This window comes from Rhodopseudomonas sp. BR0C11, assembly GCF_010820945.1.
In the GTDB taxonomy this organism is placed as follows: domain Bacteria; phylum Pseudomonadota; class Alphaproteobacteria; order Rhizobiales; family Xanthobacteraceae; genus Rhodopseudomonas; species Rhodopseudomonas palustris_H.
In genome coordinates, this window is record NZ_QTKI01000002.1 from 1 (window position 1) to 47,977 (window position 47,977).

Genomic DNA, 47,977 nt, shown 5'->3' on the forward strand with positions numbered 1-47,977 from the left:
GTTCCAGGGGCTCGGCTTCGGCCGCCGCCTGTTCGCCGCCGCCCGGCGCGATCTGGTGCAGAGCGGCCTGAAGAGCATGGTGATCTGGGCGCTGTCGGATAACGAGCCGGCGACCGAATTCTATCGCGCTCTCGGCGGCCGGATGGTGGCCCGCTCGTCGGAGCGGTTCGGGCCGAAGTCGCTCGACAAGGTTGCGTTTGCCTGGAGCAACTAAGCTTTTTTGCGCTGGCGAACGCCGCCAGCGCAGGCTATTCCGGTGGTTCCTGAAATCAAATCAGTCTGGAGCTCTTGATGCGCATCGACGCAATCCCCGTCGGCGTGAACCCTCCGTATGACGTCAACGTCATCATCGAGGTGCCGGTCGGCGGTGAGCCGATCAAGTATGAAATGGATAAGGCTGCCGGTACCCTGGTGGTCGATCGGTTCCTTTATACCTCGATGCATTATCCGGGGAATTACGGCTTCATCCCCCACACCCTGTCGGACGACGGCGACCCCTGCGACGTGCTGGTTGCCAACACCCGCGGCATCGTGCCGGGCGCGGTGATGAGCGTGCGGCCGGTCGGCGTGTTGTACATGAGCGACGAAGCGGGCCACGACGAGAAGATCATCGCGGTGCCGTCGTCGAAGCTGACCCAGCGCTACGACCGCATCAAGACCTACTCGGACCTGCCGGAGATCACGCTGGCTCAGTTCCAGCACTTCTTCGAGCACTACAAGGACCTCGAGCCCGGCAAGTGGGTCAAGGTGGTGCGTTGGGGCGGTGCCGACGAAGCCCATAAGCTGATCCTCGAAGGCCTCGACCGGGCCAAGCAAGCCAAGAAGGGCTGAGCGGCCGGACGAAACGCCGGCGAACAGGAGTTCTGATGCGCCGGCTGCTTCGATGGATTCGTAACCTGGTCGCGATCGCCGTCCTGGCGGTCGCGGTCCTGGCAGGCGTGCTGGCCTACAACACCTTCCGGCACGGCTCGCGGCAGATCGATGTCGCCGCGGTGCCGCCGATCGCGATCGACGAGCAGGGCGCCGCGCAGCGGCTGTCGCAGTCGATCCGCTTCCAGACCATCTCCAATTTCCTCAATCCCGAGCAGGACGCCGAGGCGCTGCGCGGCTTGCGCGCGCACATTGAGGCCAGCTTCCCGGCGTTCCACGCGGCGGCCAAGCAGGAGGTCGTCGGCGGTCACAGCCTGCTCTACACCTGGGCAGGCAGCGACCCGCAGGCCAAGCCGATCGCGCTGCTCGCGCATCAGGACGTGGTGCCGATCGCGCCGAAGACCGAAGCAGACTGGCAGCAGCCGCCGTTCAGCGGCGCGATCGAAGGCGGCTTCGTCTGGGGCCGCGGCTCGTGGGACGACAAGGGCAACCTCTACGCGATGCTGGAGGCTGCCGAGCTGATGGCCAAGCAGGGCTTCCGGCCGAAGCGGACGATCTATTTCGCGTTCGGCCATGACGAGGAAGTCTCCGGCCTGCGCGGGGCGGCCAAGATCGCCGAACTCTTGGCCTCGCGGAACGTCCGGCTCGACTTCGTGCTCGACGAAGGGCTCCTGATCACCGACGGGGTGATGAAGGGCCTCGACAAGCCGGCCGCGCTGATCGGCGTCTCCGAGAAGGGCTACGCCACGCTGGTGCTGACGGCCCGCGGCACCCCGGGCCATTCGTCGATGCCGCCGCGCGACCCATCTCGAAGACAACCGGCTGCCGATGCGGATCCGCGGCTCGGTGGCCGAGATGTTCGACACGCTGGCGCCGGAGATGAGCGGCTTCAGCCGGGTCGCGCTGTCGAACCTCTGGCTGTTCCGGCCGCTGCTGCTGCGCGAATTCGCCAAGAGCGGCACCACCGCGGCGATGGTGCAAACGACGACCGCGCTCACCGTGTTCAATGCCGGCGACAAGGACAACGTGCTGCCCGGCGTCGCCGAGGCCAGCGTCAATTTCCGCCTGCTGCCGGGCGACACCCAGACCAGCGTCACCGATCACGTCCGCAGCGTGGTGGCCAACGACAAGATCGCGGTGAGCGGCTTCGAAGGCAATTTCGATCCGCCGCCGGTGACCGGCACCAGCAGCCCGTCGTACCAGGCGCTGAACCGCACCATCCGCGAGGTGTTTCCCGACGTGATCGTGGCGCCGGGCCTGATGATCGCGGCAACCGACTCGCGCCACTACGCCCAGGTCGCCGACAACATCTTCCGGTTCTCGCCGGTCCGCGCCACGCCCGAAGACCTCAAGCGCTTCCACGGCACCAACGAGCGCATCAGCATCAAGAACTACGCGGACATGATCCGGTTCTACGTGCGGCTTATGCAGAGCACGGCGGGCTGAAGCACCGCGCCTCCGGTCACGGCACCGTGCGTGACTTAACGCGCATCGTCATTGCCGGGCTCGACCCGGCAATCCATCATCTTGGTCAAACGCTTGTTTCGCGCGCTTCCGCGCGATGGATACGCGGGTCAAGCCCGCGTATGACCTCTGTGGAGGAAGCGGCTCAGCGCTTCTGCTTACACCGCCGGCTTCGGCAGGCCGTGGATCGCGCAGGCGGCGCGGACGGTGTTGACCAGCAGGCACGCCACCGTCATTAGGCCGACGCCGCCGGGGACCGGCGTAATCGCGCCGGCGACCTCCTTGGCCTCGTTGAACGCGACGTCGCCGAGCAGCTTGTCCTTGCCGCCGTCCTTGCCCGGCGTCCGGTTGATGCCGACGTCGATCACGGTGGCGCCCGGCTTGATCCAGTCGCCCTTCACCATCTCGGCCTTGCCGACCGCGGCGAACACCAGATCGGCCTGGCGGCACAGCGCCGGCAGATCGCGGGTGCGCGAATGCGCGATCGTCACGGTGGCGTTCTCGTTCAGCAGCAATTGCACCAGCGGCTTGCCGACCAGATTGGAGCGGCCGATCACCAGCGCGTTCATGCCTTCGAGCGAGGCGTGCACCGTCTTGGCCATGATGATGCTGCCCAGCGGCGTGCACGGCGTCAGCGCGAACAGGCCGGAGGCGAGCCGGCCCGCATTGGTCGGGTTGAGGCCGTCGACGTCCTTGGCAGGATCAATCGCGTCAATCACCGCATTGCTGTCGAGCCCCTTGGGCAGCGGCAACTGCACCAAAATGCCATGCACCGCCGGATCAGCATTGAGCTTTGCGATCAGCGCCATCAGCTCGGCCTGCGGAACATCGGCCGGCAGCCGGTGCTCGAACGAGGCCATGCCGGCCTCCTGGGTCTGCTTGTGCTTACTGCGGACGTAGACCTCGGAGGCCGGGTCGTTGCCGACCAGCACCACCGCCAGGCCCGGCGTGATGCCGTGCTCGGTCTTCAGCCGCGCGACTTCCGCGGCGACGCGGGCGCGTAGCTCGGCCGAGATGATTTTTCCATCGATGATCCGGGCTGTCATGTCGTCCTCTTTGCCTGTCCCAGCCGATGCGTCCGCATCGAAATGACAACGCCTCCCCGGAGCGGAGAGGCGAACGGTGGATCGCCCTCGCGGGCCTCCCGGGTGATTATTCGGCGGGCTTGGCCGCCACCAGGCGGCGCAACGCCTCGCCGAGCTGTTTTGGATCGCCGTCGATCGCGATCTGTTTCTGCCGCGAGGTCGCGCCCGACAGCAGCCTTACATTGCGCTTCGGCACGCCGACCGCCTTGGCCAGCAGCTCCGTCACTGCCCGGTTGGCCTCGCCGCCATCGGCGATCGCCCGAACCCGCACTTTGACCACCGGCCGCCCGTCGGACAGCGTTTCCAGCCCATCGATGTCGTCGCGGCCGCCGCGCGGGGTCACCCGCACCGCTACCGCGACGCCCTGAGCCGAATACCGCCAAGCTTCCGCCATGCCGCCTCCGCCTGCCCGGCGCGGTTAGAACACCGCCGGGTAGATGTAATAGGTGATCACGCGCTGCAGGAACATGATCAGAAGGATCAGGATGATCGGCGAGATATCGAGGCCGCCGAGCGAGGGCAGCAGATTACGAATCGGCGCCAGCAGCGGCTCGGTGATTCGGTACAGGAACTCGGACACCGCGCCGACGAACTGGTTGCGCGTGTTCACCACGTTGAAGGCGATCAGCCAGGACAGGATCGCGGAGGCGATCAGCAGCCAGATGTAGAGATCGAGGATGATGAGAACGATGTCGAGAATGGCGCGCATGGCGGGGGAAAACTCGCGGTTTCGGTCGCGGAAAGCTCGAGCCGTAGATATCGGTTCACCCCCGTCCAAACAAGGGAACTCGGCGGCAATAAAGCCGCGGCCGGCCGATTTCGATCCGTCCTGTCGTCCTTGACTTGGCCGCGACCTGCACTGTAAATGGCGGCGTTCGCTGGCCGGGACGACATGTCCTGACCGCGCAAGGGGCCATAGCTCAGCTGGGAGAGCGCATCGTTCGCAATGATGAGGTCGGCGGTTCGATCCCGCCTGGCTCCACCAACTTTCCGAGACCAAGACGGAAAGTTGGCGACCTTCGCGACACGATCCCAGCACGGTTTTTCTTAAATCTAGGACGAACCCTCGGTCTTCGACCGCTGATTTCTCGCATCTGAACCTTTGATTGCCCGACAGCCGGCTGACGGCCGCCGAGCGTCCCCATCGAGACGCCCGGCGGTCGACTCTCGATCACACGCTGCTGAAGCGCGGCGGGCGCTTTTCGACGAAGCTGGCGACGCCTTCCTTGAAGTCGGCGCTGGCGAGCGAAATCGCCATCTCGCGATTGGCCTCGATGGTCGCTTCCGCCAGGGTCTGGAAAGGCACGTCGTAGAGCTGGCGCTTGATCACCCGCATCGAGGCCGGCGCGACGTTGTCGGCGAGGTCGCGGGCATAGGCGTAGGTCTGCTCCCGAAGCTGATCGGCCGGATACAGCCGGTTCACCAGTCCCATCCGCAGCGCCTCGTCGGCCGACACACGGCGGGCCGACAGCAACAGATCGAGCGCGTTGGCGTGCCCGACAATCTGCGGCAGCATCCAGGAGATGCCATGCTCGGCGATTAGTCCGCGCCGCGCGAAGGCGGTGGTGAACACGGCAGAGTCGGCGGCGAAGCGGACGTCGCAATACAGCGCGTGGACCATGCCGATCCCGGCCGTGGCGCCGTTGAGCATGCCGATGATCGGCTTCCCGATCGAGGGATAGAACGCGTAGCGGGTCTGCCAGTCGGCCCTGCGATTCATGTCGAACGGCGGCAGATCGGCGGCACGGCGCACGTCGGATGGATCGATGTTCTGCAGCACCTCCATGTCGGCCCCGGCGCAGAAGCCGCGGCCGGCGCCGGTCAGCACGATGACGCGCACGTCGCCGTCCGAAGCCGCCTGCTGCATTGCAGCCCGCACCTCGCGCTCCATCACCGGCGTCCATGCATTCATGCGGTCCGGCCGGTTCAGCGTGATGGTCGCGATCCGATCCGCGACCTCATAGAGGATGTCCTGGTAGCTCAACGGCGTTTCTCCCTTTGTTGATTGTTGTTGGGCGCACGACCAGCATCGTGCGCGTCGTCGCCCGCCGTGGGCGACAGATGTCAGGCGCGGCGCGAGCCCTTGGGCCGGGCCAGATAGTCCTGGGTTTCGGGGCGCTGCTGCAGCCAGCCGCTCCATTTGCGGAAGACTTTGGCCATCCGCTCAGGTGCGACGCCGAGCTGCGCCATCGCCACGCCGCCATTGACCGATTCGTGATACTCCGCGATCAGCTCGCCGCGCAGCACGAAGCGGCTCATGCCGTCGATCACCACGCGCTGGCCTGCAAAGTCGGGTACGGTCGAGGTGAAGCTCGACAGCGACCATGCGTAGCCGAGGTCGCCGTTGCAGACGGGGTCGAACATCTCCCAGCGATAATCGGCGGCGTCGCGATGAAACAGCTCCTGCATCATCGCGGCGATCTCGGCGCGTCCGGTGTGCGGGCCGTAGATGTAGTCGTGGTACGTCGCGTCTTCGGTGAAATGGTTGGCGAACTTTGCGCCGTCGCCGGATTCCGCCGCGCGAGTCAAACTCTCCAGCAGCCGCGCGAATTCCTCGCTCGTCATGCGCACTCCCTTGCTGCCCCGGTCATGGCCGCCGAAGCTTGGCAGGAGCTTAGCAATCGCCGCGGCCGCGAGGGAAGCGGATTTGCGGCGGGGAGCCCGGCGCTATTCCGCGGCCTCACGCAGCGCCGTCACCGGTGCGCCGAGGGGCGCGCGTGACAGCCAGTGATCGAGGAAGTGTTCGAGCCAGATCCGCTCAGCGAGATCGTGCACGGCGCGTTCGGCAAAATGCTCGCGCCGCGGCCGCGCGCCGGGAAGCGACAGCCGCTCCTCTCCCTTGGTGGTCCAGCGATGCATCATCGCCCAGGTCACGTCGGGATGGAATTGAAAGCCGAAGGCCGTATCGCTGCGGATCGCCTGCACCGGAAAGTCGCCGCCTTCCGCCAGCAGATCGGCGCCGGCCGGCAGCTCAAAGCCTTCGACGTGCCAGTGATACACTTGCCGCGGCCAGTGCGCGCACATCGCGCGGCCCGCGGCGGTGGGGCGAATGTCGTAGTAGCCGACTTCGGCGCGGCCGTGAGGATGCGGTGCCACGCGGGCGCCGAGCTGTTTGGCCAGCATCTGCGCGCCAAGGCAGATGCCGAGGAACGGCCGCCGTTCCTTCAGCGGCACGGCGATCCAATCGATCTCACGGCGGATGTAGTCGTCCGGATCGTTGGCGCTCATCGGACCGCCGAAGATCACCGCGCCGGCGTGTTCGTCGAGCGACGGCGGAAGGGAATCGCCGAACCGCGGCCGGCGAATGTCCAGCGGATGGCCGAGCGCGCGCAGCGCATTGCCGACGCGGCCGGGCGTCGACGTCTCCTGGTGCAGAACGATCAGCACCGGTCTCGGATCATTGGTCTTTGCAGGCTGCAGCGCAGGCGAAGATGCCCGGCCGCAATCGGTCAGTCGAACAAGCATGGGAGGGTCAGTCCAGAGCCGCGCCGAACAGAATTGCCGCACCGCCGATCAGGATGTCCGGCGGAAGATGACAAATTCTTAAAGCAAAGCTCGGGCCAGATCATGGCCCTGCGAAATATCAGCGACGGCGCAACTGGAAGCCGCTGACTGCGGCGGCGATGAAGCCGCGCGGGAAGAAGCGCAGCAGGAACGGCACGATCTTCACGCCAAGGCCCGGCAGCACGATCCGCTTGTTGTCCATCAGGCCCTGATAGGCCTGACGCGCGACCTCTGCGGGCGACACGTTGAGCACGGCGCTGTCGAAACCGGGCTCGAAGCCGGCGCGGTCCTGGAACTCGGTCTGCACCGGGCCCGGACAGAGCGCGGTCACGCGCACGCCTTTAGGACCGAGCTCCTGATGCAGCGCTTCGCTGAACGACAGCACATAGGCTTTCGACGCGTAGTACACCGCCATGCCGGGGCCGGGCAGGAAGCCGGCGATCGACGCGACATTGAGGATGCCGCCGCGAAGGCGGGCGATGCTGTCGGCAAACCGCAGCGTCAGATCGGTCAGCGCCCTGATGTTCAGGTCGATGATACCAAGCTGGCTTTCGCGATCGAGCTCGACCGCGCGGCCAAACAGACCGTAGCCCGCATTGTTGATGAGGTACTCGACCTCGACGCCCGCCGCGTTCAGAGCCGAGATGATCTGTTCGGCGGCGCCCGGCTGGCCGAGATCGCACGCGATCACGATCGGCTCCGGTCCGCCGTTGGCGCGAATGTCCGCCGCAAGGGATTCGAGGCGGTCGCCGCGCCGCGCCACCAGGGCCACGCGATGAGCATTGTCTGCAAAAATTCGCGCCAGTTCGACACCGATCCCGGCCGATGCGCCTGTAATCAACGTCACTCGTTCAGTCACGACAGGAAACTCATGTTTCAAATGGGCCGAACGGCCTCCGGGGAACAGCTATGGCCTTATGCGGGAAGCAAGCAGCGTGCAAGGGCCGATGCGACTTGCAGGGCCGAAACGCACGCTGATGCAGCGAGGCGTGGCGGGACAAATACGGGTTCCCGTTACCCGAGGTTTCGCCGGATTTCTGGTTAGTTCGCGGAATCGACCTCAGGCATACTTCCCATCGTACCGCCCTGGGCAGCGGCACTGGGCGCGACCGGAGCCTCGGCAGCTACCTTCTGGCGCAGGGTGACGCGGTCGCGGGTCGAGACCGCCAACAGATCGGCTGCACGCCACACCACGTTCTCTTCGAATTCGGTGACGGTACCGTCGGCGTACACCAGCTCCCACATCATTTCGACGATCCGCAGCCGGCCTTGCTCATTGACCGAACGCATGATCACGCTGGTGAAATGGTAAAGGTCGACGGCTTCGCCCTCGATCAGCGTCGCCGAGGCAATCAGCCGGGACGCAGTCGCGGCGTCGAGACCGAAGCGCTGTTCGAGCAAAGCGTGCAGCTTTTGCTTTTCGACCTCCGACGGGTCGCCATCGATCGAAATCACATGAATCAGCAGCGCCGTCGCGGCGAGGCGGTAGCCGCCCTCGTCGAGCGTCAGCTCATCCGGGGCGCTCGGGGCGACGACGTCGGTGATGAATTGGCGCAGTTTGTCCAGCATCGTCTCTCGTCTTTCGATGGGGGCGACGGCTCGTCGCTCTATGACGTGGAAAGGGAACGCTCGCAATCCTGCCCCGGTTCCGGGGAGTTCCATGACGGTTTGGCAATGCGAACGGGGTTTGTTGGTGCCGCAAGGCTCACCGGGCGGTGAGCCGGAACCGCGGCGACCGATCAGGCTGGGTGGTGACGACCCCAATCGGGACCACCGGCTCGGAATCGATCAGCTCGATCCGGAAGTTGCCGACCACCTTGGCCAGCGCCAGCGTGGCTTCGACCAGGGCGAAATGCGCCCCGATACAAACCCGCGGGCCGACGCCGAACGGCAGATAGGCGAACCTGTCGGGCGGCGGCGCGCCCGGCAGAAAGCGCTCGGGCACGAAGGCGTTCGGATCGCTCCAGAGCTTCTCGTGCCGGTGCAGCAGCCACGGCGCGATCAGCATCACGTCGTGCCGACGAACCGCAAAGCCCGCGACCTGGTCGGGCCCCGCCGCTTCCCGCACGATCAGGAATGCGGGCGGATACAGCCGCAGCGTCTCGTCGAGCACCGCACGTGTGAACGGCAGCCGATCGATCTCGGCGCCACCGAGACCGACCCGGCGAACCTCACTGGCCAACCGCTCCTGGGTGTCTGGATCCAGCGCCAACAGGTACAGCGCCCAGAACAGCGCGGTGGCGGTGGTCTCGTGCCCGGCCAGGATCATGGTGGCGACCTGATCGCCGAGCTGCGCGTCGGAGAAGGCTTCACCGGTTTCCGGGTCGCGCGCCGCCAGCATCAGTTCGAACAGGTCGCGCGGCGGCGCGCCTTCCGCCTTGCCGGCTGCTCGTCGCGCGGCAATCAGTTCGCCGATGAAGCGCGTCCAGCGCCGGCGAAACAGCGCGCGCGAAACATCCTGCGGCGTCGGCCAGCCGAGCGGCAGCAACAGATCGAGAAACCGCGGGCTCGCCAGCCGGGTGCCGTAGTCGATCACGAAGCTGCGCAGCGTCTGACCGTGCGTTCCCATCTCGAACGAGAACATCGTCCGCCCGGCGATCTCCAGCGCCAAATGCTGCATGGTTTCGCGCAAGTCCACGGGAGCGCCGGTCTTGCGATGCAGCCCCTCGACCACCTCATCGGTGGCCGATGCCATATGCGGCAGCAGCGTCGCGACGGCGCGCGGGGTGAAGGCCGGCGCCAGCGTCCGGCGCTGATGCTTCCAGGCGCGGCCTTCGGCCAGCAGCAGGCCCTCGCCGAGCATCGGCCGCAGCACGCGGATTCCGGTCGCCGTGCGGTGATAATTGTCGACATTGTCGACCAGCACGTGGCGGATCGCGTCCGGCGTGTTGAGGATGTAGCTGGAGTGGGCGAAGAACCGGCCCCTGACGACATCGTCCTGGTAGGCGCGGTCGCCCCAGCTCGCGATCGCATTGTGGCGGATCGCGGCGAGCCGGCCGAGCGCCGAGAGATTCTCCGGCGCGCGCGGCGGCGTCGGCGGGATCAGCGGCGCACGGGGTGCCGGGCGGTCGTCGATTGCGGCGATGCTCACCTCGAACCCACTCCCTCGTCGTTGTCCAACGAAGGTAGTGTGGGAAACAGGCAGGGAGAAGGCGCCGGTGGAACCCGCAAGCGAGGCGTTCGGCCGCAGCGTGGCGGCCCAAACTAGGCTCAGAGCATGCCGGGCAGGACGCGATCCGGCGGCTTGTGATTATCCAGGAAGGTGCGGATGTTGATGATCACCTTCTCGCCCATCTCGACGCGGCCCTCGATGGTGGCCGAGCCCATGTGCGGCAGCAGCACGACCTTGCCGTGCTTGGCGAGACGCACCAGCTTCGGATTGACCGCCGGCTCGTGCTCGTAAACGTCGAGGCCGGCGCCGGCGATGTCACCGGCTTCGATCAGCTTGGTCAGGGTTTCTTCGTCGATCACCTCGCCGCGGGCGGTGTTGACGATGAAAGCGTCCTTGCGGATCAGCTTCAGCCGCCGCGCCGACAGCAGATGGAACGTCGCCGGGGTGTGCGGACAGTTCACCGAAATGATGTCCATCCGCGCCAGCATCTGGTCGAGCGAATCCCAGTAGGTCGCGCCGAGCTCGTCGGCGATCCGCGGGGCGACCGGCTTGCGGTTGTGATAGTGGATCTGCAGCCCGAAGGCGCGAGCGCGGCGCGCCACCGCCTGGCCGATCCGGCCCATGCCGATGATGCCGAGCCGCTTGCCGCCGAGCCTCCGTCCGAGCATCCAGGTCGGCGACCAGCCGGGCCACTCGCCGCCGTCGGTCAGGAGCGCAGCCCCTTCGATCATCCGGCGCGGCACCGCCAGGATGAGCGCCATGGTCATGTCGGCGGTGTCTTCGGTCAGAACTTTGGGGGTGTTGGTGACGGTGATGCCGCGCGCATGCGCTGCGGCCACGTCGAGATTGTCGATGCCGTTGCCGAAATGCGCGATCAGCCGCAGCTTGCAGTCGGGCTGGTTGACCATCGCGGCGGTGATCTCGTCGGTCACCGTTGGTACCAGGACGTCGGCGGTGCGGGCGGCTTCGGCGAGTTGCTCGGCGGTCATCGGGACATCGTCGAGATTCAGCCGGGCGTCGAACAGCTCACGCATCCGGGTTTCGATCGAGTCCGGAAGCTTGCGGGTGACGACGACCAGAGGCTTTTTCTTAACCGACATTCCAACGCTCTCTGACGAGCTTAACGAGATCGTTTAGTCCCCGTTAACTCAGCTGTTCGACACTCCCGCAGCAGCGTGACCACAGGGGCCGGTCCCGACCATAAGGTCCCTTCCGTTCCTTGGGTTACCGGATGCCTTCCGGCCTTCTCTAGCAGAAGACCGCGCCAAGACAAGGACCCCTGGGTTTCGCCGGAGACGGCCGCGCCGCAAATCCCGCGACGAAGAGGCGTGTCGATGTCGATGAAATACCTGATGGCGGTAACGGCGTTCGCAGGTGCGATGATTTGCGCTGCGACCTTCGCGCACGCCGGCAAGGAGTCACCGTTGTCGGCGAGCGGACTGCCGGTGCCGCGATACGTCAGTCTTAAGTCTGATCACGTCAATGTCCGGGTCGGACCGACCAAGGACAACGACGTCGCCTGGGTCTACACCCGCGCGGGCCTGCCGGTCGAAGTCACCGCCGAGTTCGAGAACTGGCGGCGGGTCCGGGATTCCGAGGGCGCCGAGGGTTGGGTGTACCACTCGCTGCTGTCCGGCCGCCGCACTGCCGTTGTCACCATGAAGGACAAGGACGGCTTGGCGCCGCTGTATGAGAGCGCCAGCTCCGGCAGTGCCGTGGTGGCCCGGTTGCAGGCCGGCGTGGTGGCGCAGGTCAAGCGGTGCGACATGAAATGGTGCCGGATCGTCGGCAGTGGCTTCGACGGCTGGATCGAGAAGCTGCAGCTGTGGGGCGTTTACGCCGACGAGCAGGTCAACTGATCGCGCCGTAGCCGATCCCTGACGCCGGCGAGGGTGCGTAAAAAAGCCCGAGGGCAGGCTGCGCTCGGGCCATAACCATCACCAAGAATAACTCGAAAGACCGCGTTCAGCCCTTCTTTCGCAGCCGCACAACGACGTCGACCCGGGCGATTTCGTAGCCATCGGGAACATCCGGCGTCGCCTTGAGCTCGAGCTCGGCATGGGGAATGTCGATCAGCTCGTGGTTGTTCTCAAGGTAGAAGTGCTGGTGCGCCGACACGTTGGTGTCGAAATAGGTCTTGGTGCCGTCGACGCTGACCTGACGCAGCAGGCCGACTTCGGTCAGCTGGTTCAAGGTGTTGTAGACGGTCGCCAGCGACACCGGGACCTTGGCCTGGCTGGCCTCTTCGTACAGCATTTCCGCCGTCAGATGGCGGTCGCCCTTGCCGAACAGCAGCCAGCCCAGCGCCATGCGCTGACGGGTCGGACGCAGGCCGACCGACTGCAGCATCTCGTTGACATCATGCCACGGGCAGCCGTTCAGCCGAGGTTCTGCGTGCGAGTGCGCCTCGTGCGCCGGTTCCTCTTGCAAAAATGCCACTCGTTCACCGATGTCCACTTCCGCAACCCCTAATGCGCGCCTGTTGGAAACTCGACCGTCTGATTATAGGAAGCATTCCTTGTTGGTGCAAGCGCTTCGCAACTAGCGAAGCTCGGTCGATTTGCTTAAGTAAGATCACGGAGGTGCCGCTAGGCGGGGCAATATGCCTATGTTACAGACCCGCGCATTCACCGGACGCGCTTCGCGCACGCACCGAATCGGCCGCGTGGGCAGCCAAAAACCTCACGATCGAATCAAGAAGAAGGCATCGTCGCATGCGGGACCGTCGCTCCAGCTACGAATATGAAGATCTGCTGGCCTGCGGCCGGGGCGAACTGTTTGGCGCGGGCAACGCCCAGCTGCCGCTGCCGCCCATGCTGATGTTCGACCGCATCACCATCATCACCGAGGACGGCGGCGAATTCGGCAAGGGCCAGGTTCGCGCCGAGCTCGACGTCAAGCCGGACCTCTGGTTCTTCGCCTGCCACTTCAAGAACGATCCGGTGATGCCGGGCTGCCTCGGCCTCGACGCGATGTGGCAGATGGTCGGCTTCTTTCTCGGCTGGGTCGGCGGCGAAGGCCCGGGCCGCGCGCTCGGCCTCGGGGAACTAAAGTTCACCGGCCAAGTGCTGCCGCACATCAGCAAGATCGTTTACAATGTCGACATCAAGCGGGTGATGCGCTCGAAGCTTTGGCTCGGCATTGCCGATGGCTGGCTTTCGGCCGACGACGAGATCATCTACCGCGCAAAGGATCTGAAAGTCGGTCTGTTCAAGCAGACGGCGCAGCCGGTCGGCGGCTAGCGAGTGCTAGCCGAGCCGTGTCTTCAGCCGCGAGCGACCCTGGAGTGAACGAGGCGATCACATGAGACGAGTTGTTGTGACGGGGATGGGGATCGTCTCGTCGATTGGTAACAACACCCAAGAAGTTCTGGCGAGCCTGTACGACGCCAAGTCCGGTATTTCGCGTGCCGAAAAGCATGCCGAGCTCGGCTTCCGCTCGCAGGTCCAGGGCGCACCGACGCTGAATCCGGCCGATGTGGTCGATCGTCGCGCGATGCGGTTTCTCGGTGAAGGCGCGGCATGGAACCACGTCGCGATGGAGCAGGCGCTCGCCGATTCCGGGCTGGAAGAGTCCGATATCTCGAACGAGCGCACCGGCATCGTGATGGGCTCCGGCGGCCCGTCGGCCCGCACCATCGTCGAAGCCGCCGACATCACCCGCACCAAGGGCCCGAAGCGCGTCGGTCCGTTCGCGGTGCCGAAGGCGATGAGCTCGACGGCGTCGGCCACTCTGGCGACCTGGTTCAAGATCAAGGGCGTCAACTACTCGATCTCGTCTGCCTGCGCGACCTCCAACCACTGCATCGGCAACGCTTACGAGCTGATCCAGTGGGGCAAGCAGGACGTGATGTTCGCCGGCGGCTGCGAGGAACTCGACTGGTCGCTGTCGGTGCTGTTCGACGCGATGGGCGCGATGTCGTCGAAGTACAACGACACCCCGGCCACCGCCTCGCGTCCCTATGACGTGTCGCGCGACGGCTTCGTGATCGCCGGCGGCGCCGGCGTCTTGGTGCTGGAAGAGCTCGAACACGCCAAGGCGCGCGGCGCCAAGATCTACGGCGAAATCATCGGCTATGGCGCGACCAGCGACGGCTACGACATGGTGGCGCCGTCGGGCGAAGGCGCCGAGCGCTGCATGAAGATGGCGCTGGCAACCACCGGCGGCATCAAGATCGACTACATCAATCCGCACGCCACCTCGACGCCGGCCGGCGACCCGCCGGAAATCGGCGCGATCCGCAACGTGTTCGGCAACGAGGACAAGTGCCCGCCGATCTCGGCCACCAAGGCGCTGACCGGCCACTCGCTCGGCGCCACCGGTGTGCAGGAGGCGATCTACTCGCTGCTGATGATGCAGAACGGCTTCATCTGCGAGAGCGCCCACATCACCGAACTCGATCCGGCCTTCGCCGACATGCCGATCGTGCGCAAGCGCGTCGACAACGCCAAGCTCGGCGCCGTGCTGTCGAACTCGTTCGGCTTCGGCGGCACCAACGCCACGCTGGTGTTCAAGCGGCTGGAGGCGTGATCGCCGGTGTTCGGCGTGCCGATGCCGGACAATCGAAGTGTTAGGATGATCGTCATGGCCGGGCTTGTCCCGGCCATCCACGTTTTTGAAGCACGGTTGAGCCGCGGGTCGTGGATGCCCGGGACGAGCCGGGGCATGACGCAGAGGGAAACAACGACATGCAACAACTGATGCAGGGTAAGCGCGGGCTGATCATGGGCGTCGCCAACGACCATTCGATCGCTTGGGGCATGGCGAAGACGCTGCACGCGCACGGCGCCGAACTCGCCTTCACCTATCAGGGCGAAGCGCTGGCCCGCCGGGTCAAGCCGCTGGCGCAGTCGCTGAATTCCGATCTGGTGCTGCCCTGCGACGTCGAAGACATCGCCAGCGTCGATGCGGTGTTCGATACGCTGAAGGACAAGTGGGGCAAGCTCGACTTCGTCATTCACGCGATCGGCTTCTCCGACAAGAACGAGCTGCGCGGTCAGTACATCGACACCAGCCGCGCGAACTTCTCGCGCACCATGGTGATCTCCTGCTTCTCCTTCACCGAGGTCGCCAAGCGGGCCGCCGCGCTGATGCCGGATGGCGGCGCGATGATAACGCTGACCTTCGGCGCCTCCGAGCGCGCGATGCCGAACTACAACGTGATGGGTCTTGCCAAGGCGGCGCTGGAAGCCAGCGTGCGCTATCTCGCCTGCGACCTCGGCCCGAAGGGCATCCGCGTTAACGCCGTCTCGGCCGGTCCGGTGCGGACGCTGGCCGGCGCCGGCATCGGGGACTCGCGCGCGATGTTCGGTTTCATGGAAAAGCACTCGCCGCTCGGCCGCGGCGTGACGCTGGATGAACTCGGCGGCTCGGCGCTGTATCTCTTGTCGGACCTCTCCGGCGGCGTCACGGGCGAAACCCACTACGTCGATTCCGGCTACAACATCGTGCTGATGCCGAAGCCGGATGCACTGAAGGCGGACGCCGACAAGGCGTAGCGGATAAGCCGGGCTCTCGCCCGTCGTCTCCTATCAGCAGGCAGTCTGGCGAAAGGCACTTTGCGCTTAGTCCAGCGTGGTGGGTTGCGGCGAACGCTGCTGCCGTGCCTGGGGCGCCCTCACCCCAGCCCTCTCCCGCAAGCGGGAGAGGGAGCGCGCCGTGCTGGTGGAGACGCATCGAACTCAACGTTATCATCGATAATCTGATGAGCTAACGAGTCCATGCGAGGCCTCTCCCCAGCCGCTGCCGGACTCCCTCTCCCGCTTGCGGGAGAGGGTTGGGGTGAGGGCGACGCGCGTCGCAGCGTCCGTCATCCTGGCGAAAGCGGGGATGCGGCCGGCAGGGCCGCGCTTACTTCTTCCGCTTGATCGAATTCAGCGCGCCGGACGAGCGGATTTCGGGATTGGGTGCGCCGTCTGCCTTCGACCACTCGACGACCTGCTCGACGCCGCCGACGTCCAGCCGCGACGGGCCGGACAGCTCCAGCGTGATCTTGTTATTGGCGCCGGTGGCTTTCAGCTTGCCCGGCTCGTCGCCGGCTTCCAGCGTCGTCGTCACGATGTTCTTCGCCACGCTGACCACGACGTCTTTGGCGCGGCCGCCGTTGACGATGTTGTCCGAGCCCGACACCGACAGCGTCTGCCCCTGCTCGAAACTGACCTTGTGCTTGCTGCCATGCACCGTGATGGTGCGGCATTGGCCAGTCAGAGCGATCTCGTTCTCCGCGCCGTACACGCCGACATTCTTGCCCTGACAGTCGACGTCGCGGCTGATTCCGATGCCTTGAATCGTCAGCTCATCGTCGTCGGCATGAGCGAGGCCGACAACGGCCAGCATCGCAGCGGTGATCACAGGCAGGCGAAGCAGCATCAAGACATCCTTGCGTTGTTGAAGGGACGTAAAGGAAAGCAAACCGATCAAGTATCGTCAACGCACGCCAGAAAAATGGAACCGGAGCGACGTGCAGACATTTCGCGAGATGGGCAAACTGATCGAGGTTCGCGTCCATCAAGCGTTGCTATCAGGCCTCCTCGCGGAAACGCAAAAGGGCGACCCGAAGGCCGCCCTTTCGTCGTCATCAACTAATCGTCGCCAGCGATCAGGCCGCGGCCTTCTGCCCGACGATGTCGAACCGGTCGGCATTCATCACCTTGGCCCAAGCCGCGGCGAAGTCCTTCACGAACTTCTCCTGGGCATCCGAGCTCGCATACACTTCGGCGAAGGCGCGGAGCTGAGAGTGCGAGCCGAAGATCAGATCGACGCGCGTGCCGGTCCAACGCAGCTCGTTGGTCTTGCGGTCGCGGCCTTCGTAGATCTCGACTTCGCCGTTCGCCTTGGTCCACTTGGTGCCCATGTCAAGCAGGTTGACGAAGAAGTCGTTGGTCAGCTTCTCGGGCCGCTCGGTGAGCACGCCGTGGGTGGCGTGTTCGTAGTTGGCGCCGAGCACACGCAGGCCGCCGACCAGCACGGTCAGTTCAGGGCCGGTGAGCCTGAGAAGCTGAGCCTTGTCGACCAGCGCCTCTTCGGGGTGCATGAACTGATGCCGCTTGGTGTTGATGTAGTTGCGGAAGCCATCGGCCCGCGGCTCCAGCACCTTGAACGACTCGACATCGGTCTGCTCGGCCGAAGCGTCCATCCGGCCGGGGGTGAACGGCACCTTGACGGTGGTGCCGGCATCCTTGGCGGCCTTCTCGATCGCAGCGACGCCGCCGAGCACGATCAGGTCGGCGAGCGAGACCTTCTTGCCGCCCTTCTGTGCGCCGTTGAACTCGCCCTGGATCGCTTCGAGCTTGCTCAGCACCTGCGCCAGCTCGGCCGGGTGGTTGACGTCCCAGTCCTTCTGCGGGGCCAGGCGGATGCGCGCACCATTGGCGCCGCCGCGCTTGTCCGAGCCGCGGAAGGTCGAGGCCGACGCCCAGGCGGTGGAGACCAGCTGCGACACCGACAGGCCGGAGCCGAGGATCTTTGCCTTCAGCGCTTCGATGTCGGCATCGCCGACCAGCTCGTGGTCGACCGCCGGGATCGGATCCTGCCAGATCAGCTCTTCTTTCGGCACTTCCGGGCCGAGGTAACGCACGCGCGGTCCCATGTCGCGATGCGTCAGCTTGAACCAGGCACGGGCGAACGCGTCCGCGAACTGATCAGGATTCTCCATGAACCGGCGCGAGATCTTCTCGTAGATCGGATCGAAGCGCAGCGACAGGTCGGTGGTGAGCATCTTCGGCACGTGCTTCTTCTCCGGATCGAACGGATCCGGAATGGTCGCGCCCGCGCCCTTGGCGCGCCACTGCTTGGCGCCGGCCGGGCTCTGCTCCAGCTCCCACTCGTAGCCGAACAGATTCCAGAAGAAGTTGTTGCTCCACTTGGTCGGGGTGGTGGTCCAGATCACTTCCGGGCCGCCCGTGATGGTGTCGGCGCCGAAGCCGGTACCGAACTTGCTGGTCCAGCCGAGACCCTGCTCCTCGAGCAGCCCGCCTTCCGGCGCCGGCCCGATCAGCGACGGATCGCCGGCGCCGTGGGTCTTGCCGAAGGTGTGGCCGCCGGCGATCAGCGCCACGGTCTCTTCGTCGTTCATCGCCATGCGATAGAACGTCTCACGGATATCCTTGGCGGCGGCGACCGGGTCGGGATTGCCGTTCGGGCCTTCCGGGTTCACGTAGATCAGGCCCATCTGCACGGCGCCCAGCGGCTCGGAGAGCTGACGCTCGCCGGAATAGCGCTCGTCGCCCAGCCAGGTGCCTTCCGGGCCCCAATACAGCTCTTCCGGCTCCCAGACGTCGGCGCGGCCGCCGGCGAAGCCGAAGGTCTTGAAGCCCATCGATTCCAGCGCGACGTTGCCGGTGAGGACCATCAGGTCAGCCCACGAGATCTTGCGGCCGTACTTCTGCTTGATCGGCCACAGCAGCCGGCGGGCCTTGTCGAGGTTGGCGTTGTCCGGCCACGAGTTCAGCGGCGCGAAGCGCTGCTGGCCGGCGCCGGCGCCGCCACGGCCGTCGGTGATGCGATAGGTGCCGGCCGAGTGCCAGGCCATGCGGATGAACAGGCCGCCATAGTGACCGAAGTCGGCCGGCCACCATTCCTGCGAATCCGTCATCAGCGCGTGAAGATCCTTCTTCACCGCCTCCAGATCGAGCTTCTTGAATTCCTCGGCGTAGTCGAACGCCTCGCCCATCGGGTCGGACTTTTTCGAGTTGTTGTGCAGCACCGAAATGTCGAGCTGATCCGGCCACCAATCACGGTTGCGGTGGCCGTGGCTGCCGCCTGAGAACGGGCACTTGCCTGCGCCCTTGTCATCCGTCTTTGCGTCCATGGTGTCTCTCCGATCTCGCGTTGCAGTGTTTTCCCGGCGCAATGTGCTGGCGTCTTTGGAAAGTTTCATGACGCCGGCCAGGGCCGGGATCGAATTGAACGCCGCGAGCGTGGGGGATCGCCCGCGGCGTTGCTTCCTGGAGTGAAGGGTGTTGTGTTGGCCGTTCACCCCCCGGAAGTTGTGTTCCAGGTCCGGCATGCAGACCTTGGATCAGTTCTATCATCAGGTCCAGTCGAATTGATTTTGCTCCGCGATCAGATAATCTGATCGCATGATCTCCCTGAGACAGCTTCGCTATCTGTCGGCCTTGGCCCGGCACGGCCATTTCGGCCGTGCCGCCGATGCCTGTTCGGTGACCCAGCCGGCATTGTCGATGCAGATCGCCGAGCTGGAGCGCACGCTGGGGGTGAAAGTCGTGGAACGCCGGCCCGGTGAGGTGTTTCTCACCGACATCGGCCGCGAGATCGCCCGGCGTGCCGAAGAGGTGCTGGCTGCGACCCGCGACCTGGTGGATTTCGCCCGCCACCGGGCCAAGCCGCTCACCGGCCGGCTCAGCCTCGGGGTGATTCCCTCGTTGGCGCCATATCTGCTGCCGAAGGTGCTGCCGCTGCTGCAACAGCGATTTCCCGAGCTGCGGCTGGAGCTGCGGGAAAGCCAGACCCGCCCGCTGGTGGCCGACGTTGTGAGCGGCGTGCTCGATGCCGCGCTGCTGGCGCTGCCTGCCGGCCATTCCGACCTCGACGCGATTCCGCTGTTCGACGACCCGTTCCTGCTCGCCGTGCCGGCCGAGGATCCGCGCTCGGAACACACGCCGATCGGAGTCGAGGAAATCGACCAGTCGCGGCTGATCCTGCTGGAGGATGGGCACTGCCTGCGCGATCAGGCACTGGCGTTTTGCGCCACTGCGCGCAATCGCGGCATTCAGATCGGCAGCGCCGGCACCGCCAGTTTCGGTGCGTCCAGCCTGACGACGGTGATTCAGATGGTCGCGGGCGGCTACGGCATCACGCTGATTCCGCAGATCGCCGCCGAGGTGGAACGTCGTGATTCGCGGGTGAAGTTTCTGCGGCTGCGCCGGCCGCAGCCTGGCCGCAGCGTCGGCCTCGTCTTCCGCAAGACCTCGCCGCGCCGCGCCGACTTCGAGGCCTTCGGCGAGGTGGTGAAGCAGGGCATCATCGGCGACGTGCGGCGAGAGACCGCCGTCGCCTGAGACGGGCTGGTTCAGCCGGCCGCGATCGCGGCGGCTTCGGCGGCGGCGCGCTGCATGCTCGACGACATCTCGCTGGTCACCGTGCTCTGCTCCTCGACCGCCGCAGCCGTCGAGCTGACGTATTCGCTGACGTTCTGGATCGCCGTCTTGATCTTGCCGAGCGCGCCGACGACATCGCCGGAAATGCTGGTGAGATTGCCGATCTCGGCACCGATCTTGTCAGTCGCCTGCTTGGCCTGATTGGCGAGGTTCTTCACCTCCGCCGCCACCACGGCGAAGCCTCGGCCTGCTTCGCCGGCGCGCGCCGATTCGATCGTGGCGTTGAGGGCCAGCAGGTTGATCTGCCCGGTGATGTGATTGATCAGTTCGACGATGCCGCTCATCGCCTGAGCCGCATCGTTGAGCTGGTTGGCCTGCGAGTCGGCGGCATCGACTTCGCCGACCGCGTTCATCGCCGTCTGCCGCGACTTGGTCATTGCTTCGGAAATCTCGCGCACCGAGGCGTTGAGTTCTTCCGCCCCGGCCGCGACCGACTCCATCATGGCGCGGACGCGTTCATTGCCCATGCGGGTCAGCACCTGGCGCGTCGTGTCGGTGGCGTACTTCACCACCTTGAACGGACGTCCATTGAGATCGAGGATCGGGTTGTACGACGCCTGGATCCAGACTTCCCTGCCACCCTTGCCGATCCGCTTATATTCCCCGGCTTGGTAATCGCCCCGTCCGAGCGCCGCCCAAAATGCCCGATAGGCCGCACCCTCACGCTCGGCGGGATCGACGAACATGCTGTGGTGGCGGCCCTTGATCTCGCCCAGCGAGTAGCCGAGCGCGGCCAGGAAGTTGTCGTTGGCGTCCAGCACCGTGCCGTCGATGCCGAACTCGATCACCGCCTGCGACTTGCGGATCGCGTCGATCTGACCGGAGAAGTCGGCGTTATTCAGCTTCTGCGCCGTGACGTCGGTTGCGTATTTCACCACCTTGAACGGCTTGCCGCGCGCATCGAGGATCGGGTTGTAGGACGCCAGGATCCAGACCTCTTTGCCGCCCTTGCCGATCCGCTTGAACTCCCCAGGGAAGTATTCGCCGCGGTTGAGCCGTGACCAGAACTCACGGTAGTTGCTGCTGTCGCGCACCGATGGCTCGACGAACATGCTGTGATGCTTGCCCTTGATCTCGCCCAATGAGTACCCCATCGCGGCGAGAAAGTTATCGTTGGCTGTGAGGACGGTGCCGTCCATCGCAAACTCGATCACCGCCTGGGCGCGGCCGATCGCCGCGAGCTTGCCGGCGTCTTCTAGTGAGTGGGTCTTCGCGGCGGTGATGTCGGCAGCGAACTTCACCACGCCGGTCGGCTTGCCGCTCTTGTCGAGGATGGGATTGTAGGACGCCTGAATCCAGACCTCACGGCCGCCCTTGCCGATGCGATGGAATTCGCCGGATTGATACTGACCGGCGCGCAGCGCGGTCCAAAACTCGCGATAGGCCGGGCTGTCGTGCTCGCTCGGATCGACGAACATGCTGTGATGCTTGCCTTTGATCTCGGGCATCGAGTAGCCGAGCGCGGCCAGGAAGTTATCGTTGGCATCAATGACCTTGCCGTCGAGATCGAACTCGATCACCGCCTGGGAGCGATTGAGCGCCGCGAGCATTGCTGCCGCGTGGTCATGACCGGCCGAGCGGGTGAAGGAGAACATTCCAGACCTTTCTCTGATACGGCCTCGCACGATGGCGCGACCCCGAGACAGAAGCTGGTCGCCATTTTGGTGAAGACGTCGTTAAGGTTGGCCTAGCCCCAGGGAAGCAGGCTGCACTCAATTACCGAATTTATTGCAACCCAGGATTCGTACGGAGAACTAACAACACGCGCACTGGTAGCGATCGACATCCGCTGCCCTACGGAAGGTGCTGCCAAACAAAAAGGGCGGCCCGGTGAGGCCGCCCTTGATGGTGATTACTTACTGCGACGTAGCGTCGCGCCGATGAGCTTACTCGCCGGCAGCCTGCGCGGGCGCTTCGCCTTCGGCCTTGGCTTCCGCCTTCTGCTTGGCTTCGAGGTCTTCGCCGGTGGTCTGATCGACCACCTTCATCGACAGCCGGGTCTTGCCGCGGTCGTCGAAGCCGAGCAGCTTGACCTTGACCTTGTCGCCTTCCTTGACGACGTCGGAGGTCTTCTGCACGCGGCCGGCGGCGAGCTGGCTGATGTGTACCAGACCGTCCTTGGCGCCGAAGAAGTTCACGAAGGCGCCGAACTCCATCACCTTGACGACGGTGCCTTCGTAGATCTCGCCGACTTCCGGATCGGAAGCGATCGACTTGATCCACTTGATCGCGGCCTTGATCGACTCACCGTCCGACGAAGCCACCTTCACGGTGCCGTCGTCTTCGATGTTGACCTTGGCGCCGGTCTTTTCGACGATCTCGCGGATCACCTTGCCGCCGGTGCCGATCACTTCGCGGATCTTGTCGGTCGGGATCTTGAAGGTCTCGATCCGCGGCGCGTGCTCGCCGAGCTCGGCGCGGGCGCGGTCGAGCGCCTTGGACATCTCACCCAGGATGTGGATGCGGCCGTCCTTGGCCTGACCGAGCGCCACCTTCATGATCTCTTCGGTGATGCCGGCGATCTTGATGTCCATCTGCAGCGAGGTGATGCCCGCCTCGGTGCCCGCCACCTTGAAGTCCATGTCGCCGAGGTGGTCCTCGTCGCCGAGGATGTCGGACAGCACGGCGAAGCGCTCGCCTTCCAGGATCAGGCCCATCGCGATGCCCGCGGTCGGCCGCTTCAGCGGCACGCCCGCGTCCATCAGCGCCAGCGAGGCACCGCACACCGACGCCATCGAGGACGAGCCGTTCGACTCGGTGATCTCCGAGACGACGCGGATGGTGTAGGGGAACTCGTGATGCGGCGGCAGCACCGGATGGATCGCGCGCCACGCCAGCTTGCCGTGGCCGATCTCGCGGCGCTTGGTGCCGCCGAGGCGGCCGGTCTCGCCGACCGAGTAGGGCGGGAAGTTGTAGTGCAGCAGGAACGTCTCTTTGTACGTTCCGGACAGCGAATCGACATACTGCTCGTCTTCGCCGGTGCCGAGCGTGGTCACGACCATCGCCTGCGTTTCGCCGCGGGTGAACAGCGCCGAACCGTGGGTACGCGGCAGCACGCCGACCTGGGCCAGGATGTTGCGGACGGTCTTGCTGTCACGGCCGTCGATGCGCTTGCCGGTGTCGAGGATGTTCCAGCGAACGATCTTGGCCTCGAGCTCCTTGAACACGCCGGCGATGCGCAGCTTGTCGTATTTCGGCTCCTGGCCCTCCGGGAAGAAGTGCGCAATCGCCTTCTCCTTGACCTTGCCGACCGCGGCGTAGCGATCCTGCTTGACCGGGATGGCGTAGGCGGCACGCAGCTCCTGCTCGACCAGGCCGAGCATTTCCTTTTCGATCTCGCTGTCGTCGACGACGGTGAGTTCGCGCGGCTCCTTGGCGGCCTTCTCGGCGAGGTCGATGATCGCGTCGATCACCGGCTGGAAGTGGCGGTGACCGAACATCACGGCGCCGAGCATGATCTCTTCCGACAGCTCCTTGGCCTCGGATTCGACCATCAGCACCGCGTCGGCGGTACCGGCCACCACCAGCTCGAGCTGGGTTTCAGCCATCTCGTCGAGCACCGGGTTGAGCACGTATTCGTCGTTGATGAAGCCGACGCGGGCGGCGCCGATCGGGCCCTTGAACGGCACGCCGGACAGCGTCAGCGCCGCGGAGGCGGCGACCATCGCCAGCACGTCCGGATCATTCTCCATGTCGTGCGACAGCACGGTCACGATGACCTGGGTCTCGTTGCGCCAGCCGTCGGCGAACAGCGGACGGATCGGGCGGTCGATCAGACGGGAGACTAGCGTCTCCTTCTCGGTCGGACGGCCTTCACGCTTGAAGTAGCCGCCGGGAATGCGGCCGGCCGCGTAGGCCTTCTCTTGGTAGTCGACGGTGAGGGGGAGGAAGTCGACGCCTTCACGCGGCGCCTTGGCGGCCACCACGGTGGCGAGCACGACGGTCTCGCCATAGGTCGCGACGACGGCGCCGTCGGCCTGGCGGGCGACCTTGCCGGTTTCAAGCTTGAGGGGACGGCCACCCCAATCGATTTCCACGGAATGGATATTGAACATCGGGTCTTTCTTTCATCGGTTGTCGGGAAGACCGGACGCCAAATACCAAAAGACCATGCGCAAGATGGCGAGACGCTGACTGCGCGAGTGCACAAACAGCGTCCGGCGATCCTGCCATGGTCTTCAGTTGGGAAATGGCGTTCATTCCTCCCGGCTGCGGGGAAGACGCATCGGTCTTCGGTCCCGCACGGCGGGCTGGAGGCCCGTTGACGAGCTCAACCGCCGGAATGCGGCTGAGCCGACTGACACGGGCGGATGGAAGACTCGCCCGTGCGAACATCTTGCTTCGGCCGTCGCGGACGTGTCGTGGCACATCCGCTTTGGCCGGGTTTCCGACGCCTCAGCGACGGATGTTGTGCTTTTCGAGCAGCGCCTTGTAGCGCGCTTCGTCCTTCTTCTTGATGTAGTCGAGAAGCGAACGGCGCGTCGACACCAGCTTCAACAGCCCACGGCGGGAGTGATTGTCCTTGGTGTGGGTCTTGAAGTGCGTGGTCAGGTTGTTGATGCGTTCCGACAGGATCGCGACCTGAACCTCGGGCGAGCCGGTATCACCGGCCTTGGTGGCGCTGGTCTTGATGACTTCCGCTTTGCGTTCTGCGGTAATCGACATCGTCAGATACTTTCCTTGCGAACGGCCGAGCTGGCAGTCAGCCCGGTGAGGTTGAAAACGCGCTTGGGGATGAGCTCGCCATTGCCGACTTCGGCGAGGGCCAGAAGCCGGCCTGCCACCGTGACATAGACTGTGCCGCTACAATGAGGCGCATCCCGTCCGCGCAACAAAACGGCCTGGCCCCGATGGAGCCTTGCCGCATCAGCCCGAGTGACGGCCAGCGCCGGGATGTCGTCCAGCGCGGTCTCAACGGGCAGTAGCGCGTCGGCGAGGCTACCCTCGCCGGACGCCGCTCTATCGCACAAAGCCTGTAGTTCTTCCAGCGGAATCATGTCCGACTCGTCGAACGGCCCGACCACGGTGCGGCGCAGCGCGCAGATATGGCCGTAGCAGCCGAGCAGCCGGCCCATGTCGCGGGCGAGCGCCCGCACATAGGTGCCCTTGCCGCACTCGGCCTCGAACACCGAGCGGCCGTCATCTCCATGTTCCACAAGGGTTAATTCGTGAATCTCGACCGGCCGCGGGACCAGCGGCACGACCTCGCCGTCGCGCGCCAGATCGTAGGCGCGCTCGCCCTGGATCTTCACGGCCGAATATTGCGGCGGAACCTGCTCGATCACGCCGGTAAACCGCGGCAGCAGCGCCATGATCGCCTCGGCGGTCGGCCGCTCCGGGCTGGTGGCAACCGCACGGCCCTCGGTGTCGTCGGTATCCCGCTCCTCGCCCCACGCCACGGTGAACCGGTAGCGCTTGCGGCCGTCCATCACGAACGGGACCGTCTTGGTGGCTTCGCCCATCGCGATCGGCAGGCCGCCGGAGGCGAGCGGGTCGAGGGTGCCGGCATGGCCGGCGCGCTTGGCCGAGAACAGCCGCTTCAGCACCGCGACCGCCTGGGTCGAGGTCATGCCGATCGGCTTGTCCAGCACCACCCAGCCATGGACGTCGCGCTTGTCGCGGCGCGGCTTGCCATTGCCGCCGCCGCGATTGGCGTTGCGCGGGTCGTTGTTGTCGCGCGGCTTACGGATCTGCGCGGCGGATTCGTCGGCGCCGGCGTGCTGCACGTCGTGCGGGGCGAGCAGGGCGTCGGGGGTGGTCACGGTCATTAATCCTGGTCCGAATTCGGTTCGAGGTCTTTCTGGACTGCCGGCGAGCGCAGCAGTTTGTCGATCCGCTCGGCCTCGGCGAAACGTTCGTCGATGCGGAAGCGGAGTTCGGGGGCGAACTTCAAATTGACGCGGTGGGCGATCTCTCCGCGCAGGAAGCGCTTGTGATGCTCGAGCGCGTCGAGCACGAGCTTCTCGTCGCGGCCGCCGAGCGGCATCACGTAGATGGTCGCGAGCTTGAGGTCGGGCGACATCCGCACCTCGGGCACGGTGACGAGGTGGCTTTCCAGCACCGGGTCGTGCACGCCGCCCTGGGCGAGGATCTCGGCCACGGCGTGGCGGATCAGCTCGCCGACGCGCAGCGAGCGGGTCGAGCCGCCGGGCGGGGAGCTCTTCTGGTTTTGGCGAGACATGATGTTCTCTCAAATACTGCCGCCATGCCCGCGCCTGGCCGCGGGCATGCACGTCTTCGATGGGGCAAAGCAAGACGTGGACGGCCGGGACTTAGTCGCGAAGACGTGCTTCGCGCTTCGGCCCGGCCATGACGCCTCAGTTCAATCCGTGCGTCTCGACTGTAAGAATCGGACTTACAGCGAGCGCTGGATGGTCTCGACGCGGTAGCACTCGATGATATCGCCTGCCCGCATGTCGGTGTAGTTCTCGAACGCCATGCCGCATTCCTGGCCGGCGACGACTTCCTTCACTTCGTCCTTGAAGCGCTTCAAGGTCGACAACTTGCCTTCGTGCACCACGACGTTGTCGCGGATCAGGCGAACATTGGCGCCGCGCTCGACGGTGCCGTCGGTGACGCGGCAGCCGGCGACCTTGCCGACCTTGGAGATGTTGAAGATCTCCAGGATCTGCGCGTTGCCGAGCATGGTTTCGCGCAGGGTCGGCGCGAGCAGGCCGCTCATCGCCTTCTTAATGTCATCCACCAGATCGTAGATGATGTTGTAGTAGCGGATCTCGATGCCGTTGCGCTTGGCGGCCGCAGCGGCCTCCTTGTTGGCGCGGACCGAGAAGCCGAGGATGACGGCATTGAAGCCTTCAGCCAGCGTGACGTCGCTCTCGCTGATGCCGCCGACGCCGGCGTGCAGGATGCGCGCGGCAACTTCGTCGGTGCCGAGCTTCTCCAGCGAGCCGAGGATCGCTTCCAGCGAGCCCTGCACGTCCGCCTTGACGATCAGCGGGAATTCCTTCCGGCCGGACGTCTTCAGCTGCGTCATCATCTGCTCGAGCGAGCCGCGCATGCCGGAAACCGAGGCTGCGGACTTCTCGCGCTTCTGGTGCGCACGGTAATCGGTGATCTGGCGGGCGCGGGCTTCGTTCTCGACCACCGCGAGGCGGTCGCCCGCTTCCGGCGGACCGTTGAAGCCGAGCACTTCGACCGGGACCGACGGACCGGCTTCCTGCACGGTCTCGCCCTGGTCGGAGATCAGCGCGCGGACGCGGCCCATTTCGGCACCGGCCACGATGATGTCGCCGACCCGCAGGGTGCCGCGCTGAACCAGCACGGTGGCGACCGGACCACGGCCGCGATCGAGCTTGGCTTCGATCACGGTGCCTTCGGCCGGACGCTGGGTGTTGGTCTTGAGCTCCAGGATTTCGGCCTGCAGCGCGATCATCTCGAGCAGCTTGTCGAGGTTGATCTTGTTCTTGGCCGACACCTCGACGTCGACGACGTCGCCGCCCATCGATTCCACCTGCACGTTGTGCTGCAGCAGGTCGGTGCGGACACGGTCCGGCTTGGCGTCCGGCTTGTCGATCTTGTTGATCGCCACGATGATCGGAACACCGGCCGCCTTGGCGTGATTGATCGCCTCGATGGTCTGCGGCATCACGCCGTCGTCGGCGGCGACCACCAGAACCACGATGTCGGTGACCTTGGCGCCGCGGGCGCGCATCGCGGTGAACGCGGCGTGGCCGGGGGTGTCGATGAAGGTGATCTTCTTGCCGCTTTCCGGCGAGGTCACCTGATAGGCACCGATATGCTGGGTGATGCCGCCGGCTTCGCCCGACACCACGTTGGCGTGGCGCAGCGCGTCGAGCAGCGAGGTCTTGCCGTGGTCGACGTGGCCCATCACGGTCACCACCGGCGAACGCGGCTCGGTATCGGTGGAATCGTCGACGACGTCGAACAGGCCTTCTTCCACGTCCGACGCGGCAACGCGCTTGACGGTGTGGCCGAGCTCTTCGGCGATCAGCTGCGCGGTGTCGGCGTCGATCACGTCGGTGATCTTGTGCATCGCGCCCTGCTTCATCAGCAGGCGGATCACGTCGACCGCACGTTCGGACATGCGGTTGGCGAGTTCCTGGATGGCGATCACTTCGGGAATAACGACTTCACGCACCAACTTTTCTTTCGGCTCGTTCGAGGCGTGGCCCTTCAGCCGCTGGGTGCGGCGACGGAACGACGCGATCGAACGTTCGCGCACGTCATCGGCATTGAGCGCGGTGACGACGGTGAGACGGCCGCGCTGCTTCGAAGCGCCCGGCTTGGCGGCCGGCTGCTTCGGCGCCGGCGCCGGACGGGCGGGGCCGCCCGGACGGCGGATCATCCGCGGCGCTTCATCGTCGTCGCCAGCTTCGGCCGCAACGGCCGGCGGACGGCCGGCCGGCGTCGGGGCGCGCGTCGTCGTGGTCGCCGGACGGGCCGGCGCAGCACTCGTGGTGGTGGTCGTCGTCGTCGACGTCTCGGCCGGCTTCTTGGCCGGCTCGGCGTCGCCGAAGCGCTTCTTGGCCTCGGTCTCGGCCTTGCGCTTGGCTTCGTCTTCCTGGCGGTGACGCTCTTCCTCGGCCTTGCGGCGGGCCTCGGCGGCTTCGCGCTCGGCCTTCTCGATCTTTTCCTGCTCGGCGCGGCGCTGCGCTTCGATCTCGGCCTGCTTGCGCTCTTCGATCTCGCGCACGCGGGCGTCGGCCAGCGCGGTGGCGCGGGCGGTGCGCTCGTCCTCGGTCAGGGTCCGCAGCACCATACCGCTGCGCGACTGCTGCGGCGCTGGGCGCGACTGCTGCCGGCTCGGCGCGGCGGGCGCCGGGGCGGGCTTCTTCGCAACTTCCGGGGCTGCGGGCGCGGCCGGCTCGTCGCCGCCGATGCGCCGCTTGCCGCGCTTCTCGACCACCACCTGCTTGCTACGGCCGTGGCTGAAGCTCTGGCGCACGACGCCCTGCTCGACGCGCGGCTTCAGCGTCAAAGTCTTGGTCGGCATCGTCAGAGTCTTGTCGCCAGGAGTTTTCGTATCAACCATTCAGTAGTCCCAATCTCTCAACGTTGTGCGCGTTCGCACGGACTTCGTCAGCGGCGTCTTGGTCAGCAGCGTCTTTCGGCGTGTCGATCGGCGTTTCCGCCGTGGCCGCATCGGCATCGCCATCGCCCGCCAGCCGGTATCGGACCAGGATCTGGCAGCGCGACAGGAATGTTTGTCCGGCCGGGCCCGCAAGCAGGGCAGCATGTATCACATTTGACCGCCCTAATGCCAAATCCAATTCTGCAGAGCTGAGTGCGGCCAAGCGAGGAAAATTGCGGCCCGCGGTCGCATCTCCGTCGATTTGCCGACAAAGCCCGTCCAGCTTGCGGATTCCATCGGCCGCGCCGTCGGTGGCATGGATCACCGCGACGGCTTCGCGGTTCTTCAGCGCGGTTTCGACCTTGCCGAAACCGCTGACCACCTGGCCGGCCTTGGCGGCGATCGCCAGCGCATCCTGGGCCGACCGCACCAACAGGCGTTCGATCGCGTCGGCGAGATCCGCCGGCGCCTTGACGTCGCGCTTGAAACCTTTGGCGAAGACGCGGCGGCGAACCGCCTGCGTCACCATCTCCCGAGACGCCGTGACCCAAAGGCCGCGGCCCGGCAGCTTGCGCTTGAGATCGGCCACCACTTCGCCGGTAGGGCCGACGACGAACCGGATCAGTTCTCCGGTCGGCCGCACCTGCCGCGTGACCGCGCACATCCGCTCGGTCGCGGGCGTTTTGGCCCGCGGTCCGTCGTCGAGATCTGCGCCGGGTTCGGCAGCGAGCATGGGTGCAGCGGGCCTTTCATCTCACGTGCTGCGCGGGTTCGGGTCGCAACGCATCGGCGGTTCAGTCCGCCGACTCGTCGGACGCTTCGTCCGCGGGTTCTTCTTCGGAGGCGAGCTCCGACTCGTCGATCCAGCCGGCCTTGACGCGAGCCTGCATGATCAGGTGCTCGGCGTCCTCGCGCGACATCTCCAGGCCGTCGAGAATGCCAGGATACTTCACCGGCTCGGCGCCGTCCTTGCGCTCGGTCCAACCGACCAGATCGTCGGTGGCGCAGCCGGCCAGATCCTCGACCGTCTTCACGTCGTTCTCGCCAAACTTCACCAGCATCTTCGAGGTGACGCCGGGGACGTCCTTGAGGGCGTCCTCGACGCCGAGTTCCACGCGGCGCGCCTCGAGTTCGGATTCGATCCGGTCGAGATATTCGCGGGCGCGCATCTGCAGTTCGGCGGCGGTTTCCTCGTCGAAACCTTCGATCGAGGCGAGTTCACGCGGGTCGACCAGAGCGAGTTCTTCGACCGAGGTGAAGCCTTCGGAGGCGAGCAGCTGGCCGACGACCTCGTCGACGTTCAGCGCGTCCATGAAGGCCCGGGTGGTCTTCTCGAAGTCGGCCTGGCGGCGCTCGGATTCTTCGCTCTCGGTCAGGATGTCGATATCCCAGCCGGTGAGCTGCGAAGCGAGCCGCACGTTCTGACCGCGGCGACCAATCGCCAGGGATAGTTGGTTATTGGTATCCGGAACCACAACCTCGATGCGTTCGCGATCTTCGTCGATCACGACCTTCGAGACTTCGGCCGGCGCCAGCGCATTGACCACGAAGGTGGCGATGTCCGGCGACCACGGAATGATGTCGATCTTCTCGCCCTGCAGCTCGTTCACCACGGCCTGGACGCGCGAGCCGCGCATACCGACGCAGGCGCCGACCGGGTCGACCGACGAGTCGCGCGACACGACGCCGATCTTGGCGCGCGAGCCCGGATCGCGGGCCACCGCCTTGATCTCGACGATGCCGTCATAAATTTCCGGCACTTCCTGCGCGAACAGCTTGGCCATGAATTGCGGATGGGTGCGCGACAAGAAGATCTGCGGGCCGCGGGTCTCGCGGCGGACGTCGAACACATAGGCGCGGACGCGGTCGCCGTTGCGGAACGATTCACGCGGCAGCATCTCGTCGCGGCGGATGATCGCTTCGCCGCGGCCGAGGTCGACGATCACGCTGCCATATTCGACGCGCTTGACGACGCCGTTGACGATGTCGCCGATGCGGTCCTTGAATTCCATGTACTGGCGGTCGCGCTCGGCCTCGCGGACCTTCTGCACGATCACCTGCTTGGCCGACTGCGCGGCGATACGGCCGTATTCCAGCGGCGGCAGGGTGTCGGCGATGGTGTCGCCGATCTGCGCGCCCGGATTGGCGCGCTGCGCATCCTTCAGCGAAATCTGGTTGGCGGGATTTTCGACCTGCTCGACCACCAGCATATGGCGCGACAGCCGCAACTCGCCCTTCTTCGGGTCGATTTCGGCGTGGACGTCAGTCTCCGAGCCGTAGCGGGCGCGCGCCGCCTTGGCGATCGCGTCTTCCATCGCGGCGATCACGATGCCGCGGTCGATGGTTTTTTCGCGAGCCACCGCATCGGCGATCTGCAGCAGTTCCAGCCTATTGGCGCTGACGGCCATGGTCAGTCTCCCTCAGAGGTGTCGATCTCGCCACGCCGCGCCCGTTCGGCGGCAAGGCGGTGTTTCTTGGTGTTCTGCGGTGTCGGCTTGGCCGCCGCTTTGGCGGCCTTGGCGCCGCGCTTCGGCGCCTGGCTCTTGGTCGGATCGCTGCGCTTGGCATGCGGCAGCGGTTCCGGTGCGAGCCCGAGGCTCTGCTTCAGGTCGCGCTCGGCCTGCTTGCCGCGGCGCATCGATTCGGCGATCAGCTCGTCGGTCAGCACCAGCCGGGCATCGCCGATGTCGTGCATCGGCAGCAGCACCAGCGGATCTTCGTCCTTGGCGCCGCCCTCGCGCTGCACCCGCACGGCGTCGCCCTCGACGCCGTCAAGCAGGCCGCGGAACCGCTTGCGGCCCTGGTGCGGCACCGCCATCTCGATCTTGACCAAGTGCCCGGCGTAACGGGCGAAATCGGAGCGGCGCACCAGCGGACGGTCGATGCCAGGCGAAGAGATTTCCAGCCGGTAGGCGCGGTCGATCGGATCGGCGACGTCGAGCACCGGCGACAGCGCTCGTGACACCGCCTCACAATCGTCGATCAGCATGGTGCCGTCGGGCCGCTCGGCCATGATCTGCACGGTGCAGCCGGCGTCGCCTGACACCTTGATCCGAACAAGGCGGTAACCCATTGCCAGCAAGACCGGCTCCGCCACGGCGCTGAACCGCGCCGCGACACCGGGCTCGATCACCAGGCGCGGTTCGGCCAAGGCATCGGTTTCCGGAACGGCTGTGGTCGGCTCGGTCATGTCCTGGGTCAAAGCGTTATAACGTCTCGCCGATAAACGGTATCAAGGTGGTGAATGAGGTCTCGCGCCCGAAGGTGCGACGGTCCGCGTCCCACGATCCAGGTAATAAAAAAGAGCGGGTCCCGCAGGGCCCACTCTCGATACGGATCGTATGAGAATTTCGAAGTAGCGCCGATATAGCGCTTTTTGGGCTCAGCGACAAGAGCCGTGCAGAGTCCCCGCCCTGGCCGATCCTCGGGGCAGCCCGCAGCAAATGCGACGCCGCAGCTCAACTCTTCGTTCATGCAGCGCCTTTAGGTTCCAGCCGTACCAATGCGGCCCGCCCGCGAGAACGATGGATGCCTGCCGCTACATCTCTGCTTCCCGAACTCGATGACATTGTCAGGCAGGGCGATCCCGTCCGGCGCGCCGATGCCGTGCGCCGGATTTCTGACCTGTACATTCGGGGCGCCGAGAGCTTCCAGCCCGATCATGTCGCGCTGTTCGACGGCATCCTGCTGACGCTGGTGCCGGAGATCGACGTCGAAGTTCGCAGCGAACTGGCGCGGCGGTTTTCGGAAATCAGCAATGCGCCGCCCGAACTGGTCCGGCAGCTCGTGCACGACGAAGACATCGGCATCGCCGGACCGCTGCTGCGGCGCTCGATGATGCTCGATGATCCGACGCTGGTCGAGCTCGCCAGGCTGCGCGGCCAGACGCATCTGCTCGCTATCTCAGAGCGGCCGAGCATTTCGCCGCCGGTCACCGACGTGATCGTGCGCCGTGGCGATCGCGACGTGGTGCGCAAGGTCGCCAGCAATGCGGGTGCCGAATTCTCCGCGACCGGCTTCAATGGTCTGATCCGCCGTGCCGCGCAGGACGGGGTGTTGGCGATCGCGGTCGGCACGCGGGACGATCTGTCGCCGCCGCGGCTGAAGGACCTGTTGGCGTGCTCGACCGATCTGGTGCGCCGGCGCCTGTTCGAAAGCGCGCGGCCGAGTGCGCGGATTGCGATCAACCGGGCGATGCGCGAGCTAGCCGGCGAGTCGCGGCAGCCGTCGGTGCAACGCGACTTCGACGCCGCGCAGCGCTCGGTGGTGGAGCTGCACAACAAAGGCGAACTCAACGAAGCGACCGTGCTCGGCTTCGCGCGGGCTCATCAATATGAGGAGACGGTGGCGGCGCTGTCGGCGATGACCGGCACGCGGATCTCCACCCTTGATCAAATGATGTCCGGCGAGCGGCACGACCCGGTGCTGATCCTGGGCAAGGCGCTCGGCTTCGGCTGGGCGACGGTGCGCGCCCTGATCGGGCTGCGGCTCGGGCCGGACCGCTCGGTGGCCTGCCCGGACGTTGAAGAAGCGCAGCACAATTTCGAGCGCCTGGCGCTGTCGACGGCGCAGCGCGTGCTCGGCTTCTGGAAGATGCGGCAGGCCGACGCCTGAGCCGCCCGCGCGGCTGCCGGCTCGCGCGTCTTCTTTCTGCGCAAAGCAGTGTCCACTTCGGTCAAAATCGCTCTATGCTTGCCTCAACGGCGCGCCCACAGCGCCGACAAGGGAGGATGATTATGCTCAGCGAAGCTGACATCACCACGCATGCCCAGCGTATCCGCGACGACGGCTACACCGTGATCGAACGGGCTGCGGACCCGGCATTGGTTGCGGCACTAATCAGCGCAGTCGAACGGATCGAGCGTGACCATCAGCTCGGTTGCGCCAAGACGTCGTTCGAAGGCTTCAAGACGCTCCGGGTCAACAACCTGCTCACTTACGACGAGGTGTTCTGGGACGTGCCGCTGCATAGCAGCGTGCTGCCGATCGTCGAGGCCGTGCTCGACAAGGAGTGCCTGCTCTCGTCGTTCTGTTCGCTGGTGCTCGGGCCCGGCCAGGAGGCGCAGCCGATCCACGAAGATACGCAACTCATTCCGCTACCGCGGCCGCACATTCCGATCACGCTGAACGCGATCTGGGCGCTGTCGGATTTCACCGCAACCAATGGCGCGACCCGGATCATTCCTGGAAGTCATAAGTACGCGACCTCGCCCGTGTACGGCCAGGATTACGACGCGCTCACCGCGACGATGCCGGCCGGCAGCGTAATGCTGTTCGACAGCGCGCTGTGGCACGGCGGCGGCCCCAACACCTCGGAGGCTCGCCGCTTCGCATTCTCTTGCGCCTATTGCTGGGGGTGGATGCGGCAGCAGGAAAACCTGCAGCTCGGGATTCCGCAGGAGATCGCGCAGCGCTTTCCGCGGCGGCTGCAGGAGCTGTGCGGCTACAGCGTGTACAAAGGTCAGTTCGGCCACATCGACAATCACGATCCGATCGAACTGCTCGGACGCGAACGCGGCAAGCGAATGGTGTGGGAGGCGACCGACGTGCGGAACGCCAGGCTCGCCGCGCAGGCGAACTAATCGCCGGAGAGATTAGAGTCGTTCGAAACGCAGATAGTTGGCGCGCCGACCCTCGCGTTCGGCTTTGCGGCCATAGCGCGTCATCGTGTAGTTGGGCCAGGGCTTGCGCCAATCGTCGGCGCGCTGGGCGAGCCAGTCGAAGCTCGGCGCACGCAGCAGATGCGCCAGCGTCCAGGCGTTGTAGCCGTCGATGTCGCTGACGAAGCGGAATTCGCCGTGCGGCGTCAACGCGCGTGCCATCGCCGTGACGGTGGCGTCCTGCACGAAGCGACGCTTCCAGTGTCGGCGCTTCGGCCACGGATCGGGATGGATCAGGTCGATCCGCGCCAGCGAGCCGGCCGGCACCCAGGCCAGCAGCTCCGAGGCGTCGCCGGCAAACAGCCGGATGTTGCGGATGTTCTCGGCCTCGATCCGCGCCAGAATCTTCGCCATGCCGTTGACGTAAGGTTCGGCGCCGATGAAGCCCGTGTTTGGATGCGCAAGCGCTTCGGCGATCAGGTGTTCACCACCGCCGAAACCGATTTCGAGCCGCATGTGCTCGACCGGAGGATCGAACAAATCGGTGAGCGGTTCGGGCGCCGGCGCGTCGATCTGCAGCGACAAATGCGGCAGCAGGTTCTCGATCAGGTCGGCCTGATGGGCGCGCAGCTTGTGGCCCTTGCGGCGGCCGAAGAACGATCCCTGGCCGTGCATCACGACGTCACCATCGTGATCTTCGCCATCGTGATCTTCAGTGTCCGGGTGATCTTCAGTGTCCGGCGCCGAGTCTGGGTGATCAATATTGAACATCAAGAGACCGCGCTCGCACTTCTTCGACAGGCTGCCCTGCATACAGGACCGCCATCTTGTTTCGACCGTGAACGAAAAACCGGCCCCGCTTATATCATTTGCGGAGGCCGGCGCGACGGAGGTCGATCGATCAGTTCGTCTCGTCCGCTTCGCGCGCGGCGATCCGTTCGACGAGATCGACGATGCTGCGACGAAGCTTGGCATCGGTGATCTTGGTAAAGGCGCGGGTGAGCGCCAGACCTTCGGAAGTCGCGAGGAAGTCGGACACGTATGAAGGCGACGGCGCCTCACTGAAGCCGTTGCCGTTAGCGAGGCCGCCGCTCGGGCCGCCTTCGAACAAGAAGGACACCGGGACCTGCAGGACTTCAGCGATCTGCTGAATGCGGCTGGCGCCGACGCGGTTGGTCCCCTTCTCGTATTTCTGCACTTGCTGAAAAGTCAGACCCAGCGCTTCGCCGAGTTTCTCCTGACTCATGCCCAGCATGATGCGTCGCATGCGCACACGGCTGCCGACGTATTTGTCAACAGGATTGGGCGCTTTAGTCGACATCTCACTCACTCCTCAGGCACGTGCATACGCCAACAGTTAGCGCATGCGGGTTGGAATACGCCTCAAATATTGGAGTCGTCAAATGTCTTTGGAATCCAACGGGGATTCGGCGTTAATTTACGCCGAGGAAAATTCGCGGGCTACGCGAGTGCGAATTTTCTCGAACTTAATCTCTGGTTGCGTCGCCGATCCGCGTATTAGCACGAGCCCGGTGAGCGCTTTCGTAATAGTACAAGCATCATCACTAACGCAACCAGCACGGCTGCAGGAAGTTCGCCCACCCGCGCATAGATCGTCGGTGCCACCGGTGCCGGCAGCCCCGAATCCAGCACCCCTTCGACGCCGAGACCGAGCTCTGCGACGATCCGTCCGACCGGATCGATCACTGCGGAAACGCCGGTGTTCGCTGCGCGAACAAGCGGCAGGCCCTGCTCGATGGCGCGCATCCGCGCCTGCTGCAGGTGCTGATAGGGGCCGCTGGAAATGCCGAACCAGCCGTCGTTTGTGAGATTCAGCATCCAGCCGGGACGGTTGTTGCCGATCGCAATTTCGTCCGGGAAAATTGCCTCGTAACAAATCAGCGGCAGCAGCGGCGGGGCGTTGGGCAGTTCGAGGTTATGACGCGCCACACCGGATAAAAATCCGCCCTGCACCTTGGTAAGTTGGACGAAGCCGATCTTCTCCATCAGATTCTGGTACGGCAGAAATTCGCCGAATGGGACCAGATGGAGTTTGTCGTAGACCGACAAAATGCTGCCATCATGATCGATCGCGTAGATCGAATTGTACGCGCGGGTAATCCGGCGCCCCGGCGGTAATTCAGGCGGGCGGACCGCCCCGGTCAGCAGCACGGTGCCTTTCGGCAACAGCTCGGCGATCTGCGCCATCGCATCCGCTTCCCGCGACAGGAAGAACGGAAACGCCGATTCTGGCCAGATCAGCAGCGAGACGTCGCGCACCCCGGTCGATTTCGGTCCTGTCGAGCGGTCCGACAGTGACAGATATTTCTGCATCACGTCGGCTTTGGCAGAATAATTGAAGCGCGCGTCCTGCGGCAGGTTGGGCTGCATGATCCGCAGCCGGACGTTGTCGACGAGCTGGGTCGGCGACAATTTGAGTCGAATGCCGCCAAACACCGCCATCGCGGCCAGCACGCCGAGTGCGATCGCCGGTGCCGCCCAACGCCGCTTGGCGGTGGTGCCGCCATCGATCAGCACCGCGGGCGAGGCAAAGATCGCCACCGCCAGCAGCGTCAATCCCCAGATGCCGATCACCGAAATGCTTTGCGCCAGCGCGAGCGGCTCGGTCAGGGCGTAGCCGAACGCATTCCAGGGAAAGCCGGTGAGCAGATGGCCGCGTAGCCATTCGCTGATCGTCAGGCTGACGGCGAGCGACAGGATGCGCAGACTATCGGGGCGCCACAGCAGCCGTGCCAGCGCGAAGCCGAGCGCGGTGAACAGCGCCAGATAGGCCGGCAAGCCGCATATCGCGGCCGGCAGCAGCCAGGCAAAGGTGTCGGCATCGACCAGAAACGCGTAGCCGATCCAGTACAGGCCGGGGACGAAATAACCGAAGCCGAACCACCAGCCGGCCATCGCCGCAGCGGGAACGCCGCGCCGCTTGCCGGCCGCGGAGCCGTCGATCAGCCACACCGCGATCGGGAAGGTGATGAACAGAACCGGCCAGGCGTTGAACGGCTCCATCGCCAGTGAGGAGAGTGCGCCGGCCAGCAGCGCGATCACAGCGCGCTTCCAGCCCCACGCCAGGATGATGCCCGAGGCGATCCGGCTCAGCACACCCCGACGCGTCACGGCGAACCGGTCCCGTCGCCGGTCGTTGGTGATGAGGTGGAGCCGCTGCCGTCCGTGGTCGGCGGCGCAGCGGAATCGGTCGCGGTCTCGCGCCGCCGACTGTCGCGTGTGCGCGGGGCGGGGCGTTCCTTGCGCGGCCCGATCCTGAGCCGCTTCACCCGCCGCGGATCGGCATCGAGCACTTCGAATTCGAAGGTGCCGGGGCCGGCGATCACTTCGCCGCGTACCGGCAGCCGGCCGACGTGATTGACGAGGTAGCCGCCGAGGGTCTCGACGTCTTCGCCCGCTTCGCCGGTGACGAACTGATCGCCGATCATGGCGCGGACGTCTTCCAGGCTGGCTCGCGCATCGGCGATGAACGAGCCGTCGGCCTGGCGCACGATCGACGGAGGCTCGGTCGAGTCGTGCTCGTCGTCGATTTCGCCGACGATCTGTTCGACGATATCTTCGATCGATACCAGGCCGTCGGTGCCACCGTATTCGTCGACCACCAGCGCCAGATGAATCCGCGCCGCCTGCATCTGGGCCAGCAGGTCGATCGCCCGCATCGACGGCGGCACGTAGAGCAGCTTGCGGATGATGCCGGTTTCGGTCAGCGGCATCTTCAGATCGATGGCGCGGAGGTCGAGCCCTGCGGGCAGCGCTTTCTTGCGCTTGGCAACCGTCGCCGGCGGCACCTTCGCCTTGGCGGTCATGAACGCCACGAGGTCGCGGATGTGAACGATGCCGACCGGATCGTCGAGCGTCTCGTTGTAAACCACGAGCCGCGAATGCGCCGCGTCCTGAAACAGGCTGAGCAGTTCGCCGAGTTGGATGTCCTGCTTGATCGCGACGATGTCGGCGCGGTGCACCATGACGTCGGCGATCCGGCGATCGTGCAGCCCGAGGATATTGCGCAGCATCGTGCGCTCGAGCGTCGAGAAGCCGGAGTCGTCGGGCGGGCTGGTGTCGAGCACGACCTGCAGATCGTCGCGCACCGAGCCGGGCTTCCAGCCGAACAGCGAACGGATCGCACGGATCAGCCAGTTGCCGCCATGCGGATGCAGCACTTCGCCCTGGTGCACCACCGCGGGTAACTGACCGCGCGTCGAGTCCTGCAGCGAAGCCTGCGAACCGGTCTGGGCTCTGTCGCCGTCGGGCATGTCAGCTCACCCGATCCTGGCCCGCATAGGGATCCGGAATCCCGAGCCGCGCCAGGATGGCGCGCTCGGCGTCTTCCATCTCCTCGGCTTCCTCATCGGTCTCGTGGTCGTAACCGACCAGATGCAGGAAGCCGTGCACGGCGAGGTGACTGAGGTGGTGATCGAACGGCTTGTCTTCGTCGTCGGCCTCGCGGCGGACGGTCTGATACGCGATCGCGATGTCGCCGAGCATCCGCGGCGCGCCGTCCGGCTGCACCTCGGGCTGCGTCGCGGGAAACGACAGCACGTTGGTCGGTTTGTCCTTGCCGCGGAACGACGCATTGAGCTGGCGGATGTGATCATCGTCGGTCAGCATCACGGCCAGCTCGGCGCCGCCGGTGTCGGCGTCGAGCGCATCGGCGGCGGTTTCGATCGCGCGCAGCACGGTTGCTTCGGCCGATGCTTCGGCCTGCCAGCAATCGGCTTCGATCACGACTTCGGTGAATGGACGAGCACTATGGGTCATCGAGGCAAAATTACTATCCGGGTCCGCCCCGTTGCAATCGGGGTGGCGCCCAGGGCGTGGCTGCGACATCACGACTTACCATTCGCCGGTGACGGCGCTCCTTCGTAGGCGGCGACGATCCGCGCCACCAATTCGTGGCGGATCACGTCCTCGGCCCTGAACTGGACCTGGGCGATGCCCTCGACGCCGGATAGCAGACGGGCCGCTTCGGACAGGCCGGAGGTCTGGCCGTTCGGCAGGTCGACCTGGCTGGGGTCGCCGGTGATGATCATCCGGCTGTTCTCGCCGAGACGAGTGAGAAACATTTTCATCTGCATCGACGTGGTGTTCTGCGCCTCGTCGAGGATGATCGCCGCGTTGGTCAGGGTGCGGCCGCGCATGAACGCCAGCGGCGCGATCTCGATCTCGCCGGACTGCAGCGCGCGTTCGACGATCCGGGCATCCATCAGATCGTACAGCGCGTCGTAGATCGGCCGTAAGTAAGGATCGACCTTCTCGCGCAGATCGCCGGGCAGAAAGCCGAGCCGTTCGCCGGCTTCGACCGCGGGCCGCGACAGGATGATGCGGTCGACTTCCTTGCGCTCGAACAGCTGCGCGGCGTGCGCCACTGCCAGCCAGGTCTTGCCGGTGCCGGCCGGGCCGACACCGAACACCAGCTCGTGGCGCTTCAGCGCGCGGATGTAGGAGTCCTGCGCGGCGGTGCGGGCCCGGACCGGGCGCTTGCGCAAATTGATCGCCTCGAACGCGGTGGTGGACGGCTGCTTGGTGTCGAATTCGAACAGCGACCCCTGGGCGATCACGGCGCGGATCGCGCCTTCGACGTCGCCCTGTACCAGATCGTGGCCCGACACCGCCTGGGCATACAGCGTTTCCAGCACGCGCCGCGCTGCGTCGCAGCCCTCGCGTGAGCCGCCGATGGTGATGTGGTTGCCGCGCGAATCCACCACCACGCTGAGCCTGCGCTCGATCTGAGCGAGGTTCTGGCCGTAGGGGCCGACCAGAGCGGAGGCGGCACGGTTGTCGTCGAAATCGATGACGACCTGGGTTTCAGGCGGGTTCAAGCTGTCGCGATCGGGTTTGCGGCGGGAAACGAACGAAGACGATTCCGGTGCGCTTTTGACCAAGGGGGCTCAGGCTCCTGTGGCGGCCATCGCATCGGCCGGCCGGGAGGTTGCGGATGCGAGTTCGCCGAGCAGGCTGTAGCGTTCGAGGCTGTCGACGCGGACCGGCAGCACCTGTCCGATGATGCTGTCGGGCGCCATCACATGGGCGGGCTGCAGATAAGCGGTGCGGCCAACGATCTGGCCGGGCTTGCGGCCGGCGCGCTCAAACAGGACCTCCACGGTCCGGCCGATCGCGGCCTTGTTGAAGGCCGATTGCTGCTGGTCGATCAATTGCTGGAGCCGCTCCAACCGCTCGTCCATGACCGCTGCAGGCACCATCTCCGGCATGTCCGCCGCGGGCGTGCCGGGCCGCGGCGAGTATTTGAACGAATACGCCCCAGCGTAGCCGATTTGTGCGACAAGCGCGAGAGTCGCGGAGAAATCGCGTTCGGTTTCACCCGGGAAACCGACGATGAAGTCCGACGAGAAAGCGATCGCTGCGGAAGCAGACCGGAACCGGTCGATCACGCGGCGATAATCGTCGGCGGTGTGCTTGCGGTTCATGGCCGCCAAGATCCGGTCGGAACCCGACTGCACCGGCAGATGCACGAACGGCATCAGTGCCGGCAGATCGCGATGCGCGGCCAGGAGATCGTCGTCGACGTCGTTCGGATGGCTGGTCGAGTAGCGCAGCCGGACGATCCCCGGAATCTCGGCCAGGCGCCGCACCAGGCGCCCGAGTGACCAGGCGCGGCCGTCCGGCCCGTCGCCGTGATAGGCGTTGACGTTCTGGCCGATCAGCGTGATTTCGCGGACGCCGTTTTCGGCGAGCCGTTTGACGTCCTCGACGATCGCCGCCACCGGGCGCGACATCTCGGCGCCGCGGGTATAGGGCACGACGCAGAAGGTGCAGAACTTGTCGCAGCCTTCCTGGACCGTCACGAAGGCCGAGATGCCGCGGGCACGGATCGCGTCCGGCGCCGGCTGCGGCAGAACGCCGAACTTGTCCTCGATTGGGAACTCGGTTTCCAGCGCGCGGCCGTGCTGTTCGGCCTTGGCCAGCAGGTGCGGCAGGTTGTGATAGCTCTGCGGCCCGACCACGACATCGACCACCGGCGCGCGGCGGATGATTTCTTCGCCTTCGGCCTGCGCCACGCACCCTGCGACCGCGATCTGCATCCGCCGGCCGTGGTTTGCGGCTTCGTCACGCGCGACGCGCAGCCGGCCAAGCTCGGAATAGACCTTCTCGGACGCCTTCTCGCGGATGTGGCAGGTGTTCAGGATCACCAGATCGGCGTCATCCACGTTCGCGGTCTCGACAAAGCCTTCCGGCGCCAGCGCGTCCACCATGCGCTGGGCATCGTAGACGTTCATCTGACAGCCGTATGACTTGATGTGCAGCTTGCGCGGCGGAGACATCGTGTGCGGGAGCCCAAACAAAAAACGCGCGTTTTCCAGCGCGTTGCCCGTCACTTATAGGCGAAACCCGGCGAAATCCAGCCGCGACCGCCGATTTGCCGCGCCCAGTCCGTCGAGCGGCTAAATTTCTTCAATGATTGTCGTCAGTTGCCGCATATCGGCAAAACGCCGATCGGCCCCGGCGGCGGTCAGCGCGGCCGCGCTGGCGTCGGTGCAATGGGCGCCGCCGTGAAAGCCCAGCACGGTCATGCCGGCCGCTTTTGCCCCCAGCACCCCCGGCACGCTGTCTTCGATCACCACGCAGCGCTCCGGGGCGGCTCGCATTTGCGCCGCCGCGAACAGGAACAGATCCGGAGCCGGCTTGCCGTGCGCGACCTGCTCGGCCGAAAACAGATGCGGAGCGAACCGGCCAATTAGACCCGCGTGGGTCAGCGCGACTTGGATCCGATCCAGCGTGCCGCTCGAGGCGACGCAGAACGGCTGCTCCAGCGTGTCGAGCGCCTCGGCGACGAACGGGATCGGCTGCAGCGTTTCGGCGAAGGCGCGCAGCAGCGCGCCGAGCAGGTTTGCTTCGATGTCGTCGGCGAAGCGCCGGCCAGTCTCCGCTTCGATCTCGCGCCGGGCCTCGCGACCCGAACGGCCGAGGAAACGCGCCGCGACCTGGTCCGGCGTGATCGGATAGCCGTAGCTTGTCAGCGTCTCGGCATGAACCCGACAGGAGATCAGCTCACTGTCGACCAGGACGCCGTCACAATCGAAGATAACAAGTTCGGGAGTCACATCTGCGGCCGGCTGCGATTGAAACTAATAACGCCGCGAGCCGGTAAGCTCGCGGCGATCGGCAGATGCGTCGGGCGTGCTACCGGCTCAGGACTTATCGTCTTCGAGCGGCACGCAATACAGTTCGAGGCGATGATCGACCAGCTTGTAGCCGAGGCGGCGGGCGATCTCGGCCTGCAGCTTCTCGATCTCTTCGTTGGTGAACTCGATCACCTTGCCGTCGCGCAGGTTGATCAGGTGGTCATGATGGCTGTCGCGCATCTGCTCGTAGCGGGCGCGGCCTTCACGGAAGTCGTGACGCTCGATGATGCCGGCATCTTCGAACAGCTTGACGGTGCGGTACACCGTCGAGATCGAGATCTTGTCGTCGATCGCAACGCAGCGGGTGTACAGTTCTTCGACGTCGGGATGATCTTCCGACTCCGCCAGAACTCGCGCGATCACGCGGCGCTGCTCCGTCATGCGCATGCCGGTGGCGGCGCAGCGGGCTTCGATTTCGGTTGCCTTGGGTTCGGACATCGGCGTCAACGTGGTTGCGGGTGAATGGTTATTGGGCATTGTTCTGCCACTGTAAGGCGATCAGGACAAGTCGCGACGCATTATCAATGCGTTCAATTGTTCCCCGTTGGGCTGTCGGTAATAGCGCTCGCGTCGGCCAACCACCTGAAAACCGGTACGATTGTAGAGTCGTCGCGCCGGCTGATTGTTTTCCTCCACCTCGAGAAACACCGTGGCGACGCCACGTCCTGCGAGATGACGGAGGTGAGTCAGCAGCATTTCACGCGACAGACCGCGGCCGCGATACGAGGCGGCGATCGCAATTGATAGGATTTCGGCTTCGTCCGCGCCGATCCGCGATGCAACAAATCCGATGATTCGCCGGCCGACGCGCAGTCGGTGCACCAGCGTATTGCGCTCGCTCAAAAGGTCGGCGAATTCCTGCTCGTCCCAGCCGCGATGAAACGAAGCGGCATGCAGTTCGGCAAGCTTCGGTGCATCGCGTAGCGTCGCCGTTTCGACCACAGCGTCGGCGTAGCCCCAGAATTCGGCCAGCCAAGTCATCATTGATGGCACATACGGCAGCGCGTCATGCGGCGGGCTGCGCCGATTGAGCAATGGGATCAATCTTCGGCTTAGCGTCCGGCGGCCGCAAATAGAACGGCTTGGCAGGCGCGGCGTCCGGTGTTGCTGCTGCACCCAGCCAGGCGAGCCAGCCGATATCCGGCGCGGGGCGCTGATCTACTGCGAGCGGCGGCGGGGTCAGGGCCGGCCAGCGATCGGCAAGCAGCTGTGCGGCGTTGCCGACCAGCCGCGGCGCACCGTAACGCGCAGCTTCCAGCGCTTCGGCGATCGGCGCCACCCGCGGGCGTACGATCATCGTGCCGTTGCCGGCGACGAGCTGGTAGTAGACGTGGTCGTGACGGGCATCGATCACCGACAGGATCGGGGTGTCGTCGGTCTCGCTCACCAGCGGCGCCGCGAACGCTGACAGCGTCGTCAGCCCGACGACCGGCTTGGCGGCTGCGAGTGCGATACCGCGCGCAGCCGAGAGGCCGACCCGGAGGCCGGTGAAACTACCAGGCCCGGTGGTCACCGCGATGCGGTCGATGTCGAGAAAGCCGATGCCAGAAGCATCCATCACCCGGCCGAGCAGCGGCATCAGGGCTTCGGCGTGACCGCGCTGCATCGCCTGCGATTCGCCCGCGAGCAGCCGATTAGCCTCGGTGTCCAGCACCGCGGCTGCGCAGGCGTCGAGCGCCGTATCGATGGCGAGGATCAGCATCCGGCTAACATATCAGCAATGCGACGGTTGCGTCATGTCCCGGGCGGGCCGATCGACAACTATTCGGATGGACGGCATGGCGCGGTGCGTCATGCCTGTTTGTCGTGCTTGCCTAGCGTTGTGGCAGCTATCGGTCAGGTGACCGGGCGGACTTCCACCACTTCCGGCACGAAGTGCTTCAGCAGGTTCTGGATGCCGTGCTGCAAGGTCGCGGTCGATGACGGGCAGCCGGCGCAAGCGCCGCGCATGTTGAGATAGACGATGCCGTCCTTGAAGCCGCGGAACGTGATGTCGCCGCCGTCGTTGGCGACCGCCGGGCGCACCCGCGTTTCGATCAGGTCCTTGATGATCTCGACCGTCTCGGCGTCGCCCTCGGCGTAGAACTCGTCGTCATCGCCATCCTCGCCGTCCGACTTGCCGTCGGCCAGGATCGGCGCGCCCGACATGTAGTGCTCCATGATGGCGCCGAGGATCGCGGGCTTGAGGTGCTGCCACTCGCCCTTGTCCTTGGTGACGGTGACGAAGTCGGTGGCATAGAACACGCCGCTGACGCCATCGATGTCGAACAGCCGCGTCGCGAGCGGCGAGCGGGCCGCCTGGGCCGCATCGGTGAATTCCAGCGTGCCGCTGTCGAGCACGGTCCGGCCGGGAATGAATTTCAACGTGGCCGGATTGGGGGTCGGTTCGGTCTGAATGAACATCGATTGTCTCCGTCGTCGCCGGTTCAAGGCCGGTGCGTAGGTTTCTCCTAGCAAATAGCGCTCGGAAACGCACGGTCAACCCGCGGGCTCTCCCGGAGGTTGCTGAAAGTGGCTGACAACGCTCACGTTTTCGAGGGCCGCACAGGCTCAGGCGAGGGCGTCGATGTCGTCGTCGGTGAGGCTGGAGGCGACCATCATCACCGGCACCGGAAAGGTGCCGAGATGGCGCACCATCGCGGTGACGATCGGACCCGGTCCTTCCGGGCCATCATCGGCCGCCAGCACCAGCATGACGATGTCGACGTCCTGGTCGATCACCTTGCGCACCTGGGCGATGGTGTCGCCTTCGCGGATCACCCGCTCCGGCGTGATCCCGGCGACGCCGTTGGCGCGGCCGGAGGCGCGGTCGAGCGCAAGCTCAGCGGTCTCGATCGCTTCGGCGCGCATTACGTCGGCGACGCCGAGCCATTGCTGGTTCTTGTCGAGGATCTCGATGACGCGCAGCATCACCACGCCGCCGCCGACCCGCACCGCCCAGCGGCTGCCGTAATACACCGCGCGATCCCACTCGGCGGTGTCGTCGACGATCACCAGACATTTCGGCTTATGGCCGGATTCATAGCTCCGTCGCTGGCTGCTCATTGGTGCCCCCGGAGTTCCCAAGCGCGCGCCCGCGCAACGACGCGATGCTGCCATGGCGACAGCGGGCAGGACAAGGGCAGGCCCTCTAAGGGCAAGCCTCATGGTGAGGAGCGCAGCGAAGCTGCGCGTCTCGAACCATGGCGATACAAGCTCGTCGTTCGAGACGCCCGGCTGCGCCGGGCTCCTCACGACGAGGGCTGGGACCGATATCAGCCCTTCTTGCGCACCATGCCCATGATGTCCTTCACGGCCACCATGGTTTCGGCCGCAATCGCACGGGCGCGGTCGCTGCCGTCGGCGAGCACCGAGTCGACATAGGCATGGTCGGCCGAGAGCCGCTTCATTTCGCCGGCGATCGGCGACAGCTTGGTGACGGCGAGGTCGACCAGGTTCGACTTGAACGCGGAGAACTGCGCGCCGCCGAACTCGGTCAGCACATCGGTCTTCGGCTTGCCGGACAGCGCGGCGTAGATGCCGACCAAATTGTCGGCTTCGGGCCGGGTCTCCAGGCCCTTTTCTTCGCTTGGCAGCGGCTCCGGATCGGTCTTGGCCTTCTTGATCTTCTGCGCGATCGCGTCGGCATCGTCGGTCAGGTTGATGCGCGAGTAATCGGACGGATCCGACTTCGACATCTTCTTGGTGCCGTCGCGCAGGCTCATCACCCTCGTCGCCGGTCCGGTGATCACCGGCTCGGGCAGCGGGAAGTAAGCGTCGCCGAAGCCCTGCGCCGCAATCGACGCCGAGAAATCGTTGTTGAACTTCTGGGCGATGTCGCGAGTCAGTTCGACATGCTGCTTCTGGTCCTCACCGACCGGAACGTGGGTGGCGCGATACACCAGAATGTCGGCGGCCATCAGCACCGGATAGTCGTACAGACCGACCGAGACGTTCTCGCGATCCTTGCCGGCCTTCTCTTTGAACTGGGTCATGCGGTTCAGCCAGCCGAGCCGCGCGATGCAGTTCAGCACCCAGGCCAATTCGGAGTGTTCCGCCACCTGGCTCTGGTTGAAGATGATCTGCTTCTTCGGATCGATGCCGGACGCGATGAACGCCGCGGTCACTTCGCGGATGTTCTTGCGCAGCTCGTCGGGACCGCCCCAGACCGTCACCGGAACGGTGATGGCGTGCAGGTCGACGACGCAGTAAACGCAATTGTGCGTCTCCTGCATCTTCACGAAGTTCACGATCGCGCCGAGGTAATTGCCGAGATGCAGATTGCCGGTCGGCTGGATGCCGGAGAATACCCGCTGCGTGATGGCCATGATCGTGATTCCCGCGCTTGGTCTGGAAAAGGCGCCGTGAAGTGGCACAGCTGCGCTAGTCGCGCAAGCCACGTGGCCGCCGCAGCGCGCGAAGCGCCCCATCAAGACGAATGACGCCGGCCAGCATCAAAACTGCGGCATAGACGATTAGACCGCCGCCGATCAGCACGGCGAGCGCCGCGGCTTGGACCAAAGTGGAGCCCGTCGCCATGATCGGCAGCACCACGCCGGCGGCGAACCACAGCAGCGCGCCCATCACCAGGGATGCAAGCATGATCAGCACCATCCGGCGCCGCGCCGGCGCATCGATGGTGACCCCGAAGCGCTGCACGCCGCGTCCCAGCAGCAGGGCTGCGTTGCTCCAGGCGCCGAGGCTGATCGCGCCCGCGACCCCGGCGGCGCCGAACAGCCGGCCTAGCAGCACGGCGGCAACCAGCGCGACCGCGACCGAGATGAGGGTCGCCACCAGCGGCGTGCGGGTGTCTTCGCGGGCGAAGAACGCGGCCGACCAGTTCTTGGCCAGCACCTGGGCGGGCAGGCCGACCGCCAGCACCGCCAGCGCCTGCGCGGTGGCGGCCGAGTCCGCGGCGCTGAACGCGCCGTGTTCGAACAACAGCCGCACGATCGGTTCGGCCAGCACGATCAGTCCGAAGGTCGCAGGCAGCGCCACCCCGACCGCCAGTTCCCGGCCGCGCCAGGCCGC

Annotated in this window: 47 protein-coding genes, 1 tRNA gene and 1 pseudogene; 12 read left to right on the plus strand and 37 right to left on the minus strand. The window is 65.4% G+C overall.

Annotation, left to right across the window (positions count from 1 at the left end):
• From DYI24_RS00470 to DYI24_RS28715, 4 genes and pseudogenes are all read left to right on the plus strand, one after another.
• Positions 1-214 (plus strand): GNAT family N-acetyltransferase (locus DYI24_RS00470; RefSeq protein WP_164570864.1); only part of this gene is annotated, 214 nt, incomplete at its 5' end.
• Between the two features lie 77 nt (positions 215-291).
• Positions 292-831: an inorganic diphosphatase gene (ppa, locus tag DYI24_RS00475; RefSeq protein WP_107342636.1), complete on the plus strand. Its 540-nt coding sequence runs from the start codon at positions 292-294 to the stop codon at positions 829-831.
• A 419-nt stretch (positions 832-1,250) separates the two neighbouring features.
• A pseudogene (locus tag DYI24_RS28710) lies at positions 1,251-1,703 on the plus strand (M20/M25/M40 family metallo-hydrolase); the annotation flags it as partial.
• A gap of 1 nt (position 1,704) precedes the next feature.
• Complete coding sequence (locus DYI24_RS28715) at positions 1,705-2,316, plus strand: M20/M25/M40 family metallo-hydrolase (RefSeq protein ID WP_502706322.1); 612 nt, start codon at positions 1,705-1,707, stop codon at positions 2,314-2,316.
• 176 nt (positions 2,317-2,492) lie between these two features.
• Here the strand turns inward: DYI24_RS28715 and folD are convergent, their stop codons facing one another.
• The 3 genes from folD to DYI24_RS00495 form a co-directional block, all read right to left on the minus strand.
• Complete coding sequence (gene folD, locus DYI24_RS00485) at positions 2,493-3,380, minus strand: bifunctional methylenetetrahydrofolate dehydrogenase/methenyltetrahydrofolate cyclohydrolase FolD (RefSeq protein ID WP_107342638.1); 888 nt, start codon at positions 3,378-3,380, stop codon at positions 2,493-2,495.
• 106 nt (positions 3,381-3,486) lie between these two features.
• The gene (locus tag DYI24_RS00490; protein ID WP_012494136.1) at positions 3,487-3,813 is read right to left on the minus strand and encodes a DUF167 domain-containing protein; all 327 of its coding nucleotides are present in this window, start codon (positions 3,811-3,813) and stop codon (positions 3,487-3,489) included.
• 24 nt (positions 3,814-3,837) lie between these two features.
• On the minus strand, positions 3,838-4,128 hold the full coding sequence (locus DYI24_RS00495) for a YggT family protein (protein WP_012494137.1): 291 nt from the start codon (positions 4,126-4,128) through the stop codon (positions 3,838-3,840).
• A 200-nt stretch (positions 4,129-4,328) separates the two neighbouring features.
• Between DYI24_RS00495 and DYI24_RS00500 the strand changes: the two genes are divergently transcribed.
• Positions 4,329-4,404 (plus strand) — tRNA-Ala (locus tag DYI24_RS00500).
• A gap of 186 nt (positions 4,405-4,590) precedes the next feature.
• Here DYI24_RS00500 and DYI24_RS00505 read toward each other — a convergent pair.
• The 7 genes from DYI24_RS00505 to DYI24_RS00535 all read right to left on the minus strand — a co-directional run bounded on the left by DYI24_RS00505 (position 4,591) and on the right by DYI24_RS00535 (position 11,135).
• Positions 4,591-5,403, minus strand: coding sequence for an enoyl-CoA hydratase (locus DYI24_RS00505; protein WP_164570865.1), 813 nt, complete (start codon positions 5,401-5,403; stop codon positions 4,591-4,593).
• 80 nt (positions 5,404-5,483) lie between these two features.
• Positions 5,484-5,984 carry a nuclear transport factor 2 family protein gene (locus tag DYI24_RS00510; RefSeq protein ID WP_164570866.1) on the minus strand — a complete coding sequence of 167 codons (501 nt, stop codon included), beginning with the start codon at positions 5,982-5,984 and terminating at the stop codon, positions 5,484-5,486.
• A gap of 102 nt (positions 5,985-6,086) precedes the next feature.
• A complete protein-coding gene (locus DYI24_RS00515; protein WP_164570867.1) occupies positions 6,087-6,884 on the minus strand; it encodes a glutamine amidotransferase in 798 nt (265 codons plus the stop codon).
• 118 nt (positions 6,885-7,002) lie between these two features.
• Positions 7,003-7,782, minus strand: a complete 780-nt coding sequence (locus tag DYI24_RS00520) for an SDR family NAD(P)-dependent oxidoreductase (protein ID WP_164570868.1) — start codon at positions 7,780-7,782, stop codon at positions 7,003-7,005.
• A gap of 182 nt (positions 7,783-7,964) precedes the next feature.
• Positions 7,965-8,492 carry a tellurite resistance TerB family protein gene (locus DYI24_RS00525; RefSeq protein WP_164570886.1) on the minus strand — a complete coding sequence of 176 codons (528 nt, stop codon included), beginning with the start codon at positions 8,490-8,492 and terminating at the stop codon, positions 7,965-7,967.
• Positions 8,493-8,628: 136 nt separating this feature from the next.
• Positions 8,629-10,014, minus strand: a complete 1,386-nt coding sequence (locus tag DYI24_RS00530) for a cytochrome P450 (protein ID WP_164570869.1) — start codon at positions 10,012-10,014, stop codon at positions 8,629-8,631.
• A 119-nt stretch (positions 10,015-10,133) separates the two neighbouring features.
• Positions 10,134-11,135 (minus strand): 2-hydroxyacid dehydrogenase, encoded by a 1,002-nt coding sequence (locus DYI24_RS00535; protein ID WP_107342645.1) that lies wholly within the window; start codon positions 11,133-11,135, stop codon positions 10,134-10,136.
• A gap of 234 nt (positions 11,136-11,369) precedes the next feature.
• On the opposite strand from DYI24_RS00535, the gene DYI24_RS00540 reads away from it, so the two are divergent.
• Entirely contained in the window at positions 11,370-11,894 is a 525-nt protein-coding gene (locus tag DYI24_RS00540; protein WP_107342646.1) for an SH3 domain-containing protein, read from the plus strand.
• Positions 11,895-12,000: 106 nt separating this feature from the next.
• Here the strand turns inward: DYI24_RS00540 and irrA are convergent, their stop codons facing one another.
• On the minus strand, positions 12,001-12,492 hold the full coding sequence (gene irrA / locus DYI24_RS00545) for an iron response transcriptional regulator IrrA (protein ID WP_107342647.1): 492 nt from the start codon (positions 12,490-12,492) through the stop codon (positions 12,001-12,003).
• A 257-nt stretch (positions 12,493-12,749) separates the two neighbouring features.
• On the opposite strand from irrA, the gene fabA reads away from it, so the two are divergent.
• From fabA to fabI, 3 genes are all read left to right on the plus strand, one after another.
• On the plus strand, positions 12,750-13,277 hold the full coding sequence (gene fabA, locus DYI24_RS00550) for a bifunctional 3-hydroxydecanoyl-ACP dehydratase/trans-2-decenoyl-ACP isomerase (protein ID WP_107342648.1): 528 nt from the start codon (positions 12,750-12,752) through the stop codon (positions 13,275-13,277).
• A 61-nt stretch (positions 13,278-13,338) separates the two neighbouring features.
• The gene (gene fabB / locus DYI24_RS00555; RefSeq protein WP_164570870.1) at positions 13,339-14,565 is read left to right on the plus strand and encodes a beta-ketoacyl-ACP synthase I; all 1,227 of its coding nucleotides are present in this window, start codon (positions 13,339-13,341) and stop codon (positions 14,563-14,565) included.
• A gap of 158 nt (positions 14,566-14,723) precedes the next feature.
• The gene (gene fabI / locus DYI24_RS00560) at positions 14,724-15,533 is read left to right on the plus strand and encodes an enoyl-ACP reductase FabI (protein WP_164570871.1); all 810 of its coding nucleotides are present in this window, start codon (positions 14,724-14,726) and stop codon (positions 15,531-15,533) included.
• A 352-nt stretch (positions 15,534-15,885) separates the two neighbouring features.
• Here fabI and DYI24_RS00565 read toward each other — a convergent pair whose 3' ends face one another.
• Positions 15,886-16,404: a DUF3060 domain-containing protein gene (locus DYI24_RS00565; RefSeq protein ID WP_164570872.1), complete on the minus strand. Its 519-nt coding sequence runs from the start codon at positions 16,402-16,404 to the stop codon at positions 15,886-15,888.
• A 229-nt stretch (positions 16,405-16,633) separates the two neighbouring features.
• Positions 16,634-18,844 carry a catalase/peroxidase HPI gene (katG, locus tag DYI24_RS00570; RefSeq protein ID WP_164570873.1) on the minus strand — a complete coding sequence of 737 codons (2,211 nt, stop codon included), beginning with the start codon at positions 18,842-18,844 and terminating at the stop codon, positions 16,634-16,636.
• A 271-nt stretch (positions 18,845-19,115) separates the two neighbouring features.
• Here katG and DYI24_RS00575 point away from each other — a divergent pair, with 271 nt between their 5' ends.
• Positions 19,116-20,054 carry a LysR substrate-binding domain-containing protein gene (locus tag DYI24_RS00575; protein ID WP_164570874.1) on the plus strand — a complete coding sequence of 313 codons (939 nt, stop codon included), beginning with the start codon at positions 19,116-19,118 and terminating at the stop codon, positions 20,052-20,054.
• Positions 20,055-20,065: 11 nt separating this feature from the next.
• Here the strand turns inward: DYI24_RS00575 and DYI24_RS00580 are convergent, their stop codons facing one another.
• From DYI24_RS00580 to rimP, 9 genes are all read right to left on the minus strand, one after another.
• Positions 20,066-21,748 carry a methyl-accepting chemotaxis protein gene (locus DYI24_RS00580; RefSeq protein WP_164570875.1) on the minus strand — a complete coding sequence of 561 codons (1,683 nt, stop codon included), beginning with the start codon at positions 21,746-21,748 and terminating at the stop codon, positions 20,066-20,068.
• Between the two features lie 291 nt (positions 21,749-22,039).
• Entirely contained in the window at positions 22,040-24,208 is a 2,169-nt protein-coding gene (gene pnp / locus DYI24_RS00585; protein WP_011156000.1) for a polyribonucleotide nucleotidyltransferase, read from the minus strand.
• Between the two features lie 340 nt (positions 24,209-24,548).
• Positions 24,549-24,818, minus strand: a complete 270-nt coding sequence (gene rpsO, locus DYI24_RS00590; RefSeq protein WP_107342654.1) for a 30S ribosomal protein S15 — start codon at positions 24,816-24,818, stop codon at positions 24,549-24,551.
• A 2-nt stretch (positions 24,819-24,820) separates the two neighbouring features.
• Entirely contained in the window at positions 24,821-25,921 is a 1,101-nt protein-coding gene (gene truB, locus DYI24_RS00595; protein WP_107342655.1) for a tRNA pseudouridine(55) synthase TruB, read from the minus strand.
• Positions 25,921-26,334, minus strand: coding sequence for a 30S ribosome-binding factor RbfA (gene rbfA / locus DYI24_RS00600; RefSeq protein WP_107342656.1), 414 nt, complete (start codon positions 26,332-26,334; stop codon positions 25,921-25,923). The genes truB and rbfA overlap by 1 nt, the downstream gene beginning before the upstream one ends.
• A 174-nt stretch (positions 26,335-26,508) precedes the next feature.
• The gene (gene infB, locus DYI24_RS00605; RefSeq protein WP_164570876.1) at positions 26,509-29,166 is read right to left on the minus strand and encodes a translation initiation factor IF-2; all 2,658 of its coding nucleotides are present in this window, start codon (positions 29,164-29,166) and stop codon (positions 26,509-26,511) included.
• Positions 29,159-29,938 (minus strand): RNA-binding protein, encoded by a 780-nt coding sequence (locus DYI24_RS00610; protein ID WP_107342658.1) that lies wholly within the window; start codon positions 29,936-29,938, stop codon positions 29,159-29,161. Before DYI24_RS00610 ends, infB begins: the two co-directional genes overlap by 8 nt.
• 61 nt (positions 29,939-29,999) lie before the next feature.
• Positions 30,000-31,613 (minus strand): transcription termination factor NusA, encoded by a 1,614-nt coding sequence (gene nusA, locus DYI24_RS00615; protein WP_107342659.1) that lies wholly within the window; start codon positions 31,611-31,613, stop codon positions 30,000-30,002.
• A gap of 2 nt (positions 31,614-31,615) precedes the next feature.
• Complete coding sequence (gene rimP, locus DYI24_RS00620; protein WP_164570877.1) at positions 31,616-32,395, minus strand: ribosome maturation factor RimP; 780 nt, start codon at positions 32,393-32,395, stop codon at positions 31,616-31,618.
• 338 nt (positions 32,396-32,733) lie between these two features.
• On the opposite strand from rimP, the gene DYI24_RS00625 reads away from it, so the two are divergent.
• Together DYI24_RS00625 and DYI24_RS00630 are read left to right on the plus strand one after the other, a co-directional pair.
• Positions 32,734-33,819 carry a DUF2336 domain-containing protein gene (locus DYI24_RS00625; RefSeq protein ID WP_107342661.1) on the plus strand — a complete coding sequence of 362 codons (1,086 nt, stop codon included), beginning with the start codon at positions 32,734-32,736 and terminating at the stop codon, positions 33,817-33,819.
• A gap of 122 nt (positions 33,820-33,941) precedes the next feature.
• Complete coding sequence (locus DYI24_RS00630) at positions 33,942-34,787, plus strand: phytanoyl-CoA dioxygenase family protein (RefSeq protein WP_164570878.1); 846 nt, start codon at positions 33,942-33,944, stop codon at positions 34,785-34,787.
• Between the two features lie 12 nt (positions 34,788-34,799).
• Here the strand turns inward: DYI24_RS00630 and DYI24_RS00635 are convergent, their stop codons facing one another.
• The 15 genes from DYI24_RS00635 to DYI24_RS00705 form a co-directional block, all read right to left on the minus strand.
• The gene (locus DYI24_RS00635) at positions 34,800-35,480 is read right to left on the minus strand and encodes a tRNA (guanine(46)-N(7))-methyltransferase TrmB (RefSeq protein ID WP_246701116.1); all 681 of its coding nucleotides are present in this window, start codon (positions 35,478-35,480) and stop codon (positions 34,800-34,802) included.
• Positions 35,481-35,706: 226 nt separating this feature from the next.
• The gene (locus DYI24_RS00640; protein ID WP_011156011.1) at positions 35,707-36,126 is read right to left on the minus strand and encodes a helix-turn-helix domain-containing protein; all 420 of its coding nucleotides are present in this window, start codon (positions 36,124-36,126) and stop codon (positions 35,707-35,709) included.
• Between the two features lie 197 nt (positions 36,127-36,323).
• Entirely contained in the window at positions 36,324-37,937 is a 1,614-nt protein-coding gene (gene lnt, locus DYI24_RS00645) for an apolipoprotein N-acyltransferase (protein WP_164570880.1), read from the minus strand.
• Positions 37,934-39,079 carry a hemolysin family protein gene (locus DYI24_RS00650; protein ID WP_107342665.1) on the minus strand — a complete coding sequence of 382 codons (1,146 nt, stop codon included), beginning with the start codon at positions 39,077-39,079 and terminating at the stop codon, positions 37,934-37,936. The genes lnt and DYI24_RS00650 overlap by 4 nt, the downstream gene beginning before the upstream one ends.
• Before the next feature lies 1 nt (position 39,080).
• A complete protein-coding gene (gene ybeY, locus DYI24_RS00655; protein ID WP_164570881.1) occupies positions 39,081-39,584 on the minus strand; it encodes an rRNA maturation RNase YbeY in 504 nt (167 codons plus the stop codon).
• Between the two features lie 68 nt (positions 39,585-39,652).
• Positions 39,653-40,708, minus strand: a complete 1,056-nt coding sequence (locus tag DYI24_RS00660) for a PhoH family protein (RefSeq protein ID WP_164570882.1) — start codon at positions 40,706-40,708, stop codon at positions 39,653-39,655.
• A 6-nt stretch (positions 40,709-40,714) separates the two neighbouring features.
• Positions 40,715-42,106 (minus strand): tRNA (N6-isopentenyl adenosine(37)-C2)-methylthiotransferase MiaB, encoded by a 1,392-nt coding sequence (gene miaB, locus DYI24_RS00665; RefSeq protein WP_164570883.1) that lies wholly within the window; start codon positions 42,104-42,106, stop codon positions 40,715-40,717.
• 120 nt (positions 42,107-42,226) lie between these two features.
• Complete coding sequence (locus DYI24_RS00670; RefSeq protein WP_164570884.1) at positions 42,227-42,886, minus strand: HAD family hydrolase; 660 nt, start codon at positions 42,884-42,886, stop codon at positions 42,227-42,229.
• An 87-nt stretch (positions 42,887-42,973) separates the two neighbouring features.
• Positions 42,974-43,405 carry a Fur family transcriptional regulator gene (locus DYI24_RS00675; protein ID WP_107342669.1) on the minus strand — a complete coding sequence of 144 codons (432 nt, stop codon included), beginning with the start codon at positions 43,403-43,405 and terminating at the stop codon, positions 42,974-42,976.
• A gap of 60 nt (positions 43,406-43,465) precedes the next feature.
• Positions 43,466-43,951 carry a ribosomal protein S18-alanine N-acetyltransferase gene (gene rimI, locus DYI24_RS00680; RefSeq protein WP_107342670.1) on the minus strand — a complete coding sequence of 162 codons (486 nt, stop codon included), beginning with the start codon at positions 43,949-43,951 and terminating at the stop codon, positions 43,466-43,468.
• A 22-nt stretch (positions 43,952-43,973) separates the two neighbouring features.
• On the minus strand, positions 43,974-44,669 hold the full coding sequence (gene tsaB / locus DYI24_RS00685; protein ID WP_107342671.1) for a tRNA (adenosine(37)-N6)-threonylcarbamoyltransferase complex dimerization subunit type 1 TsaB: 696 nt from the start codon (positions 44,667-44,669) through the stop codon (positions 43,974-43,976).
• Between the two features lie 134 nt (positions 44,670-44,803).
• On the minus strand, positions 44,804-45,370 hold the full coding sequence (locus DYI24_RS00690) for a NifU family protein (RefSeq protein WP_164570885.1): 567 nt from the start codon (positions 45,368-45,370) through the stop codon (positions 44,804-44,806).
• Between the two features lie 147 nt (positions 45,371-45,517).
• The gene (locus DYI24_RS00695) at positions 45,518-46,012 is read right to left on the minus strand and encodes a putative universal stress family protein (RefSeq protein ID WP_107342673.1); all 495 of its coding nucleotides are present in this window, start codon (positions 46,010-46,012) and stop codon (positions 45,518-45,520) included.
• A 209-nt stretch (positions 46,013-46,221) separates the two neighbouring features.
• Positions 46,222-47,274, minus strand: coding sequence for a tryptophan--tRNA ligase (gene trpS, locus DYI24_RS00700; protein ID WP_107353998.1), 1,053 nt, complete (start codon positions 47,272-47,274; stop codon positions 46,222-46,224).
• A gap of 55 nt (positions 47,275-47,329) precedes the next feature.
• The coding region (locus tag DYI24_RS00705) for a lipid II flippase MurJ (RefSeq protein WP_205523310.1) at positions 47,330-47,977 on the minus strand (648 nt) is incomplete at its 5' end.

What these genes read in the sequence shown, in the direction of transcription:
- fabI (WP_164570871.1), top strand. Translation starts at nt 14,724, where the DNA reads ATGCAACAACTGATGCAGGGTAAGCGCGGGCTGATCATGGGCGTCGCC.
- DYI24_RS00495 (WP_012494137.1), bottom strand. Translation starts at nt 4,128, where the DNA reads ATGCGCGCCATTCTCGACATCGTTCTCATCATCCTCGATCTCTACATC.
- DYI24_RS00630 (WP_164570878.1), top strand. Translation starts at nt 33,942, where the DNA reads ATGCTCAGCGAAGCTGACATCACCACGCATGCCCAGCGTATCCGCGAC.
- DYI24_RS00650 (WP_107342665.1), bottom strand. Translation starts at nt 39,079, where the DNA reads ATGCCCGACGGCGACAGAGCCCAGACCGGTTCGCAGGCTTCGCTGCAG.
- nusA (WP_107342659.1), bottom strand. Translation starts at nt 31,613, where the DNA reads ATGGCCGTCAGCGCCAATAGGCTGGAACTGCTGCAGATCGCCGATGCG.
- DYI24_RS00580 (WP_164570875.1), bottom strand. Translation starts at nt 21,748, where the DNA reads ATGTTCTCCTTCACCCGCTCGGCCGGTCATGACCACGCGGCAGCAATG.
- infB (WP_164570876.1), bottom strand. Translation starts at nt 29,166, where the DNA reads ATGGTTGATACGAAAACTCCTGGCGACAAGACTCTGACGATGCCGACC.
- ppa (WP_107342636.1), top strand. Translation starts at nt 292, where the DNA reads ATGCGCATCGACGCAATCCCCGTCGGCGTGAACCCTCCGTATGACGTC.
- katG (WP_164570873.1), bottom strand. Translation starts at nt 18,844, where the DNA reads ATGGACGCAAAGACGGATGACAAGGGCGCAGGCAAGTGCCCGTTCTCA.
- fabB (WP_164570870.1), top strand. Translation starts at nt 13,339, where the DNA reads ATGAGACGAGTTGTTGTGACGGGGATGGGGATCGTCTCGTCGATTGGT.
- DYI24_RS00535 (WP_107342645.1), bottom strand. Translation starts at nt 11,135, where the DNA reads ATGTCGGTTAAGAAAAAGCCTCTGGTCGTCGTCACCCGCAAGCTTCCG.
- pnp (WP_011156000.1), bottom strand. Translation starts at nt 24,208, where the DNA reads ATGTTCAATATCCATTCCGTGGAAATCGATTGGGGTGGCCGTCCCCTC.
- tsaB (WP_107342671.1), bottom strand. Translation starts at nt 44,669, where the DNA reads ATGCTGATCCTCGCCATCGATACGGCGCTCGACGCCTGCGCAGCCGCG.
- trpS (WP_107353998.1), bottom strand. Translation starts at nt 47,274, where the DNA reads ATGGCCATCACGCAGCGGGTATTCTCCGGCATCCAGCCGACCGGCAAT.
- DYI24_RS00695 (WP_107342673.1), bottom strand. Translation starts at nt 46,012, where the DNA reads ATGAGCAGCCAGCGACGGAGCTATGAATCCGGCCATAAGCCGAAATGT.
- rpsO (WP_107342654.1), bottom strand. Translation starts at nt 24,818, where the DNA reads ATGTCGATTACCGCAGAACGCAAAGCGGAAGTCATCAAGACCAGCGCC.
- truB (WP_107342655.1), bottom strand. Translation starts at nt 25,921, where the DNA reads ATGACCGTGACCACCCCCGACGCCCTGCTCGCCCCGCACGACGTGCAG.
- DYI24_RS00565 (WP_164570872.1), bottom strand. Translation starts at nt 16,404, where the DNA reads ATGCTGCTTCGCCTGCCTGTGATCACCGCTGCGATGCTGGCCGTTGTC.
- DYI24_RS00640 (WP_011156011.1), bottom strand. Translation starts at nt 36,126, where the DNA reads ATGTCGACTAAAGCGCCCAATCCTGTTGACAAATACGTCGGCAGCCGT.
- DYI24_RS00625 (WP_107342661.1), top strand. Translation starts at nt 32,734, where the DNA reads ATGCCTGCCGCTACATCTCTGCTTCCCGAACTCGATGACATTGTCAGG.
- folD (WP_107342638.1), bottom strand. Translation starts at nt 3,380, where the DNA reads ATGACAGCCCGGATCATCGATGGAAAAATCATCTCGGCCGAGCTACGC.
- rbfA (WP_107342656.1), bottom strand. Translation starts at nt 26,334, where the DNA reads ATGTCTCGCCAAAACCAGAAGAGCTCCCCGCCCGGCGGCTCGACCCGC.
- DYI24_RS00635 (WP_246701116.1), bottom strand. Translation starts at nt 35,480, where the DNA reads ATGCACGGCCAGGGATCGTTCTTCGGCCGCCGCAAGGGCCACAAGCTG.
- ybeY (WP_164570881.1), bottom strand. Translation starts at nt 39,584, where the DNA reads ATGACCCATAGTGCTCGTCCATTCACCGAAGTCGTGATCGAAGCCGAT.
- DYI24_RS00610 (WP_107342658.1), bottom strand. Translation starts at nt 29,938, where the DNA reads ATGCTCGCTGCCGAACCCGGCGCAGATCTCGACGACGGACCGCGGGCC.
- DYI24_RS00675 (WP_107342669.1), bottom strand. Translation starts at nt 43,405, where the DNA reads ATGTCCGAACCCAAGGCAACCGAAATCGAAGCCCGCTGCGCCGCCACC.
- miaB (WP_164570883.1), bottom strand. Translation starts at nt 42,106, where the DNA reads ATGTCTCCGCCGCGCAAGCTGCACATCAAGTCATACGGCTGTCAGATG.
- DYI24_RS00575 (WP_164570874.1), top strand. Translation starts at nt 19,116, where the DNA reads ATGATCTCCCTGAGACAGCTTCGCTATCTGTCGGCCTTGGCCCGGCAC.
- DYI24_RS00690 (WP_164570885.1), bottom strand. Translation starts at nt 45,370, where the DNA reads ATGTTCATTCAGACCGAACCGACCCCCAATCCGGCCACGTTGAAATTC.
- DYI24_RS00510 (WP_164570866.1), bottom strand. Translation starts at nt 5,984, where the DNA reads ATGACGAGCGAGGAATTCGCGCGGCTGCTGGAGAGTTTGACTCGCGCG.
- fabA (WP_107342648.1), top strand. Translation starts at nt 12,750, where the DNA reads ATGCGGGACCGTCGCTCCAGCTACGAATATGAAGATCTGCTGGCCTGC.
- DYI24_RS00515 (WP_164570867.1), bottom strand. Translation starts at nt 6,884, where the DNA reads ATGCTTGTTCGACTGACCGATTGCGGCCGGGCATCTTCGCCTGCGCTG.
- DYI24_RS00525 (WP_164570886.1), bottom strand. Translation starts at nt 8,492, where the DNA reads ATGCTGGACAAACTGCGCCAATTCATCACCGACGTCGTCGCCCCGAGC.
- rimI (WP_107342670.1), bottom strand. Translation starts at nt 43,951, where the DNA reads ATGATGACTTGGCTGGCCGAATTCTGGGGCTACGCCGACGCTGTGGTC.
- rimP (WP_164570877.1), bottom strand. Translation starts at nt 32,395, where the DNA reads ATGACCGAGCCGACCACAGCCGTTCCGGAAACCGATGCCTTGGCCGAA.
- DYI24_RS00490 (WP_012494136.1), bottom strand. Translation starts at nt 3,813, where the DNA reads ATGGCGGAAGCTTGGCGGTATTCGGCTCAGGGCGTCGCGGTAGCGGTG.
- DYI24_RS00540 (WP_107342646.1), top strand. Translation starts at nt 11,370, where the DNA reads ATGTCGATGAAATACCTGATGGCGGTAACGGCGTTCGCAGGTGCGATG.